At 38.4% G+C, this 41,701-nt stretch carries 32 protein-coding genes; 15 read left to right on the plus strand and 17 right to left on the minus strand.

Going from position 1 to position 41,701, the window contains the following annotated elements:
• Positions 1 to 2,703: FAD-binding and (Fe-S)-binding domain-containing protein (locus H5058_RS13870; protein WP_182678665.1), on the minus strand; the 2,703-nt coding region annotated here is incomplete at its 3' end.
• Between the two features lie 147 nt (positions 2,704 to 2,850).
• Between H5058_RS13870 and H5058_RS13875 the strand changes: the two genes are divergently transcribed.
• Positions 2,851 to 3,060 carry a PGPGW domain-containing protein gene (locus H5058_RS13875; protein WP_089369315.1) on the plus strand — a complete coding sequence of 70 codons (210 nt, stop codon included), beginning with the start codon at positions 2,851 to 2,853 and terminating at the stop codon, positions 3,058 to 3,060.
• Between the two features lie 66 nt (positions 3,061 to 3,126).
• Here H5058_RS13875 and ppsA read toward each other — a convergent pair whose 3' ends face one another.
• On the minus strand, positions 3,127 to 5,502 hold the full coding sequence (gene ppsA / locus H5058_RS13880; protein ID WP_089369316.1) for a phosphoenolpyruvate synthase: 2,376 nt from the start codon (positions 5,500 to 5,502) through the stop codon (positions 3,127 to 3,129).
• A 314-nt stretch (positions 5,503 to 5,816) separates the two neighbouring features.
• Here ppsA and H5058_RS13885 point away from each other — a divergent pair, with 314 nt between their 5' ends.
• Entirely contained in the window at positions 5,817 to 6,626 is an 810-nt protein-coding gene (locus H5058_RS13885; protein ID WP_011330181.1) for a pyruvate, water dikinase regulatory protein, read from the plus strand.
• A gap of 82 nt (positions 6,627 to 6,708) precedes the next feature.
• On the opposite strand, the gene H5058_RS13890 is transcribed toward H5058_RS13885, so the two are convergent.
• Positions 6,709 to 8,058: a class II 3-deoxy-7-phosphoheptulonate synthase gene (locus H5058_RS13890; RefSeq protein WP_172459254.1), complete on the minus strand. Its 1,350-nt coding sequence runs from the start codon at positions 8,056 to 8,058 to the stop codon at positions 6,709 to 6,711.
• A 1,140-nt stretch (positions 8,059 to 9,198) separates the two neighbouring features.
• On the opposite strand from H5058_RS13890, the gene H5058_RS13895 reads away from it, so the two are divergent.
• Entirely contained in the window at positions 9,199 to 10,074 is an 876-nt protein-coding gene (locus H5058_RS13895; RefSeq protein ID WP_089369317.1) for a DNA replication terminus site-binding protein, read from the plus strand.
• A 58-nt stretch (positions 10,075 to 10,132) separates the two neighbouring features.
• Here H5058_RS13895 and H5058_RS13900 read toward each other — a convergent pair whose 3' ends face one another.
• Positions 10,133 to 11,347 (minus strand): hypothetical protein, encoded by a 1,215-nt coding sequence (locus H5058_RS13900; protein ID WP_011330184.1) that lies wholly within the window; start codon positions 11,345 to 11,347, stop codon positions 10,133 to 10,135.
• Positions 11,348 to 12,119: 772 nt separating this feature from the next.
• Between H5058_RS13900 and H5058_RS13905 the strand changes: the two genes are divergently transcribed.
• From H5058_RS13905 to H5058_RS13925, 5 genes are all read left to right on the plus strand, one after another.
• On the plus strand, positions 12,120 to 13,358 hold the full coding sequence (locus tag H5058_RS13905; RefSeq protein WP_011329644.1) for an AAA family ATPase: 1,239 nt from the start codon (positions 12,120 to 12,122) through the stop codon (positions 13,356 to 13,358).
• Positions 13,359 to 13,373: 15 nt separating this feature from the next.
• Complete coding sequence (locus H5058_RS13910; protein ID WP_011329645.1) at positions 13,374 to 14,336, plus strand: transcriptional regulator; 963 nt, start codon at positions 13,374 to 13,376, stop codon at positions 14,334 to 14,336.
• Positions 14,337 to 14,761: 425 nt separating this feature from the next.
• A complete protein-coding gene (locus H5058_RS13915) occupies positions 14,762 to 17,908 on the plus strand; it encodes a DEAD/DEAH box helicase (protein WP_089369318.1) in 3,147 nt (1,048 codons plus the stop codon).
• Positions 17,909 to 18,747: 839 nt separating this feature from the next.
• Positions 18,748 to 20,214: a DNA recombination protein RmuC gene (gene rmuC, locus H5058_RS13920; RefSeq protein WP_089368995.1), complete on the plus strand. Its 1,467-nt coding sequence runs from the start codon at positions 18,748 to 18,750 to the stop codon at positions 20,212 to 20,214.
• 198 nt (positions 20,215 to 20,412) lie between these two features.
• On the plus strand, positions 20,413 to 22,746 hold the full coding sequence (locus tag H5058_RS13925) for a S9 family peptidase (RefSeq protein WP_182678667.1): 2,334 nt from the start codon (positions 20,413 to 20,415) through the stop codon (positions 22,744 to 22,746).
• Between the two features lie 126 nt (positions 22,747 to 22,872).
• Here the strand turns inward: H5058_RS13925 and H5058_RS13930 are convergent, their stop codons facing one another.
• Genes H5058_RS13930 through H5058_RS13955 form a run of 6 tightly spaced genes read right to left on the minus strand, consistent with a single transcriptional unit; the run spans position 22,873 to position 27,973 of the window.
• Positions 22,873 to 23,400: a DUF411 domain-containing protein gene (locus tag H5058_RS13930; RefSeq protein WP_182678669.1), complete on the minus strand. Its 528-nt coding sequence runs from the start codon at positions 23,398 to 23,400 to the stop codon at positions 22,873 to 22,875.
• A 10-nt stretch (positions 23,401 to 23,410) separates the two neighbouring features.
• A complete protein-coding gene (locus H5058_RS13935) occupies positions 23,411 to 23,899 on the minus strand; it encodes a DUF4440 domain-containing protein (RefSeq protein WP_182678671.1) in 489 nt (162 codons plus the stop codon).
• Positions 23,900 to 23,921: 22 nt separating this feature from the next.
• The gene (locus tag H5058_RS13940) at positions 23,922 to 24,824 is read right to left on the minus strand and encodes a copper resistance D family protein (protein WP_182678673.1); all 903 of its coding nucleotides are present in this window, start codon (positions 24,822 to 24,824) and stop codon (positions 23,922 to 23,924) included.
• An 11-nt stretch (positions 24,825 to 24,835) separates the two neighbouring features.
• Positions 24,836 to 25,240 (minus strand): copper resistance CopC family protein, encoded by a 405-nt coding sequence (locus H5058_RS13945; protein WP_182678674.1) that lies wholly within the window; start codon positions 25,238 to 25,240, stop codon positions 24,836 to 24,838.
• A gap of 22 nt (positions 25,241 to 25,262) precedes the next feature.
• Positions 25,263 to 26,138 carry a copper resistance protein B gene (locus H5058_RS13950; protein ID WP_182678676.1) on the minus strand — a complete coding sequence of 292 codons (876 nt, stop codon included), beginning with the start codon at positions 26,136 to 26,138 and terminating at the stop codon, positions 25,263 to 25,265.
• Positions 26,135 to 27,973 (minus strand): copper resistance system multicopper oxidase, encoded by a 1,839-nt coding sequence (locus H5058_RS13955; protein ID WP_182678678.1) that lies wholly within the window; start codon positions 27,971 to 27,973, stop codon positions 26,135 to 26,137. The genes H5058_RS13950 and H5058_RS13955 overlap by 4 nt, the downstream gene beginning before the upstream one ends.
• Positions 27,974 to 28,147: 174 nt before the next feature.
• Here H5058_RS13955 and H5058_RS13960 point away from each other — a divergent pair, with 174 nt between their 5' ends.
• On the plus strand, positions 28,148 to 28,834 hold the full coding sequence (locus tag H5058_RS13960; protein ID WP_086998455.1) for a heavy metal response regulator transcription factor: 687 nt from the start codon (positions 28,148 to 28,150) through the stop codon (positions 28,832 to 28,834).
• Positions 28,821 to 30,218: a heavy metal sensor histidine kinase gene (locus H5058_RS13965; protein WP_089369003.1), complete on the plus strand. Its 1,398-nt coding sequence runs from the start codon at positions 28,821 to 28,823 to the stop codon at positions 30,216 to 30,218. Before H5058_RS13960 ends, H5058_RS13965 begins: the two co-directional genes overlap by 14 nt.
• Before the next feature lie 186 nt (positions 30,219 to 30,404).
• Here H5058_RS13965 and H5058_RS13970 read toward each other — a convergent pair whose 3' ends face one another.
• Positions 30,405 to 31,316, minus strand: coding sequence for a LysR family transcriptional regulator (locus H5058_RS13970; RefSeq protein ID WP_011329657.1), 912 nt, complete (start codon positions 31,314 to 31,316; stop codon positions 30,405 to 30,407).
• Positions 31,317 to 31,590: 274 nt separating this feature from the next.
• Positions 31,591 to 32,493, minus strand: a complete 903-nt coding sequence (locus H5058_RS13975; RefSeq protein ID WP_011329658.1) for a LysR family transcriptional regulator — start codon at positions 32,491 to 32,493, stop codon at positions 31,591 to 31,593.
• 192 nt (positions 32,494 to 32,685) lie between these two features.
• Here H5058_RS13975 and H5058_RS13980 point away from each other — a divergent pair, with 192 nt between their 5' ends.
• The 3 genes from H5058_RS13980 (at position 32,686) to H5058_RS13990 (ending at position 35,315) form a co-directional block, all read left to right on the plus strand.
• Positions 32,686 to 33,117: a PACE efflux transporter gene (locus H5058_RS13980; RefSeq protein WP_182678680.1), complete on the plus strand. Its 432-nt coding sequence runs from the start codon at positions 32,686 to 32,688 to the stop codon at positions 33,115 to 33,117.
• 327 nt (positions 33,118 to 33,444) lie between these two features.
• Complete coding sequence (locus tag H5058_RS13985) at positions 33,445 to 34,119, plus strand: glutathione S-transferase family protein (protein WP_182678682.1); 675 nt, start codon at positions 33,445 to 33,447, stop codon at positions 34,117 to 34,119.
• A 68-nt stretch (positions 34,120 to 34,187) separates the two neighbouring features.
• Positions 34,188 to 35,315, plus strand: a complete 1,128-nt coding sequence (locus tag H5058_RS13990) for a zinc-binding dehydrogenase (RefSeq protein WP_179807984.1) — start codon at positions 34,188 to 34,190, stop codon at positions 35,313 to 35,315.
• Positions 35,316 to 35,466: 151 nt separating this feature from the next.
• On the opposite strand, the gene H5058_RS13995 is transcribed toward H5058_RS13990, so the two are convergent.
• The 4 genes from H5058_RS13995 to H5058_RS14010 form a co-directional block, all read right to left on the minus strand.
• On the minus strand, positions 35,467 to 36,258 hold the full coding sequence (locus H5058_RS13995) for an aspartate dehydrogenase domain-containing protein (RefSeq protein ID WP_179807983.1): 792 nt from the start codon (positions 36,256 to 36,258) through the stop codon (positions 35,467 to 35,469).
• A 59-nt stretch (positions 36,259 to 36,317) separates the two neighbouring features.
• Positions 36,318 to 37,190 (minus strand): DMT family transporter, encoded by an 873-nt coding sequence (locus H5058_RS14000; protein WP_182678684.1) that lies wholly within the window; start codon positions 37,188 to 37,190, stop codon positions 36,318 to 36,320.
• A gap of 909 nt (positions 37,191 to 38,099) precedes the next feature.
• Positions 38,100 to 38,774, minus strand: coding sequence for a hypothetical protein (locus H5058_RS14005; RefSeq protein ID WP_013463096.1), 675 nt, complete (start codon positions 38,772 to 38,774; stop codon positions 38,100 to 38,102).
• Positions 38,775 to 38,894: 120 nt separating this feature from the next.
• The gene (locus H5058_RS14010; protein WP_024604506.1) at positions 38,895 to 39,407 is read right to left on the minus strand and encodes a hypothetical protein; all 513 of its coding nucleotides are present in this window, start codon (positions 39,405 to 39,407) and stop codon (positions 38,895 to 38,897) included.
• 85 nt (positions 39,408 to 39,492) lie between these two features.
• On the opposite strand from H5058_RS14010, the gene H5058_RS14015 reads away from it, so the two are divergent.
• Together H5058_RS14015 and H5058_RS14020 are read left to right on the plus strand one after the other, a co-directional pair.
• Positions 39,493 to 40,125 (plus strand): recombinase family protein, encoded by a 633-nt coding sequence (locus H5058_RS14015; protein WP_263972598.1) that lies wholly within the window; start codon positions 39,493 to 39,495, stop codon positions 40,123 to 40,125.
• Between the two features lie 415 nt (positions 40,126 to 40,540).
• Entirely contained in the window at positions 40,541 to 40,984 is a 444-nt protein-coding gene (locus H5058_RS14020) for a hypothetical protein (RefSeq protein WP_024604508.1), read from the plus strand.
• Between the two features lie 58 nt (positions 40,985 to 41,042).
• Here H5058_RS14020 and tnpA read toward each other — a convergent pair.
• A partial coding sequence (gene tnpA / locus H5058_RS18520) for an IS66 family insertion sequence element accessory protein TnpA (RefSeq protein WP_259398636.1) occupies positions 41,043 to 41,701 on the minus strand: 659 nt, incomplete at its 5' end.

The raw sequence follows: 41,701 nt of genomic DNA on the forward strand, positions 1-41,701 counted from the left end.
TTTTAATTGCGTAAACGACTGAGTTTGTAACCACTCGTGAGCAAGTTGCACATGGAAATCACCACGATTATTTTCTAAAATTGTATTGTACTCATCGCGGTAACACATAACTAATGAAGCATCTAAACCAACCAGTGGCGCATTAATATCGTTAAGTTTATTTAAAAACTCCGCGGCGTTTTTTGCTGTTACTTTAAACTCATGCAAAAACCCTTTTACATGTTGTGGTTTTCCATTGGGTTTAAAAGGTAATAACATTGGCTTTTTGCCGAGCTGAGTAATAAGCGTAATAAAACTCTCTACTAATTCTGCTTCATAAAAACTAGTGAATGGGTCTTGTACTATTAATACATATTCGTTTTGTTGCTCAGCACTTAATTTATTTAGTAATTCAAAATTAAAAGTATGAGCTTTGTTTACTCGACTAGTTAGTGCGGGAATACTTAATTGTGGTGTATTTACATAACCCACGGTTTTTTTAATTATGTTACTAACTAGGTCTGTACTTACTATAGGATTAATAATACGTGCAAATTTAGCCATTAATGGCGCACTAACTTCTATATTACCCACTAGGTAATCTTTGAGTGGACGTGCGTAGTAACTATGATAATAATTTAAAAAACGCGAACGAAAAGTAGGTACATCTACTTTAATTGGGCAAGCAGTAGTACATGCTTTACAGGCTAAGCACTCGTCCATCGAAGCTTTAACTTCGTGAGAAAAGTCGTAAATGCCTTTGTTTTTTTCACGGCTGTGAACAAAACGTTCCCACCAGGTAATTACTTCGCCTTTATTAAGTTGCTTTTCGACCTCAAGTAAATCTACATTTTTTGCTTCTTGCAGGCGCAACCATTCGCGCATTAAACTTGCGCGGCCTTTAGGTGAATGTCGGCGATCGCCGGTTACTTTATACGACGGACACATTGGTGAGTTTTCATCGTAGTTAAAGCATATTCCGTTACCGTTACAAGTCATGGCATTATTAAAACTTGTTTTTACATCAATAGATATTTGTTTATCGAACCATGAACGTTTTTGTCCATCAACACTAACTAGTGAGTCTTCACTATCGATAGGTGTGCATATTTTACCTGGGTTTATTCGGTTGTTTGGATCAAATGCAGTTTTTATTTTACGTAACTGAGTAAATAAGTGTTCGCCAAAAAACGCTGGGCCATATTCGCTACGATACCCTTTACCGTGTTCGCCCCACATTAAACCACCGTATTTAGCGGTGAGTTTTACCACTTCATCTGAAATAACACGCAACAGTTTTTCTTGTTCTGGGTCACACATATCGAGCGCGGGCCTAACATGTAAAACTCCAGCGTCAACATGGCCAAACATTCCATATTGTAAATTATGGCTGTCGAGTAATGCTCTAAACTCTACTATATAATCAGCTAAGTTTTCAGGTGGTACCGCGGTGTCTTCTGCAAAGGCGAGTGGTTTTTGGCTGCCTTTTACATTACCTAAAAGCCCGACTGACTTTTTACGCATGGCGTAAATTTTTAAAATATCACTTTTATTACTGGTTAGCTGGTAACCAATAACACCATTAGTTTGCTGTGCCACGCACTGATCTAATAGTTTGCACAAAGTGTCTACTTTGTCTTTTATATCCTCTGGTGATACAGCATTAAACTCAACCATGTTGAGCCCTTGCATATCTTTATTAGGAATATCGGTTATTAAGTCCGATACTGAATGCCAAATAATATCTTGGCGTGCTAAGTTTAAAACTTTGCTATCGACAGTTTCAACTGAGGTTGCTCTCGCAGCTACCAAAAATGGTGAATGACGTAGTGCAGAATCAAAACTATCATACTTAATATTAATTAAAGTTTTAAATTCAGCAATGGGGGTTAGCTTTAATTTAGCCTCGGTAACTATACCTAATGATCCTTCAGAGCCGGTAATTAAACGGCTCATATCAAAAGTTTGTAAGTCATCACTTAGCACATGCTCTAGGTCATATCCGGTTAAAAAGCGGTTTAATCTAGGGAATTTAGCTAATACCGCTTCGCGCTCATTTAGTGCAATATCTAAAACGGTTTTGTATAAATGACCAACTAATGTGTCTTGCTCTGCGATTACCTTTGCTTTCTCTGTATCAATAGCTGCAGTACACATAGGTGTGCCATCGACCAAATAAGTTGTTAGCCCTAAAACATGGTCACTCGTTTTACCGTAAACTAGCGAGCCTTGACCCGAAGCATCAGTGCTGATCATACCGCCAATGGTTGCTCTATTACTGGTAGATAAGTCGGGTGAAAAGAAAAACCCATAAGGTTTTAAAAAGTCATTAAGCTGATCTTTTATTACCCCAGTTTGTACACGCACCCAGCCTTCTTGCGTGTTTATTTCGAGTATTTCACGCATGTATCGTGATAAATCGACAATAATACCAGGGGTTAATGATTGCCCGTTAGTCCCAGTGCCGCCGCCGCGCGGACCAAATGTTAACGATAAAAAGGGGGCGCGAGATGCTGTTTGCAACGCAAGTTGAATATCTTTTTCGGTTTTAGGAAAGATAACACCTTGCGGTAGCTCTTGGTAAATACTGTTATCGGTTGAAGCTGTTATGCGGGTTGCATAACTTGCGTCAGTGTCTCCAGTAAACCCTTGATTTTTAATGGTACTTAAGTAATTTGCGACAACTTCTGTCGCGGCATCTTGCTGTGTAATAGTTGCTATCATGACGGCGATATTTTAAGGCATTTGATTAATTATATCATGCTGCGGGGTAATAGAAATTGAAGATTTTACAGTTTGTAACACTCTTTTAATCGATTTTATTCGCACTGCAATTATACTCAAGTTAACAGTTACTAGGGGGCTTTAACTATGAAAAAAATACTATTACTTTTAGCCGGTGTATTGTGCATGTTACTGGGTTTATTTTTTGCGATTGTACCTGGACCATCGTTAATATTTTTTATGGCGGGGTTATTGTGTTTTTCTTTTGACTACCCAAAAGCAAGGCATTATTTGAGACTTTGTCAAAAAGCGTTAACTAAATCGTGCCGATATTTAGATAAAAAATTAGCTCGTTAAAACTTTGTATTAAATTACACAAACAAAAATGCCAGCAAAAGCTGGCATTTTTATTAAACAAAGTAATTATTTAGCTAGTTTTTCAGCTAAGTATAACCATGTTTCTAGTACTGTATCTGGGTTTAATGAAACAGAGTCGATGCCCTGCTCTACTAACCATGCTGCAAAATCTTCATGATCAGAAGGACCTTGACCACAAATACCTACATACTTGCCTTTTTCTTTAGCTGTTTTAATTGCCATAGAAAGTAGCTTTTTGATTGCAGGGTCGCGTTCATCAAATAAATGTGCGATTAAACCTGAGTCACGGTCTAAGCCAAGCGTTAGCTGAGTTAAGTCGTTTGAACCGATAGAAAAACCATCAAAATGCTCTAAAAACTCTTCAGCTAATAGTGCATTTGAAGGCAGTTCACACATCATAATTACTTTTAGACCATTATCGCCACGTTTAAGGCCATGCTCTTCAAGTAGTTCAATAACACGCTTACCTTCTTCAACGGTACGTACGAATGGGATCATGATTTCGATATTAGTCATGTCCATGCCGTTTCTTACGCGTTTAATTGCTTCACACTCTAGTGCAAAACAGTCACGGAAAGCTTCTGACACATAACGAGCGGCGCCACGAAAACCAATCATAGGGTTTTCTTCTTCCGGTTCGTATTGTTGGCCGCCAACTAAGTTTGCGTACTCGTTTGATTTAAAATCAGACATACGAACAATTACACGCTCTGGTGCAAATGCACACGCCAGAGTAGAAATACCTTCAACCAATTTAGAGATATAAAACTCTACCGGAGATTCATAACCGGCCATCATGTCGGTAATCTCTGCTTTTAACGCATCACTTTGTGCATCAAAATTAAGTAGTGCTTTAGGGTGAACGCCAATCATACGGTTGATAATAAATTCAACACGGGCTAGGCCAACACCTGAATGCGGTAAACGAGCAAAATCGAATGCACGATCTGGATTACCTACGTTCATCATTACTTTCATTGGTAACTCAGGCATTTCGTCAACACGTGAAGTAAGTACTTCAAAGTCTAAAATACCCTCGTAGATGAAACCTGTATCACCTTCGGCACATGATACGGTAACTTCTTGACCAGCTGTAATTAAATCAGTTGCGTTACCACAGCCAACAACGGCTGGAATACCAAGTTCACGTGCAATAATTGCAGCATGACAAGTACGGCCACCACGATTTGTAACAATCGCTGCAGCACGTTTCATGATAGGTTCCCAATCTGGGTCAGTCATGTCGGTAACTAAAATGTCGCCTACTTGAACCTGATCCATCTCTTTGATTGAGTTAAGAACACGAACAACACCGCTACCAATTTTATGACCAATTGCACGGCCTTCAACAACAACCTTGCTGGTGCCATTTAATTGAAAACGTTCCATTACGTTGGCATCTTCGTTTGAGCGAACCGTTTCTGGACGAGCTTGAACTATATATAGTTTGCCGTCGTTACCGTCTTTTGCCCATTCGATGTCCATTGGACGACCGTAATGTTTTTCGATGATTACAGCTTGCTTGGCAAGTTCTTGCACTTCTTCATCTGTAATCGAAAATTTATTTGAAAGCTCAGGGGCAACATCAACGATGTCTACTTGCTTACCATGTGCTTTGTCTTCTGAGTAAATCATTTGAATGGCTTTAGAGCCAATGTTACGACGTACTACTGAAGGTTTGTTTTTAAGTAATGTTGGTTTATGAACATAAAATTCATCAGGGTTTACTGCGCCCTGTACAACCATTTCTCCTAGCCCGTAGCTTGATGTGATAAATACAACATCTTCAAAACCAGACTCGGTATCAATACTAAACATAACGCCAGATGCTGACTTATCTGAACGAACCATGCGTTGTATACCAGCAGACAGTGCAACACCACGGTGATCGTACCCTTGATGAACACGGTAAGAGATAGCGCGGTCGTTAAATAATGAAGCAAATACGTGTTTAATAGCGACCATTACTGAGTCGATACCAACAACGTTTAGGAAGGTTTCTTGCTGGCCTGCGAATGATGCGTCTGGCATGTCTTCAGCGGTAGCTGATGAACGTACTGCAAATGAAACATCGGCTGCTGTGTCGCCGTGGAGTTGGCTGTATGCTTCGCGAATGGCTTTATCTAGATTAGGTTGGAATGGTGTATCGATTATCCATTGGCGGATATCGGCACCGACTTTAGCGAGTGTATTCACATCTTCAACATCAAGTGTATCTAGAATATCGTGAATTTTTGCGGTGAGTCCTGATTGATCTAAAAACTCATTAAAAGCATCAGCGGTAGTTGCAAAACCACCCGGCACTTGTACACCTGCGTTTGCTAGGTTTGAAATCATTTCGCCAAGTGAAGCGTTTTTACCGCCAACACGAGGAACATCTTGCATACCAAGCTCTTGATACCAGAGAACGTATTCTTGCACGGATCTTTCTCCAAAAAAAACAAATTGTAGTACTAAATACCAACTAATTAACATTTAATCATTTTAGCGAGTTAGACATTGTATTAACAAGTTAAAAATTTTCATGTAGAACAACTACCTGTTAATTTTTATGTTGCTAATAAAGCGCTTCCTATCGCTATAATTGACTATTTACTTAATACAATCGATATAACTGTGAGAGTTAAGAAAGAAAACCTTTTATAAAGGTCACACCCATTCTACACTGGCAACAGTCCTCACGTAAACCGTGAGAAACTTAATTTTAAAATTAAAAGTAATAAAAAAGAGGATTTATGAGAACTGCTTTTTATATTTCAGATGGCACAGCAATTACTTCTGAGGTTTTTGGCCATGCTACTTTGTCACTGTTCCCTGTTGAATTTAATCATAAAACCATTCCCTTTGTAGAAACAGAAGAGAAAGCGCATCAAATTAAAGAGTTAATTAATGCAACGGCTAAAAGAGACGGTGAAAAGCCTTTAATATTTTTTACCTTTGTAAATTACAACTTAACTGAAATTATTAGCTCTGCTAATGCAGTGTGTTATGACTTTTTGACAACCTATAGCGAAAAAATAGAAAAAGAACTAAATGTGGCGCCAGTACCAAAAATTCATCGAACTCACTCTATTCATGAAAAAAGCTATGATTTTAGAATTGATGCGGTTAACTACGCGCTGATGAATGATGATGGCGGTAATATTAAAAACTATGGAGAGGCCGATATTATTTTAATTGGTGTGAGCCGCAGTGGTAAAACCCCAACGAGTTTATATTTAGCACTACAATATGGTATTAAAGCCGCTAACTACCCAATCACCGAAGACGACCTTGAAACTGAAGGCTTGCCTAAATGCTTAATACCTTTTAAACATAAACTATTTGGCTTAACTATTGATCCTGAGCGCCTTGCTGCCATTAGAGACAGGCGTATGGCTAATTCTAAATACGCTTCTATTCGTCAATGTCGTATTGAAGTGCGCGAAGTAGAAATGCTGTATAAGCGTAATAGAATTCCATTTTTAAACTCTACTCATCACTCAGTTGAAGAAATATCAGCGAAGATTATATCTGATACCGATCTTGAGCGCCGTAAGTACTAACTTACTTGGCGGTTAACTTAACTAAAAAGTATAAAAAACGCCGCTTAATTAGCGGCGTTTGTATTTAGGGTAGTCATTTTATTTATTTACGTGCGTCTTTTAATAAATCGGCAACTAAAAAGCCTAACTCTAATACTTGATCGGCATTTAAACGTGGGTCGCACTGGGTTTTATAGCGCTGTGCTAAATCGTCGTCAGACAGTCCGTACGCACCGCCAGTACACTCAGTAACGTGTTGGCCTGTCATTTCTAAATGCACGCCGCCTGCATAGCTGCCCTCGGCTTTATGCACTGCAAAAAACTGGCTGATCTCACGCATGATATTGTCAAAGCTACGTGTTTTGTATCCTGAACTCGCCTTTTCGGTGTTACCGTGCATTGGATCAGAACTCCAAATTACTTTACGGCCTTCTTGTTGTACTTTGCGTACCAGTGCCGGTAGTTTTTCAGGGAGTATATCTGCGCCCATACGGGTAATTAATGTTAATCGACCTGGAATGTTATCTGGGTTTAATGCATCAATTAAGCGTATTAAATCATCTGGGTCCATGCCTGGGCCAACTTTAACCCCGATTGGATTTTTAATTCCTTTAAAAAATTCAATATGCGCGTGGTCTAGCTGACGCGTACGCTCGCCAATCCACACAAAGTGCGCAGAACAATCGTACCAATCGCCAGATAAATGGTCACGGCGAGTTAGTGCTTCTTCGTAGCCTAGTAATAGCGCCTCGTGAGAGGTGTATAAATCGGTTTCTTTTAAACTTGGTGCAATAGTAGAATTAATACCACACACTTCCATAAACTCAAGCGCATCTTGAATTTTATCAGCTAGCTGTTGATACTTTTCTTTTTGTGGGTTGGCCGCAACAAAGCCCATATTCCAACGGTTTACTTGGTGTAAGTCAGCAAGGCCACCTTGTGCAAATGCACGCAGTAAGTTTAACGTAGCGGCACTGTGATGATACGCTGTCATTAAGCGTTGTGGATCTGGGATACGCGCTTGTTCGGTAAACTCAAAATTGTTAACAATGTCGCCACGGTATGACGGTAATGATACGCCATCAATCGTTTCTAAATCTGCTGAACGTGGTTTAGCATACTGCCCTGCCATACGTGCTATTTTAACTACTGGGCATTTACCGCCGTAAGTTAATACCACGGCCATTTGTAAAATTGTTTTAAAAGTATCGCGAATGTTAGCGGCATTAAAGTCACTAAACGACTCAGCACAATCACCACCTTGTAATAAAAAAGCGCGCCCTTCGCATACATCTTCCAGCTGCTTAAATAAACTTCTGGTCTCTTCAGCGAATACTAAAGGCGGAGCACTCTTTAATTGCGCTTCTACTGATTTAAGTGATTCTTGATCTGGGTAGTTTGGCTGCTGTAATATTGGCAGTTCTCTCCAGCTATTTGGGTTCCACGTTTGCATATTCATTCCTCATTCCTATTTACCTGATACAACGAAATTAACGTATGCAGGGCTGTTTGTTCAAGGACTAAATTCACTATTTACTAATTATTTAGTTATGGGTTAGGTAATTAATATATTTAGCCGTATATGTTGGGCCCTTAGCGCAAATACAAAATGACAAATAGAAAACATATAACCTATTTAAAACATATAGTTAAGCTTCTATATGGTTACTTTTGAGTTGTTGACTTACATTCAATCCGAGTTAATTATTATAACAGGTCTAGCTGGGAACACATCATACTTAAATTGCACCATGTGTATTCTTAACTTTACAGTTAATATAAACAATAATTGACCAATAACTATGCACTTTTAAAAATACATGCTAAGGCGAGTTTTATTTACCACCGCAACATATACTAGATGTTTATAAACAGTGGGTTTATTAGGCTAAAGCTCTCCCTGATTAAGGTTAAAATACAAAGACTTATTTGGTCTCAGTACTAAGTTTTTATAAAAATGTGAATAGTGGCAGTTATTACTGAGGTTAAAACTTATTTTAATATGTATAAGTTTTACGCTTTGCAGCATCTTATGCTGTAGTGTAAATAGACATGACAACGTATTGTATTTCACCCAGGCATAATAGAATACTCTGCAATATATTAAGTTACTCTTTGTATGAACGTTTGGATCGGCACTAATTAACAGCACTAGCTAGCTGCTTAATTAGTTAAGCTACAGGGAACTCAAAATGGTTTGCCCTGCCCGGTACTAATAAATGTATATTCAGTTCTCACAAGCTAAACATTTTAAGTATCCCAAAGTATGAGCCGGTTAATTATATCAACCTCATTTTAAAGCCTCACTACAAATCATGGCTAAAGTTAAATTGCACTCAGAAGCTAGTAGGCCGTTATTAGCTGTAACCTATAACGGTATACAAATGTGAGTATTGGGGAATTATTATTAAGAGCTAAGCTACTCAAATGCATAAGCACGAGATTTAAAATTAACCAAAGCTGCAAAGAACACATCATACTTAAATTAGATTATTAGATAAACTTAGCCCCGAGTAAACTAGAATTATTTGCTAAACAAAGATAAGGTTATGTGCGATAATTAGTTAGGTAAGATGTGTTCTTTGGAGGTTGCATGGTAACTAAAGTACAAATAAGAAGTCAGTTTGATTTAATGAGCGAACTAACATTAAGGCTAATAGAAGAGCTTAATCTATGTGAATATACAAAAGCCGAATATTATCAACTTCCTGATATAAGCACTGTTGATGAAGATAAAGTGGCCGAATCGATTAAAGTTACTAAAATATCAGGCGAACTAGCACATAAAGCTATATTAAATTCCTTTACTGACATTTATAAAAAACAAGGGCTAAGTAGCCGAGTTTTAAAGCGTCATCCTGGCCTATTAGTTATAAAAAATGCTGACAAACAAGCACTAATTAATCGAATTGCTCAAGTAAATAAGGCAAAAGCAGCGTTTAAAGAGTGTATTTTAGCTATTGATAACAACGATGCTCGTTTTGAAGCGGTGCATAATGCAGTACCCAACTTAATTACTTTGGCTGCTTATCGAAAAATTCATAGTGAACATGAATCGCCTTTTTCAGTACGATTTACCTGGATGCACAAACATGCAACTAAAACACTGACCAAAAAAATGGCCCTCGAAATGTTACAAAAGTCAGCTAGTTATAGAAACCCCAGAATGATCGACCAGCAAAAATGGCAGGCGCTAGTAGCACAAGAGCAATTACGGGTAGCAAGTTTAGGTGAAAAAGAAAAACTTAGAATTAGGCGCCCTACTCGAGTTAGCCCTCAGGTAAATGTGCGTTATACCGCGCAAAACCGTTATCACGTCAGTGCGGCGCTACCTTTTATTTTAATAAACCCAGAACCAGACGTAAAACTTGGGGTATTACCAAATTACGAAAAACCATTAAGTCATCCACGAAAACGTGACTATGATTTTTTAGTAGATCGACTTTATTTAGAACAAGTAGAAAAGTGATTATGTTAAAAAGGTCACGCTAGGTGACCTTTGTTATTATTGGACTCTGCAATAAAAATTACTTATCTACTATTTCAACAAGTTTGTCTTCATCAATAAGCACAGCATTTTCTACAATACGCTTACCGCCTTGTATTTCAATTCGTTTATTGTGTTTATTCAGAGTAAGTATCTCATCACAAAATTGGTCTGATGGATGCATTTCGTAAGTGTAGTCAATAATATTACCGGTTTTATCGTCTTTAACATTGGTAATACTGTACTCAGAGATAGCTCCTTTCTCGATCAAATCTTTCATTGTTGTGGTCATATCACGACGCAGCGCTTTTAATTTATTTTCGGTAATATTATCCGTTGAATAAATTGAGCCGTACTTTTCCATAATAGACAGTAATCTAAAATGGTATGTTTTACCCGGCGCTGCATAACGCCAAAGATGATATAAGCGCAGCATCATCCAACGCGATAATCCGCGTTTTAATTCTTGGGCGCTGTTAAAGTAATATCCTTTGTATTCAAGGTTATCAATCATGTTATGCACAAATGCATTTAAACACGCAACACATTTAACATTTCCGCCTTGACCTTTTTTTCCACTAAAATGCAGTGACGATAAAAAGTTCATGTTCGACTCGTAAAATGAATCATCAATATTTGTATTTTTGGTGTCTGTTGCTGAATATTTAAACGAAAGTTTCGAGCCTTGTAATGCTTCAAGTGATTCTTTAATTTGTGGATATGGCATAGATTGGCCAACGGTTTTCAGCTCTTGTGCTAATTCGTTCATTGAAAAAACAACAGCATATTGAATACCGGACTTAAAATTTATTTTTACTATTTTACCTTTAGAAGCTAAACGGATCAGCGCACGTTCTACTTTTTCTTCTCGATCTGATGGCCAAACCAAATATTCTACGTCTTCACCATCTTTGCGTGTGCTAACAACCGCCGGCGTTATTTTTAATTCACCGTCGTACAAAATACCATCTATTTTTTCAGATATTTTGCGTGTAATTATTGTTTTTTTAGGTGCTTCTTCTAATGGTAATTTTTTATGCCCCGAACGGACAAAGCGTCCCCATAAATCATAATGGTTAAAAGTATTCGAATAAGCACGTAATCCATGAGCTGCATTTTCTATCGAAATCCGCACATCTTTATTATCTGTAAACAGTGCTAAGCTTTCATTATCAATTGCACTTTCCACCCCGTGAATTTGGCCCCTTAGTGTATCGGGCAAGTTATCTACCGAGATGTTGACCTTTCGGCTCATTGTTGTTATTTCCATTTTTATTGCGACAGCTAATAACAACACATAAAGACAAAAAAGTTAAATGTTTAAGTTAGTATAAAAGTGATCTGAGCTAAAATAAAACCTTCGGATCACTATTATACTAAGCGGATGCTAATTAACTCAATTTCAGATCATTATTTTACTAACTAGGCAGTTACAAATCTCATTTTTACTAACTCAGTGAGATTTTTGTCCATTACAAAGCTAAATTTTTAATATTTAACACGACAAATTAACTAAAAAACTAAAAGCCCTGTGGATAAGCACATATTGAGTTAGCATAGATCTGATCTGTACCTACTACAGATCAGATCTATACTAATTAAAAGCCTTCTTTTACTACAGAATCGGTGTATAACTTTATAATTTACTTAGTATAAAACTGATCTAACAGACCTTTTTTGTGCACAACTTAATGATTAACCTGTGTGTAACTATTATTTTAATTTTCAGCTTAGTAAAAAGCTGATCTGCTAGTAGATAAAGATCTGATCTTAACCAAGTATAAAGCTGATCTGCTTATTTTATTATTATTCATATAAATCATGTGTTTATGACCTTTATTTAAGCCTCTATCCCTTAATACCTTATATACTTAACCATACTTAACCTCTCTATTTATACTAAGAGATATTAAGCATGTAAAAATATTATTAGATGTCTTGTTTATAAAACACATGTCACTATAAATAGTTGTTTACAGCAAATTGAATGGACATTATACTAACAGCCTAACTTTGAGGAATTAAGTATGTCTATCAATAATAATGCGCTAAGTACCTACCGGCTTTTGAAAGCAACAGCTGAAGTTGCCGAAAAGTCACTAGAAGGACGTATACAACATTATCGCGCTCATCTTAAATCTGAAGAAAAAGAATTAAGAACTTATACGCAAAAAGCAGCTGCCGATCTGCTTGGTTGTAACAATCGTACCTTAAAAAGACGCCACGACAATGGTGATTTTGATAATTTAAATATCAAACGTGGTGCAAATGGTCATTACGCTTACACTTTGGTAAATATTTTTGCTATGGCCGATATTATGGATATTCAGCCAGATCACCGTACTGGTGATGACAAACTGCAAGTTATTGTAATTAACTCCTTAAAAGGCGGTTGTGGTAAAACAACTAGTATGGTTAATATTGCAGCAGCATTGGCAACTACAAATATTAAACGCTATCGTATTGGTATTATTGATTTAGATCCTCAAGGTTCATCATCTAGCTTTTTTCCATCGGCAGAGCCCGATCCAATTACCGTTGGCGATTTAATGCGTGATTGTATTGATTTAGACGAAGGGGAAACCTGGCCTGAATTTGTATCAAACTCATTTTTACCTACGCATATTCCAAATATTCGTGTTTTACCATCTGGTATGGATGATTTTTATTTTGAACATGAAACAGCTACTTTACTCAAAGACACCTCAAATTACGAACAAACCCGTCATTATCATAAGTTACTTGAAAAAGTAATTGACCCAGTAAAAGACGAGTTTGATGTGTTATTAATCGACACAGCTCCAACACTTAACTTTATGTTTTATAATGCGTTAATGGCATCTACAGCGATGCTAATACCGGTTCATCCAGAAGCAGTAGACTTTGATGCAAATAATAAATATTTAAAACGTTTAGGTGAGATTTATCATACAGTTGCAGCCCTAGGCCATGAAGGATGGGACTTTATGCAGTTTTTAGTAACTAACTATGTAAAAGGTAACCACTCGCAACGCGATATCGTTAAAGATGTTCGTAGTGCCTTTGGTCGCCAAGTGATGAGTTACCCAATTAATCATAGCTCAGCAATTACAGCGAGTTCGTCTTCGTTTAACACTATTTTTGATCAAAAAGCATCAGATAGTTTAGCAAGTCGCGAATCGTTAATGCGTGCGCAAGAAAATATAAAAGATGTAGTTGATGAGCTTGAAATGCTGATCCGCTCTAATTGGCAATCTACACAATCAAAACTAAATACCCCTAAGTAAGGATGTTAAACAAAAATGGCTAAAAAACGTAAAAATGACACCCGCTTAGATCCTTTTGCAACAGCGGTTGGTAGTAGTAGTCTTGATGCTTTATTAGAGCAAGCAAATGCAGGCGATGTAATTCGTATGCCAGCGCCAAGTGATCCTAGCAGAGAAATTACCCTAGTTTGTAAAGTGATTTCCCATAGTGACATTGAGTCAACAACCCAGGTATATGGCAAAAACCGCCGTGTACAGTCGCTGTTAAATGAAAAGTCGGTATCCGATATTCTACCGGCAATAAAAGAAGATGGCCGTAATCAACACCCGGCACTTCTTTGGGATCAAGGCGATACAAGCTTAGTACTTGCGGGATCACGCCGCCGTAAAGCCTGCATTTTGGGTAATGCCGATTATTTAGTGTTGAGCTCTAGCGACTTTACTGATCAAGATGCAAAAATTTTAGCTGTTTCGTCTGATCAATACATAGCACCTAGCTTGTGGGAACTTGGACAAGCTTATCAAAACACTAAAAATGAATTAATTGAGCAAGGTAAAAAAGGCTCTTACCGTGAAATTGCAGTTATTGAAGGCGTATCGCATACCGCGGTTGCCGATGCAATAAAAGCATTCGAGCAAATCCCTGCAGATGTTGTTGCACTTTACCCTACAGCTAATCATGTTGGCCGTGAAGTGGCTAAAAAGCTGATTAGCGCAAAGGAGCGCGACCAAGCAGCCTTTAACTTGCTAGTTGCTGACATTGCTAACCATGAAGACATAAACGCAGCAGCAAGCGATGACAAGCGTGCAATGGCCATTACTAAGTATTTAACTACCGAGCCACAAATAGCCGTTAAACGTGAAGTTGTGCTTGAGAGTAACTTTGTTTCAGTACAGCGCAGTTTAAAAAATGGTGATGTTTCAGTAAAAATAAACAATAAAGTTATGACAGACAAGCGCTTAGAACAACTTACTAAGCTATTAGCTGCATTTAACTAGTTAGTAAAATAATGATCTATAAGGGTGTTAGCTTAGTTAAATATTGATCTGTACACCCTTTAAGTTAGTAAAAAACTGATCCCATATAGCAAAATTTAAGCATAAAAGAGTTACTTGCCTATTTTAGATCAGCTTTTTACTAACTAAATTACCTTTTTATCTTAGATCCTACCTGTTTTGCGCTTTGTTAGTATAAAGCTGATCTGTAAACCCCCTCCTTGTGTTAGTAAGTTGTTTTTAACTTGTGAGTTAGCTGTGTGTTTTATTTTAAATAAATAATAATTAGCGCATTATTTAGCTATAAAGCAATTTTTTACTAAGCGCTCAGCTCCAACCAGTTTATTTAACGTTAATATTGCTTTAGCTCAGAGCATATAAGGCATATACTAAAAAAATTGTTTTTAAAATTTAATACTTTGAGTGACATGTCTGCTAACTTATCTAAAACTGATCTAATGGCTATTTTTGAAGAAATTAAAAATGAGCAGGCTACCCAGTTTCCTCTTTCTGAACGCTTCATTAAAAAATTGTTTAAGCCCGCCGTATTGGCTAAAGGTAAAGCGTATTATAAAAACGGCCAAATTAGCTGGTTAGAGCATAATAGCGATTTTTCAGTTGTGGATTCAACAGTACGTGGCGACAAAGGTATTTCGTTTAATCAACGTATTGAGATCAGTAAAGTACCTACTGGTTATTCGGTAGATACTCACTGTACCTGTAATGTTAAAACAAAATGCCGCCACTTAGCTGCTATTTTGCTCAAACTTAAAATAGAACACTCGGGTGAGTACGGCGAAGACTACTTTATTAATGATTGGTTTACTGAACTCGGAGCACTTAAAAACAGTACCGAACAACCGCCTTCACAAGTGCTTTTATTTGTATTAGATGTAGAAAACAATAAAGTGTTTTTAACGCCCAAAATAGCTAATTACGATGAAAATCAAAGCTATGCCTTAGGCCGTAACCTTACCGAGCAACAGCTAAACAGCTTTGTAACTCCTAGCGATTTATTAGAAAGCGACTTTAGATTATTTAGCTGGATACGTTCACAAAATGCAGTAGGTAATATTGAGCTTAAAGGGCAATGGGGTTTTAACGCACTGCAACAGCTTATAGCAACTGAAAGATTGTTTTTACAACGATCACGCGTATCAATTAAAGCGCAAACAGGGCAAGCGTTAAGCTTTAGTTGGCAGCAAGTAAAAGATCTAACCCAATTAAAAGTTAATTTAGAAAACAGCAAAAATTGGACACTAATTAAAACAACGCCACCTACTTATTTAGATCTTGATACTTATAAAGTAGGACGCATTCGCACCCCTTTAAGTGCAGACGAAATTGCTCATTTACAAACAATTCCAGCATTACACGACACTAATTTTGACCGTATTTATAAACAACTCGCCGATAACTTTGGCTCGGGTGTTATTCCGCACCCCACTAATGAAAAAAACAATACTTCAAAACTCTCAAGTAATGCGGTTTTAAAAGTAACAATGTCGGCGGAAGGATTAACGCTTTCGTTATTGTTTAAATATAAAAATAAAAATTATTTGGCAGGCACAGCGCCAGAAACCCTAGTAAATAGTGCTTTTGAAAACACCGTAAAAAACGAGCTAATAAACTTAGGTTTCGATTTTTGTAAAGGGGGTTTACAAAGTGAGTTTATTTTTAATAAACAATCGCCAATTCACTTACACTGGTTAGTGTATGAGGTGTTTCCTAGCTTTGTTCAACGAGGCTGGAAAGTATCGGTTAGTAAAGTAAATGCTGTTAACCCACAAAGCCAAGTAGCTTTGCATGTACACCGTACTGCGGGGCATCAAATGCAGTGCAAAATTATATTAAACGATGCTAAAGCTACATTATTATTTAATCAAACAGATGCTCATTATGAATCGTTAAATCGTCAAAGTGAGTTGTTTTATTACTACCCAATAGGTCGTGAGTTTGGCGCTATAAATAAAGCAGCGTTGCATTTGTTAAATGAGTTTAAACAACGATTTGAATTTATAAAAACCAGAGATGAATTTAATATTCCGCTTTCATACTTGCCTGAACTGGTAAGTCATACTGCTATAAATGTTGAACTACACGACGAGTCATTGTCACGTTATTTAGAAGAGCTAAATAGTAATGACCAGTCGCGCCCCACTACGCTTATACAAGGGTTAAATGACTCAGTTGTATTGCGCGAGTATCAGCAGCAAGGCGTTGCGTGGTTAAACTTTTTAAAACGCCATCAGCTTGGCGGAATTTTAGCAGACGACATGGGATTAGGTAAAACTCTGCAAGTTATTGCTTATCTAACAAGTAGTTATAATAATGCGCAAGCAGGCCCTACACTCATTGTGTGCCCTACAAGCCTAGTAAGCAATTGGGAAAAAGAAATAACCAAGTTTGCTAAAAACTTAAAAGTAACCACTATTTTTGGTGCCCAGCGTAATGAGTTATTACAAAATGTAGCGCAAGCACAATGTATATTAACTACTTATCCGCTACTTAAACGCGATATTGCGTATTATTCACCACTTTATTTTGAAAATATTATACTCGACGAAGCGCAATATATTAAAAACGATACCGCGCAGGTATCGCGTTTAGTGAAGCGCCTTAATGCCGACTTTAAGCTTTGCTTAAGTGGTACGCCAATAGAGAACAACTTATTCGAGCTTAAATCATTACTTGATTTTGCTATGCCGTCATTACTTGGCTCGCAAACGCATTTTAAAACTCACTTCCAAACGCCAATTGAGCGTGAGAGCAATGCAGAGCGAGCACAGCAACTTAAAGACTTAATTATGCCGTTTATATTACGCCGTACTAAAGCGCAAGTTGCACAAGAGTTACCGCTAAAAACAGAGTTAATTAAAGAGTTTGAATTTGAGCCAAAACAAAAAGAAATGTACCACAGTATTACTCAGGCATTAGAAGAAAAACTAACTGATCTTTTTTCTGAACAAGGTATGCAAAAAAGTAAACTCGCCTTTTTAGAAGCGCTGTTAAAATTAAGGCAAATTTGTTGTCACCCTAAATTAATAGAGCCAACAACTCAAGCTGGCAGTGCAAAACTAGAATGGCTAAGTAATCGCTTACCGCTAATGCTAAGCCTAGGTAGAAAAGTAATTATATTTAGTCAGTTTACTTCTGCGCTCGATCTTATTGCTGAACGCCTAAAAGAAATAAATATAAACTTTAGTTTACTAACCGGACAAACGCGCCAGCGCGATAAAGTGATTGATGAGTTTACCAGTGGTGCAACATCGGTGTTTTTAATTAGTTTAAAAGCCGGTGGAACGGGGCTTAATTTAACGCAAGCCGACACAGTAATTCATTACGATCCTTGGTGGAACCCAGCAGTAGAAAAACAAGCGACAGATCGTGCTTATCGTATTGGCCAAACTAATCCTGTGTTTGTGTATAAACTTATTATGGCAAATTCAATTGAAGAAAAAGTATTTAAAATGCAACAAGATAAACAAGCTCTTGTAGATGCATTATTTACCGAAAAATCAATGAGTTTTACCCAGTTTGACGAGCAACAAATGCTCTCTTTAATTAAAGATTAAAAATGTCTGTAAATATGCAGATCTTTTTTGAACTTAATTAAATATGCAGCGTCTACTATTATGCTAGCGGTTAAATTGCAGTTTAACCAAGCATTATGTTGATTTCCCATTTAGTTACTTAAATAAGTAATGATTTAGCCAGCCCACTTTAGGGCTGGCTTTTTTTATGCCTTTTTTACACGGCTGCTTTACACAAAACTTAAGTTTAATTTTTTTATACTTTTTTTGAACTTAATTAAATATGCAGCGTCTACTATTTTGCTAGCGGTTGAATTGCAGTTCAACCAAGTTTCATGTTGATCCCCCTATTTAGTTACTAAATTTAGTAATGATTAAGCCAACTCGTTTGAGTTGGCTTTTTTTTTGCAAAAAATTACTTAGTAGCCCTCTTAAACAACATATAAATAAATTTAAATTATTATTGAACTAAATACTCAACTTGCCGTCTACTATTATGCTTGTGATTACATTGCAGTTAATTCAAGTTTCATGTTGATTCCCCTATTTAGTTACTAAGTTTAGTAATGATTGAGCCAGCTCGTTTGAGTTGGCTTTTTTTTGCAAAAAATTTACTTAGTAGCCTTCTTAAACAACATATAAATAAATTTAAATTATTGTTGAACTAAATATTCAATTTGCCGTCTACTATTATGCTTGTGATGAATTGTTGTTAACGCAAGTTTCATGTTGATTTCCCTATTTGGTTACTAGTTTTAGTAATGTTAGGCCAACCTTTTATAGGTTGGCTTTTTTTATGCCTTTAATTTATATCCCGCCCCTACTGCTATCGATAGTTATTCGTTATGATGGCATGTCTCTAAATTTAATAAGTTTATTTTATGTTTTCTCAGTTATTAACTAGCATTGATTGGCTAAGTGTAGGCGTAGGCGTTACCGCAGGTGGCGTAATTTGTAGCCTAGTATCTGCATCGCTTAGTAAAAAATTAAAACAACAACTTAGTGAGCAGCAACAGCAGTTGTCGTTATTGCAAAGTCAGTTTGAGAGCAAAACCCTGCAATACACCCAGTTAGCGGATGACCACGAACTTTTAGAGCATACCCATCAAGAGCAACGCGACCAAGCGCAGCACTTTAAAACCCGCTTTACCGAACAAGAAAAACAAAGCCAGCAATATAATCAGTTTTGGCAAAAAGCCGAAGCCGAGCTAAGTGCACTGCGCAAACAATATAGCCAACGCGATGTAGAGCTAAATAATATACGCACTACGCTTGAGCAAAAACAACAACACTTTAGCGAACAACTTGCGCAAATAGAGCAAAGCAAAGAGATGCTTAAAAAAGAGTTCGAAAACTTAGCGAATCAAATTTTAGAAGAAAAGTCTCAAAAGTTTAAAGTGCTCAATCAAGAAAGCATTGAGCAACTATTAAAACCAGTGCAAGGCGAGCTAAAAGGCTTTCGCGACAAAATGGAGTCAATCCATGTTGAAGACTTAAAACAACGCGCCGCGCTTAAAACCGAGTTATTACATTTACAAGCAAAAAGCCAAGCCATAACCGAGCAAGCCGACAGGCTCAGTAACGCTCTACAAGGGCAAAAGAAAACCCAAGGCAATTGGGGCGAGTTAATGCTAGAAAACGTGCTCGACAGCGCAGGCTTACGCGCAGGCGTAGACTATAAACGCGAGGTGTCGTTTAACACCGAAGACGGCCGCTTACGCCCCGATGTAGTTGTGTATTTACCCCAAGGTCGCCATTTAGTTATTGACGCTAAAACTTCGTTAAACGCCTACACACGCTATGTTAACGCCGATAACGAGCTAGAAGCACAGCAAGCTATTAAAGAGCACGTTGAGGCTGTTAAAGCGCGTATAAACGAGCTTGCGAGTAAATCGTACGACCGTCTACCTGGGCTTAACTCGCCTGAAGTAGTGGTGATGTTTGTACCAATAGAGTCAGCCTTTGTTGAAGCGCTTAAATACCAAAGTGATATTTACCAGCAAGCAATCGAAAAAAATATTCTAGTGGCAACCCCCACTACCTTACTCACTAGTTTAAATATAGTTAAACAGCTATGGCGCTTTGAAGAGCAAACTAAATACTCAAAAGAATTGGCAGCCCGAGCCGAGCGTTTTTATAACAAGCTCAATGGCTTTTTAACCAGCATGGAAGGGGTTGGCAAACAGCTCGATCGTGCTAAAGAAAGCTACGACAAAGCGTTTTCGCAGCTTTACCGAGGTAAAGGTAACTTAATTAAACAGGCAAGCGAGTTTAAAGAGCTGGGTGTATCGGTACAAAAAGAATTACCAGCAGAGAGCGTTGAACGTGCAAATTTAGAATTAGATTAACTGCGTAGCTAAAGGATTAGGTATTTAAAAACAGCCACCTTATTACACAGCTAATGACTACTTTAATTAACATGGCGTATTAATTCCTTTTTTAAGCTCAATCCCTTAATAACGCGATAAACGCTCAGATCCTATTTTGCTTATTTGCTAAAGTAGCGGGGTCAGTATTTATTTAATAACCCCCCCCTAGGAAACACGATGAAAATAATTAAAACCTCAGCACTGTTAGTTGCCATTCTGGCGGGTATAACCATACAAGGGTGTTCTATGACATCAAATACATCACCATCAACAACAGGTAATGCAGTTACACCTATTAGTAACCCGCTTACTCTTGAGCAAATTTATAAAGATAAATACTTTAAAGCACAGCGTAGTACTTACTTTAAATGGTTAGACGATGGCACTGGCTACACAGTACTTGAGCAACGTGAAGCCGATAAAAAAGTAGGCGTTAAAGCTGACGACGAGAAAGAGCACGGTGTAAAAGGCAACGACATTGTATTTTACAACGCCGATGGCACAGGGCGAAAAGTACTGGTTGCTTTTGAAAAGTTACTGCCAGAGGGCGCAGATGAAGCGTTTGCAATTGAGAGTTATCAATTTTCTAAAGATGGCCAGTGGCTCATGGTATTTACCAACAGTGAGCAAGTATGGCGTTCGCGCAGCCGAGGGGATTTTTGGTTACTTAACTTAAATACGAATAAACTCTCGCAGTTGGGCGGCGAAAACCCTGAGCCCAAAAAGCTTATGTTTGCTAAGTTCTCCCCCGACAGCTCAAAAGTAGCGTATGTGCGCGATAATAATATTTATATGCAAGCAGTTGGCAGCAATACCGTTAGCGCATTAACAACCGATGGCAGCGCTACCACAGTTAATGGTAATTTCGATTGGGTATACGAAGAAGAGTTTTCTATTCGTGATGGCTTTAGTTGGAGCCCAGATAATAAATCAATCGCGTATTGGCAGCTCGATACTAGCGGCGTTAAATACTTTACCATGATCAACAACACCAAAGCGCTCTACCCTAGCCTTACTGAATTTCCATACCCTAAAGCGGGCGAAACTAACTCAGCTGTACGCGTAGGCGTAGTGAGCCTGAGTGACAAGCAAACCCGGTGGGCTAAACTTGAGGGCGATAACCGCGATCGTTACATACCACGCATTAGCTGGGCAGGCGATGGTGAGTCGTTACTTATCCAAGACTTAAACCGCCCACAAAACCATAATAATTTATGGTTATTTAATTGGCAAAAGCAGCAGCTAACTAAAATACTGGCAGAAAAAGACGATGCGTTTATTGAATGGTTTTATAGTGCTAATTGGTCAAAAAGTGGTGAGTTTTTTATTTGGCACAGCGAACGCGACGGCTGGCGTCATTTATATCGCATATCGCGCGATGGCAAAAAAATTATCGACCTAACCCCTGGCGATTACGACATTGTTGATATGCTTGCAATCAACGAAGACAAAAACGTATTGTATTTTAGTGCATCACCAGATGATGCAGCTCAGCGCTATTTGTATCGCACAGCAATAGATGGCAGCAGTAAACCAGTACGAGTAACACCTGAGCAGTTTAACGGCTCCAACAGTTACTACGTGTCAAAGGATGCTTCTTGGGCCATGCACACCTATTCTAAATTTAATCAGCCGGCCGTTAAGCAAATTATTAAGGTGAGCGATCACAGTAATGTAAAAACCTTGGTCGAAAACAGCGAGCTGAAACAAAAATTAGCAGAGCAAAGTTTACCAAACCATGAGTTTTTTAAAGTAGCCGCGCGTGATGGCACCGAGCTTGATGGTTATATTATGTTTCCTGCGGATATGGATCTAAATAAAAAGTACCCAATCGTATTTTATGTTTATGGCGAACCTTGGGGATCAACCGTACAAGATCGCTTTGAAGGTAATAGCTATTTATACAAATCGTTATTAACTCAAAAAGGCTTTATTGTTGCATCAGTTGATAACCGCGGTACACGCGCACCAAAAGGCCGAGATTGGCGCAAATCTATTTATAAAAAAATAGGCTCAATTACAGTGCAAGACCAAGTTGACGCGCTCGACGCGATGGCTAAACGCTGGGATGTAATAGACACAGAGCGGGTTGGCGTATGGGGACACTCTGGCGGCGGCAGCTCTACACTTAATTTATTATTTCGTCACGGCGACAAATTTAAAGTAGGTATTGCTTCAGCACCTGTGCCCGATATACGTTTATATGACACTATTTATCAAGAGCGTTATTCGGGTAACCCAAACACCGACCCACAAAGCTATGATAATACCTCGCCAATTAGTTTTGCTAAAAACCTTAGCGGTAAATTATTACTGATCCACGGTACTGGCGACGATAACGTACACTATCAGGGGTCTGAGCGTTTAATTGACGAGCTTGTTAAGCATAATAAACAATTTGAGTTTTTTGCTTATCCTAATCGTTCACACAGCCTAAAAGAAGGCAAAGGAACGGCTTTGCATTACCACACTATGATGGCCGAATTTTTTGAGAAAAACTTACTAAAATAATGTCTAATTAATTATTAAAAACTAAAAAAGCCACAATTTTTAATTGTGGCTTTTTTGTGCAAACTGTAATGGGGGTTTACAGTTTTTTATAGGTACTAAACAGTCTCACAAACTATGCCACAATAGTTAAAACTGCTCGTCGTATTGACTAATGTGCTTGTACACACCTGTGGTGGTATTTGTGGTAATAAATTCAATGTTGTATTTATGAAATGCATCGCCCATTTCCATACCTGGTGTGCCTAGTGGCATTGCGGGTACGGTTAAACCGATAATATGCGCTGGGTGTTTTTCCGATAAAAATTGTTTAATAAACTTAGCCGGTACGTGGCCTTCAAACACAAAACCGTTGGCCGACACAGCTGTATGGCATGAGCGCTGGTTAGGCTTTATTTGATATTGCGATTTTATTAATCCCATATCGTCTGCATCAATGGCTTTTGTATTAATGTCGCTTTGATGTATATGCTCAATCCAGCCTTTGCAACAGCCACAGTTTTTATCTTTATAAACAGTAAGCTTTAACTCCTGTTTTTTGGGACTATCGGCTGAGCTAGTTGCTTTATGTACTTGCGGTGATTGCTCAGAGCACGCCCCCATAAGAGGCAGTGCTAGTGCTAAAAGCACGCTTGAGGTGATTTTAATTATACGCATAATTAACGCCTTAATTTGACCAATGAATATGAGTTATTTTCCAGCCTGAATCGGTATTTTTTAAGGTGATTGACTCCATACCTGTGGCGCTTATTTCTTTACCTTTATAGTTGCCATGGTTTTTGCTTCTTGATACCGAGTAAGCCATATCACCATTAATAAACACTTGGTGCTCTAATAGGTCGCTGTTAATTGCACTTAGGTATTTCATGTCAGCTAACATGTGGTGGTTAGCGTATTCATCGGCTGAGCGCTCAACGCCGCCACCTTCAAAAATAATTACATCATCGGCTAGTAATTGTCGAGCAGTTACTTTATCGCCTTGCTTAAGCGCAGTATGAAACGAGCTAACAACTTTTGCTGCAGCACTGCTTACATTAACAAATAAAGCTGATTTTTTTGCGTGCTCTTCATCACCATGCGCGTTTACAGTAAAAGAGCTTGTTGCAGTAAGTAACAGCGCTGAGATCAATCCAAATTTAGGGTGTTTTATTAACATGTTTTTCTCTTTATAAGATAAATTATACGGGCGGCCCAACGAGCGTGGTAAATACACTGGTGGTTAGCAATACACACACGGCAATAACCATTTCAACAGAAATAGAACGCTTTAAAGTAACAACATGATGTTGCTGTGTAATTTGCGGAACTAAACGTAGTTTATGCCAAGCACCCAGTAGTAACATAGCACTCACTAACAACAGTTTTAACATTATTAGCTGGCCATAATTTGAAGTAAATAATACAGAAAATGAATTTAAGTATTGCCATAATATGGTTATACCAGATATGAGCAGTACCGCTATGATAATAATTGCTAGCTGTCCAAAGCGTTCCATTAAATGCTTTATCGTATTTAACGATAGCAGTTGGCAACTTTTATAAAGAGGCCATAGTGAGCCAATCCAACTAGCAATGGCAATTAAATGCAGTGTTAATATACTTTTAATTAATAGGCCTTTTTCGGCGCTGTGGCCGGTTAAGGTAAAGCTATAGGTAAGGATAATAAGTGCGAATAGTGTAATAAAAAAATTAGCCACGTTAGCTGAGTTTGAATGGGTGCGCCAAGTGCACACCGCAAACAAGGCAATTATAAATGCAGGCACTCTCATACTTACCTGCTCACCAATTACTGATTGCCAAATTATATCCAGCATGAAGGGGTCTATCATGCCAGCAAAACCAGATTCAGCCATGGCCCCCGCTTCAATTGGTATTTGTAATATTGCACCAATAAAGCCCACCATAACAAGGGTGATTTGCCAGCGCTTTAAATACCGATTAAAACAGCTTAATTGTGTATCTGGCGTTGTACTCTCATTATTAAGTAAGCGCATTAGCAAGCAGCCCGCAAGGGCTGCAATAGCTAAATAGCTTACTATTTTTAATAATAGTAACAGCACTGACCAATCACTTAATTGCATTATATGACTACCTAATGATTATGTTGTTTATGGCTAGCCGCCATGTTTTTCATTTTAGAATGTGTGTCGCTGCTGTGTAATATAAAGTCAAAATTGCCTGACATTTTATGGCCATCGCCACCAAGCGCTATCCATTTAACTGTGTAATTACCTTTTTCAAGCTTGGGTAACGGCCAGCTAAAGTTACTATTAGCTTTTGCACTGGGTTTAAAGTTAAAATCTACTTGCTTGTTTGCAGCATCACTTAAGAGTACTTTGGCAAGTTGTACTTCGCCGCTAAACGTTAACGTAAGTTGCTCTGGACTTTGCATTAGCATCGCACTATTTTGTGGTGTTGATTGCTTTAGCGAAATATGAGCTGATGCCGAAAAGCTTACAGCTAAGCCTAAAATTGCCGCAATAGTTATAAATTTCATAATTACCTCTTATTTTTAAATATTAAAACCAAAATTTTATACCGGCAACAAACTCAGTATCGTTGCTGCTTTGCTCGTTTAGCTTGGCGTAATCTGCTGTGGTACCAAATTTATTAGTCCACTCTACACCTACATAAGGTGCAAATTGGCGAGTAAATTCATAACGAACCCTAACGCCAATAGCAGTACTAGATAGCCCACTGCCTAGCTCATTTTGTTCATCGTCTTTACCATAAAATGTTATTTCAGCACGAGGCTGTATAATGAGCCTTTGTGTTAAAAGCAGCTCATATTCAGCTTCTGCTGTAAATGCTGTGTTTCCGCTCTCACCTACATACGCTGTCATATCAAGCTCAAACCAATAAGGTGCTAAGCCTTGAATACCAAACGCTAACCATTGACGGTTTTTGCCCTCTTTATAATAATCGTAGCGAATACCAACTTGCGTATCCCAGTAAGCCGAAATTGCATGGCCCCATAAAATATCAGTCTGATTTTCTTCAAGCTTGCCATCACTAACATCACCCTCGGTTTTTATCACTAATCGATTAAAGGTGGTGCCGTACCAAGCTTGTAAATCGAAAACAGCAGCATCGGCTTGTTCGTTATACTCAAGGCGATCACCTAAAATAGCGTAAAACTTATGCTCATCCGCAAGGGTTAAGCGCTCGCCATCAGCTAAAGCATATGGCCCTTGCGTTAAGGTTGTGCCATTAGCATAAGCGTGTGGATCGCGAGCATTTTTAGGGGCATCGCCGCCTTGCGGCTGCATTTTATCGCCCGCCATATCGCCAGACATGTCGCCCATTTCAGTTTGAGCAAACACATGCAGGCTCAATAACGGTGCGCTAATTAATAGTGCACTAGTAAGTACTGTTGATAAGGTTAAATTTCTCATGATACAACCACCTCTCTAAACATACCTGCATCCATATGAAACAGTAAATGACAATGCCAAGCCCAACGACCAACATCATGTGGCGTAGTTAAAAAGCTAATTCTTTGGGCGGGCTGTACCATTATGGTGTGGCGGCGAACTAACACATCACCTTGATCGTTCTCCAAGTCGCTCCACATACCATGTAAATGCATAGGGTGTGTCATCATGGTATCGTTTTGTAAAATAACTCGTACCCGCTGATTATGCTTCATATGCACAGGGGTACTTTTACCAAACTCTAAGCCATCAAAAGACCAGCTGTAGCGTTCCATGTTGCCGGTTAAATGCAGCTCAATTTCGGCTTCGGGTGCTTGGTGGTCAACTATGCCATCAAGGGAGCGTAAATCTGCAAGTGTTAAAACACGACGGCCGTTATTGCGCAGCCCAATACCAGGATCGTCTAAGTTTGTGCGTGGCGTATCAACGCGCATATCAACTGAGGCGCCATATTCTGTTTTAGCGTGGCGAACTTTCTGACTTGGAACAGCCAGTGGGTTTTTACCCATATTATGCTTACTATGGTCCATTGCCATTGCACCGTGGTCCATTGTGCTATGATCCATTGCCCCCTGATCCATACTGGTTTTGTCCATGCTAGCGTGGCCCATAGCGCTGTGATCCATTCCAGGCATAGCAGAGTGATCCATATTGCCCATCATATCCCGCATTGCTAACCACTCAACGGGGTCAAGTGCAGGCACTGGCGCATCAATATTAGCAGCGACAGACAAAGTCCCTTTGGCATAACCTGAGCGGTCCATGCTTTGTGCAAAAATTGTGTATGCGTCATTCTTAGGCTCAATAACCACATCGTAGGTTTCACCTGGACCAAAGCGAAACTCATCTACGGTAACGGGTTCAACATTTTGTCCATCTGCTTGTACCACAGTTAATTTTAACTCTGGGATACGTACATCAAAAAAGGTATTACTTGAGCCATTAATAAATCTTAAACGTACTTTTTCGCCCGCTTTAAACAGCCCACGCCAATTAGCCATTGGCGCAGTACCATTCATTAAATAGGTCATTGCCGAAGCCGATAAATCAGCTAAATCGGTTGGACTCATTCGCATCTGGTTCCACATTTCACGTCGTTGAAGTGCATTAGCAACGCCGCTTGTTGCTACGTCATCAAAAAACTCAGGTACAGTGGGCTGATTAAAGTTAAACACATCCCCCTGAATTTTTAATTTACGGAATAACTCCATAGGATCATCATCAGTCCAATCAGAGAGTTGAATAATATGTTCATTATCTGCGCTGATAACATCTTGCTCACGAGGCTCAATAATTAACGCCCCATACATACCGGTCATTTCTTGAAAGCCACTGTGTGAGTGATACCAATAAGTACCGCTTTGTTGTAACTTAAATTTATAAACAAACGTTTCGCCAGGCATAATGCCTTTAAAGCTAATGCCCGGTACACCATCCATTTGATACGGTAAAATAATTCCGTGCCAGTGAATAGAGCTAGGTACCGCTAAATTGTTGGTAACGCGAATGGTCACATCGTCACCTTCTTTAAGGCGTAATGTTGGCGCGGGAATAGAGCCATTAATGGTGGTTGCCATACGCACTACACCGGTAAAGTTTACCGGGGACTCATCAATAACCAGGTCAATAACTTTACCGCTCAACTCAGGCACAGTACCTGTTAATGTTGATGCCGCTAAAGATGATGCTGCATGTAAAACAGTTGGAAAAGCTGCCAGCACACCGCCTGCAATTAATCCTTGAACAAAACGCCTACGTGGCTTTGAAATGTGCTGTAATGACTCTTTAAAACCCATTTTATTACACCTGAATAGCAAAATATGCATTGAGTATAATATTTAAACCTGACATCGACATGACGCGAACATTACAAAGTTGTAATCTTAATGTCATGTTGCTGTTGTAGCGCATATGGCATAGTGCTGTTTAAGTGATAACTAAAATTATAATAAAAGTAACAAAGGAATTATATGCGCTTACTAATCGTTGAAGACGAGATTAAAACCGGTGATTACTTAAAACAGGGCTTAACCGAAGCCGGCTTTCAGGTTTGTTTGGCGCGCAATGGCCTTGACGGTCACCATTTAGCAATGACCGAATTATTTGATGTGATTATATTAGATATAATGTTGCCCGATGTATCTGGCTGGCGAATTTTAGAGTCGGTACGAGAAGCCAAAAACGACACGCCAGTATTATTTTTATCGGCTCGCGATAGTGTTGATGACAGAGTAAAAGGGCTTGAACTTGGCGCAGATGATTACTTAATAAAACCGTTTGCTTTTTCAGAAGTACTTGCCCGCGTACGTACGCTTATTCGCCGTGGTGGCGTGCAAAAAGTGGCCGACATACTCACAATTGCAGACTTAGAAATGGATATACCAAAGCGTAAAATACAGCGAGCAGGCAAGCGTATTTTGCTCAGTAATAAAGAGTTTAGCTTATTAGAGCTACTACTGCGCCGAGAAGGCGAAGTGCTATCTCGCTCACTTATAGCGTCGCAAGTATGGGATATGAACTTTGAAAGTGATACCAATGTAATAGATGTTGCGATTAGACGCCTGCGGGGCAAGGTTGACGATGAGTATAGTATTAAACTTATTCATACAGTGCGCGGTATGGGCTATAAATTAGAGGTCGAAAATGCCCAAAATTAACGCTCGACCAATGTCGTTGACCATGCGGGTGGTATTGTTTATTGCTGTTACTGTAATAGCCTGTTTAACCTTAGTCGCGTCATTAATTAACTCCTCCATTGAGCATCACTTTATTGAGCAAGACAGTGGCGAGTTAAAGGTTATTAGCCAGTCAGTTGCAGCTGTTTTAGCCCAGCAGCATAGCTCAAGTGAACCTTTAGGGCAGGCATTATCTAAAGCTGTGGCAGGGCACCATGGTGTTTATTATCAAGTAAATAGCCAGCAAGGAGCCTTAATTTACCAAAGCTCAGGTCGCGATTTTACTAAGCAGATTATGAGTGCGCCATCGGCGCTTGGTTTTAATCGCGATAACATAGTGCATTGGCAAGCCAATGATCATACCTATCGCGCATTAGTTAGCGACTTTAACGTGCAGCAACAGCATTATAAAATTACCGCCGCCATTGATATGAGTTTTCATAAACATTTTTTGCGCCAATTTAAACAAAGCCTATGGGTGATTATGTTTGGCTCAGCTGTGCTCATTTTACTCGTTGCTTGGTTTGCGGTACATCAAGGGTTAAATCCACTGCGTGGCTTAAGCAAAAAAATATATGACATTCAAACCCATAAAATGGATGTTAGGTTAGATGAAAGTAAAGTGCCAATTGAGCTGGTGAATATGGTGCATTCATTTAATGCCATGCTGGATAGATTACAAGATGAGTTTATGCGTTTATCAAATTTTTCTACCGATATAGCCCACGAACTGCGGACCCCGCTTACTAATATTATTACTCAAACACAAGTTGGCTTAACAAAACAGCGCGACCTTGTGCAATACCAAGAACTGTTGTTTTCAAACCTTGAAGAACTAGAGCGACTAACAAAAATGGTGAGTGATATGCTGTGGTTGGCAAAAACTCAAAATGGACTGATAAAAGCACAACAACAAGTATTACAAAGTGATGAAGAAATAGACGCGTTACTAGAATACTTTGATGCGGTAGCAGAAGATGCCAATATTACCTTTATTAAACAAGGTAGTAATGTTGAGTTTTATTGTGAACAATTACACTTTAGGCAGTTGCTATCTAATTTATTATCAAATGCGATTAGGTATACCCCAGCAGGCGAATCGATAACTATTAGTAGTGAGCGCACTGGAAATGATCAAGTGTGTATTGCGGTTACCAACCCAGGCGAAAAAATAGCAGCAGAGCATTTACCCTATTTATTTGACCGATTTTATCGAGCCGATAAATCAAGGCAGCGACAAGGCAACGGCGCGGGTTTAGGGCTTGCGATAGTAAAAGCGCTAGTTACAGCAAATGGGGGCAACATAGTGGTAACCTCAAACGCGAACACTCGCTTTAAGGTGTTTTTTAAACACGTTAAAAGTTAAGCTTAATCCTTTTATTAGCACAGTGCCTATAGCGTAAAATGCAGTGTTAATTTGTGGCTTTTGTGCAAACTGTAATGGGGGTTTACAGTTTGCATAAGCAAAAAACGAAAGTAACCTGCGGTTAGTTTTGTTTAACAAACCACGCAGTTGTAAATTAATCAGCCTAGGGAATCTGTTACTTTGTGTTTATTGTTCATTTTCTGTCTTTATTTTTTGCACTAAAAAGTCTACTGCCGCTTTTACTTTAGGTACTAAGTAGCGCTGTTTTTGATACAACAAATACACAGCCATATTAGCATTTTGAGTTATAGCTAACTCATGTTCAAAGTGAAGTTGTTGCAACTTACCTGAGTCAATATAAGGGGCTAACGCCCACCGAGTCGACATTAAAATACCTTCACCGTTGCACGCTTTTTTTGCTAGCCACGATCCGCTATTAGAAATAGCCACAGCAGGGCCAGATACATCATGCCATTGGCCGTCCATATTACATAACCAAGGCGTTGGCCCCGTTGGCGCTTTAAAATAAAGGCCATTATGCTGCTTTAGTTCCATCGCATTGTTAGGTGTTCCGTGTTTTTTTAAATAACAAGGTGATGCCACCGGAATAAAGCCATTGTCCATTAACCTTATTGCTAGTACTCGCTCATTGGGTGCGTAACCACCGCGAATAGCAATATCAACATCGTCGCGTCCGAGTGTCGATAGCTGATCAGTTAAACTAACATCCAGCACTATTTCAGGGTATAAGGCGCTAAATTCATCTAGCAAAGGTAATAATATTTGCTCACCAAACCCCACCATAGAGCTAATACGTAAACGCCCCATTGGCGTTGTTTGATAACTGCGTACGGTTTCATTACTTTGTTCTAGTTGACTCAAAATTTGCTGTATATCGTTATAATAAATTTGCCCTACTTCTGTTAATTTAACGAGTCGGGTTGAGCGTTTTAACAGCGTAGCGCCTAAGCTTTTTTCTAAATCTGCAACGCGCCTTGATAACGACGACGGCGGCACGTTAAAAGTACTGGCTGCTTTGGTAAAGCTGCCAGTTTCGACTACTTTACTAAAATACCTAATTGCACGTAGTTGATCCAACGAGCTGCTCCATTTGTTGTTTTTAACTCAACTTTAAAATTGCCCTTGGGAATAACAAGGCTTTGAAAAGGACGTTGCTCATAAAAAGCTGAAATAAAATTAATATTTTACTAAACGCAGGAGTAAGGAAAGCATTAATCCCTGGCTTTTTAAATGCAAAATTTAAGCAGAAAAACGCCCTCAAATTATCATAAAGCAGGCTCTAAAATTTATGTATTTATGATAGATTAATTTGTTTAAAAGTGACAATTATTCTATCAAAACAATGGGTAGCTTATCTGATTTTCCAGCTGTTTTTACTAAAATGATACTGTTGAAGAGTGTCAATTAAACTCGTTAGTACAGGCCCCGATTGATGGCTTCGAGAAATTAAGCATCCTACAGGCGTTAACCACCCATTGTACTCATGGGTAACAGGCAATGCGACAATATGGCCTTGGTTTATCTGCTCTTTTACTGATAGCTCAGGTACGTTTGCCCACCCCATGCCCGCATGAACTAACTCAACCAGTGTTTGGTGAGTGTTGGCATACCACAACATAGAGCTAATACCGTAACTAAACCATAACTCTTTATGTTCAGCACTGCGATGTACACATTGTCTATAACGTTTTAAATCAGAGCCTTGCACTTTAGCTAGTTTGGCTAATTCGTGGGTCGATGATGCTACGGTTAAAAAGCGTGCTTGCCCTAGCAAGAAAAAATCCATATCCACCTTTAACTCACCGTCGGCATAAACAATACCGGCTTGCGCCCTACCCGAACGAACGAGTTGTTCTACATCAAAGGTTGAGGTGGTGATGATATCAAAGTGAGTTATTGGGTATTTATCGGCAAGCGGCATGAGAATATTTAAAAAGTCTGGGCTCATTACACTCTCATCAACAGCAATAACCATTTCATGCTCATGCTCTTTTGCTAGCGATTCTATTGTTTGATCAAAATACTTTTGTTGATGCAAAATAGACTTTGCAATTGGCAGCAAGGTTTTGCCGTTATCAGTTAATACCGGAGTGTTTTTATCACGATTGAACAGCTCTTGATTAATGGCTATTTCAAGGTTTGCAATGGCTTGACTTACCCCCGATTGAGCACGCTTTAATTTACGAGCAGCAGCTGAAAAAGATCCGGTGTCGCATACAGTGATAAATACTTTCAATTGCTCGAAGCTATACATGGTGTGTCTGAGAGTTACAGGTATTTGGCTCAGATTATCACTATTCGTGATAGCTGTTAACTTTATCTGTTTTGATTGACTGTCATAATCGCCGCTTAATAATTTCGTTATCCTTTTTTATCACCTTAGTGTTAATTGCCTAGTGTTAATCACTTAATTTTAAAGTAAGACCTTTATTGGAGAAATATAACAATGAGAGCTGTAGAGCGTGTGTTTCACTCTGTGTCATTTGAAGTAATAGCAGTAACTTTATCGATTGCCGGTTTAGCTGCTTTTACTGAGCACGATATCGCTGCATTATCAGGAACTATGATAGTTATTGCGAGTGTCGCCATGGTTTGGAATTATGCTTTTAATTGGGTTTTTGATCTTTATGTTAAAGGAGATAAAACTAAGCGTACTTTTTCAATGCGGCTATTTCACGTTACCTTATTTGAAGCGGGTTTACTGGTGTTAACTATTCCAATTATGGCTTATTTATTATCGGTGAGCTTATGGAATGCTTTTTTAATGGATTTAGGCGTGACTATTTTTATTACTATTTATGCTTTTTTATTTAACTTGAGTTACGACCATATTAGAGCCGCAGTAATTCAGCGCCGAGCTTGTAATAACCAAGTTTAGCCTGTTGGCATAACTTTGCTGAGTTCGCCTGTTTTACTTAATTTAACGTAAATTATTACCAACAAAAATAACTTCTTTAGCTGGGGTTCCCTATTAAAAAATGTAAATAGGGAGCGCTAGTACCGCCACTACTTCCTTGCCAAATAGTTTTCTATTTTTGTCTTAAAAGCAAAAGTGATTAGCATTTACCCCTATATATAAGCAAATTAAAACCAGTAATAATGTGTTTAGCTTAAATAGCCCAGTCGCAGTGTATTAAGCACTGAGGCATTAATTGCATTTTAGGTAATTAAAAAGTCCCTTCACGTTAATGATGGAAAATTTATTATGATTACTTTGCACGGTTTTGCTGCTAGCAACTATTACAACCTAGTAAAACATGTACTTTTATATAAAGAACTGCCATTTAAAGAGCACCTTATTTACGGCGGTAGTGACGAGTTACTGGCAATGAGTCCTGCGGGTAAAGTGCCAGTTATAACAACATCTCAGGGCGTTAATATTTCAGAGTCGAGTGTTATTTGCGACTATATTGAAGAGTCATACCCAGATATTCCGCTTTATCCAAAAAATAGCACCGAGCGTGCAGCAGTGCGCCAAATTATGAAAATAGCAGAGCTGTACTTTGAACTGCCAAGCAGACGCCTTATACCGTATGCGTTTAGTGGTACAAACGCGCCAGAATCGCTTAAAAATGAGGTACGCCAAGTGTTAACCCTTGGTGTTACCGCCTTGAGTCGCTTGTGTAAGTTTTCACCTTGGATTACGGGTGAGCAGTTTACTATGGCAGATATTTACGTTTATCACGTAAACACCATAGTTAACGCTTTTGGTGCCAGCCAACTTAATTGGGATGTACTGGGTGATGTACCGGGAATGAAACAGTGGAACGACACCATGCGCCAATCTGCTATTGCGCAAAAAGTAGAGGTAGATCGGCTCGCAAACATGCCCGAGTTTATGCAAAAGGTCACAGCGCAAATTCAAGCAGCTAATGCTTAGCTATAAAGCAGCCAATTCATTAACCTTATTGGTTTAACTAATTTAATAATGTGCAGGAGCAAATCCCGATGACAGACAAAAATATCCAACTTACTTCAACAATCAGCGAAGACAACACACTAACGCTTGCCTTACAAAACATCGACATGCCACAACCAAGTGCCGATGAAGTGGTTATTCGCATTGAAGCTGCGCCATTAAACCCATCTGATTTAGCGGTTATGTTCAGCGCCGCTGACATGTCTACAGCAACGCAATCGGGTACTGGGCAAAGCCCAGCTATTACAGCTAATGTGCCAGCTAAGTTTATGCCAGCGCTCAAAACACGTGTTAATAAAGCAACGCCTGTAGGTAATGAAGGTGCCGGTACTGTAGTTGCTGCGGGCTCATCGCCAGCGGCACAAGCATTAATGGGTAAAATGGTTGCTGTAATTGGCGGCGGAACGTACCGTCAATATCACTGCGTTAATGTACAAAGTTGCTTAGAGTTAAAAGAAGGCACTACCGCTAAGCAAGGCGCATCGTCTTTTGTTAACCCGCTTACAGCACTAGCTATGGTAGAAACCATGCGCGCCGAAGGCCATAAAGCTATTATTCATGCGGCGGCGGCATCTAGCCTTGGGCAAATGTTAAACCGTATTTGTATTGCCGACGGTATTGATTTAGTTAATATTGTACGCAAAACAGAGCAAGAAACACTGTTACGTAACATGGGCGCAAAGTATGTGGTTAATTCTAGTAGTGAGTCGTTTTTTGAGGATTTAACCGCAGCAATTATTGCCACTGGTGCCACAATTGCGTTTGATCCAATTGGCGGTGGCCAACTAACCAGCGACATTCTTAACTGTATGGAAGCTGCTATAACTCGCGACGTAGAAGAGTATAGCGTGTATGGCTCAGATACTTTCAAGCAAGTTTATATTTATGGCGCACTTGATCGCGGCCCTATTACGCTAAATCGTAATTTTGGCTTTGCTTGGGGCGTAAATGGGTTTTTATTATTTAATGCGCTTGGTAAATTAGGCACGAATACGGTAGTGGCAATGCGTAAACGTATAGCCGATGAAATTACTACCACATTTGCCAGTAATTACACCCATGAAGTGTCGTTGTCTGAGGCGCTACAATTAGCATCAATAGCGGCTTACTCTAAACAAGCCACAGGCGAAAAATACTTAATTACACCGCAAAGCTAATTAAAACTCAGCAATAACTAATTAGTTTTTTAATACCTGAATTACAAATAGGTAAAAGCCGATATTGATTGCAGTATCGGCTTTTTATTTATGAATAATAAATATTATAAGGTGAGAATAGCAGGCTGCTATAGCCGCTCAGCTTAGTGTTTTACATAAAAACGACCGGAGAAGCCGCATTATTTAAAATAGACACCACACTCCATGCTGCAATAGCATAATCGCCCGATTTAATTGTTAAATCTAAAGCTACTTGTTCACCTTTAACTTCAATTCTGTAGTCATCTCCAGCAAAGTTAGGCACAGCATCAATATTAAATTTAGTTGCTTTTGGCCCCGCACTTGCTAGCGAAGTTGCATAAATAACATTAAAAACATAAGGAAAAATATCAATAATTTCCTTAGCTGTTCCGCTAAAAACTCTTTCTGGCTCAGTTATGTTCATTAAGCCCTCTTTGTTAAAAGGGGTTCGAGCAATAAAACCAGGTGATTTTTTAGATGTTATTGTTACATCAATCGGTGTTGAACTCATAAATGAAGCGGTTTGAAGCAGGTTAAAGCCACCTGTTGCACCACCGGCAATGTATATTTTAGTATTATTTTTTAATGCTACTGCTATGGCTCTTTGGTACAAAGCTACATCTGCAAATGCTGCCGTAGATAAAACAATTAAGTGCGAGCCAGCGGCTAATATTTTTTCACAATAATCGGTTACAGATACCGCCGATGCAGCTTCGGCTACAAACTCAGGCTTTAAAGCCATAAACGCATCAATATCTGTGCATGGTGTACAGTTAAAGTAATCAGCAAATTGTTTGGTTCTAATTGGGTTTCTGCCTAATACCGCAACTAGCTCGTAACCAGCAAGAGAGCCACTTTTTACAGCCTGAGCAATAGTTTGGCTTAAATAGCCACACCCTATTAGTGCTAACTTCTTCTTCATTTTTACTATTCCTATTTAATTATTTACCGAAACGTCCTTACTGTGTGTGGTTTTAAGCGTTAATAGCTCAGCCTTAGTACAATTACCCCTATAAAAGCGGTCGTTAGCCCTAACAGCTCTTGGCGAGTAAACGACTCTTTTAAAATAATGCGCGAGTACAAAAGAATTATTAAAATATTCATTCCAGAAATAGCAGAAACCAGCCCTGTATTGCCAATTGCAAAAGCCGATATTATTGCAACCATGCCAGCCACATTCGTCAATCCAATAAGTAACCCACAAGAAAACGTTTTTACTGGCGACCAATTAGGCCGAGAGTCATTTGTGTCACTGGCCTGTTTTTTGTTACTTACTAACCAACTAATAGCAAAAAGCAAACTACCAAAACCAAACATAGAGGTGAGCGTAGCGAACGTATCGGCCTCCAGCAAAGTAGACTGCTTACCTAGTAAGTCATTAAACGAAAAGAATAATGCAGCCAGTAACCCCCATTGCGCCCCTTGTAAATTAGTAAACGAAATATCATTAGAGTAGCGAATAATATAAAGCCCACCAAAAATAATAAAAAAGCCAATTAGCTGCAGCGTTGTTAAGGTTTCTTGCCATAATAAAAAGGCAAAAACCAACACAAATAAAGGAGTTAAACCCGACAAAATACTAATAAGCGAAGCCTTTCCAACCGAAAAACCTTTATGCAAAAAAGCATTCGCGGCAAAAGAGCCAAAACCCAGCGCTAAGCCAACAGCAATATCAGCCCAGCCATACCACTTTTGATTTAACAAGGTTACACCCAAAATACTGATTATAAATCCGACAAAAAACACACCGAATAATAATAAGTTTCGATCAATTTTTTTCTGGGATGTCCATTGATACATTATTCCTCGTGCGCCAAAAAAAACCGTGGCGAGTAATGCAAAAATTATCCACATAATTAAATGATTCCTTTATAAATTAGAATGAAGTAGTCGCTCTAAGAAATGTTGCCATTAAATTGCATAGCCAACATGATCCCTTGCACCATTCTTAGCTTAAAATTGATAAGGTAATAAAGGCTTACAAAAACACCATATAAGAAAGTCGCAATATAAATAGTTTTAAGCTGTTAAACAGGCAAGGCAGCCAATTTTTATTTAACGACAGAGTATTGCCTGCTATTTAATTAAACGATTAATAAAATACTAGCCTAGTATATTCACCTTAATTGATTTTATAAATAAGCATAAGCGGCACAGTAAATCCCATAAATGGTATTTAAAGGTGGGTATTTGGTTTGTAAGTAGTAAAATAGCACCCATTAGCGGGTAGATTTGTGAAAATATGGATAGCTTACGTTTGCACTGCCAGTTACTTATACGTTCACGTAATACGTAAACAAGTAGTTTTCAATTAAAAATTAGCCCCGCAGTGCCAATTGTAGGTCGGATAAGCGAAGCGCCATCCGACACAGTAAAATATCTTGCCAATTTATTATCAACATTTTAAGTTGTCGAGTGGCTGGAAAGTGCGTGAAGCAGCCATTCCGTTATAACTCGTTTCTGCCCCAAAACGTGTTAAAGCAATTATTCTATAGGTCGGCTTTGAGCGATAACCGGACACTGAAAAAGTTAAATTTATTCCTGTGTTTTAAGTAGAAATCTAATTTTGTCCAATAACATTATTAAACGCCGTTTTGGGGCAAAATAACATGCTTAATTCCTAGCTGTTTTAATTACTTGTTTACAAAGGTAATTATTGGTGAAATTATCAGGGTATGTAATATACGCCGTTTCGGTGTGTTATAAACCACCAAAATGGTGTTCAATAAGCTGTTAGCTGTTTTGCTATGTTCTAGGCTTTTTTCAAATAAAAACATCGACTTTCTTTTTGTCGGTTAACAATAAAGCAGCCTTTTCTTGATATAAATCAAAAGTATCGTCTGATATAAATTTATCAAACGTATTAATTATTTCTTTCATGTAAGAGGCTCTTACTTGATAAGTCTGACGTTCAGGATATTCTTTAGCAAGTCCATCTAATTTCTCTGAACTATTAGAAAAATACTCCATAACATTAATTTTTTTATCAGGATCTACATCCCCTCCACCATAAGAAAGGATCCTAAGTTTAGACTCTAAACTATTCATATCTTCTCTTTTTTTGGATATTATGGGGTTTCCTGACTTACCTAATCTAACTGGTTCATCACTATCGTATTTTTGTGTGTATTCTCGTTCCATTTCATTCACATTTTTAACAATACTATGAAGTTCTTTTATACTCATATTAGAAAAGTTGAGCTCTTCTTTTTTAAATACTTTTTCATATGCACTTCCCTCAATTAATGATGAATCAAAAGCATTATTGTCTTTTTTTTCTTTAACTTTAGGATCAAGGTGAGTTGTGTTTATATTAATTTTTAAGCCACTTTCGCTTGTTTTAGTAGAAAAGCTTTTTATTTTTTCATCATCACTGTTTGTAAAAATAGATATTTTACTTTCAAATAGAGTAGGTAGTAGATTGGTGCTGATTTTCATAAAAATCCTTTTTCATATGTCGTTTTCTTTTATCGACATAATTTTATAAAACTTAAGCTTTTATTTTAGATTGTTTTCTATTAACGACTCATAGGGCTGAGTCGTTAATAGAAAGTTTAACTAGCCACCAGATCTTACTTCATAAGTAATTCCACCATAAGTAGATCCAGTTGTTGTTTTATTTTCAACTTCCCAATAATAAGTGCCTGCATTAAAGATAGAAGTGGAAACTGCTACGCTATATCCGCCAGCAACTCTATCTCCATTGCTATCAACCAAAGTCACTTTGAAATCATGTCCGTCATAGTTTCTTAAAATTGCAAAACCGTATCTACGGCAATTACCACCATCATAAGTAAAGCTTGCAATAGTTCGAGTCTGCTCCAATTTAAGACTAGTGTATCTAGTGTAAATTGTAGGGCTACAACGTTCATATTCACTGGTTGTTTGCTCATTTTTAGCTGCTTCTTCAAAATCAAGAATAGAATTCAATGATGCAACTTGATCATGTTGCTCTTGTACTTGAATCGAAGATGACTCTGTAACCGAAGTATCAGCACTGATTGCATTGAAAGAAAAACTTGCAGCAGCAACAACAAACATTGTTGCAGGGAGTAAATGTGAATATTTCATAACTTAAAATCCTTTATTGAGTTAGTTTACAAAAAGCTATACTTTATGATAACTATATTTGACTATTATCAAAAGTACTCTCATAATGTTTTTATCAAAACATCTTAAAGTATACGATAAAAAAATGTCAAAAATTGGATACGCGAGAGTAAGCTCAACAGGTCAAAGTTTAGAAGTGCAACTTGATAAGTTAAATCAAGTTGGCTGCGATAAAATTTATCATGAAAAGCAAAGTGGTAAAACAGCGGCTCGACCAGAGTTTCAAAAGTGCATGAATTATCTTCGGGAAGGGGACACTTTTGTTATCACCAGATTAGACCGTCTTGCGCGTTCCGTTATTCACTTATCACAAGTTGCGGAGCGCTTTCAGGCAGAAAATATTGATCTAGTAGTAATTGACCAAGCAATTGATACATCTACTCCCACTGGAAGGTTAATGTTTAACATGTTAGCAGCCATTGCCGAATTTGAAACTGATTTACGCTCTGAGCGGCAACTAGAGGGTATTGCTAAAGCTAAAGAGCACGGCGTTAAATTTGGTCGACCAACAAAAAGAACCGATGAAATAGATTTAGAAATTTATAATAAAAGGAAAGAAGGTGTACCCATTGGTCAATTGGCAAAAGATTATGACTTGGGTTCGGCTACGATTTATAGAATATTGAATGATGTATTTGAAAAAGTATCAACTGAAGCAACAAAATTATCGCTAGGCTAGATCTCATTCATTCGAGATTTAAATGAATACTTAATTATCCCCTTATTTAATCGGCAATAGTTTGCCGTTATTAAACCATACTATTTCCCATTTGCCGCTTCTGTTGGCTAAAATCACTGACATTTCTACCTCGATGTGTACTTTCGTGCTTATACCACTTTCATTAATTAAGTGATCTATTTTAGGCGGAGGAAAATCATTAAACACAAGGCTTTTTTACATAACTAGCTGTTCTAATAATTAAATAAATAACGCAGTAGTTAGTGGTTTTAACCCATATAAATGATCACTTAGTTTGTGAGATTAGTATTAATACTTCTAAAAAACCTGTTGCAAATAACAGGTTTCGATTTGTTGGCCTGCTACTTGCTCTGATATAAGCATTGTCGTTGCAATATTTAATAAGGGAGCAAATATGCAAATTACTAATACACCGTATGTTAATCATGCTGAGTCAGCCCAACATAGCGCGTTAAGCACAAGAATAAATGATGGACAGGCTACTAACACAACCAAGAAAACCGAAACAGACACCGTTTCAATCAGCTCTGCCGGTCGCAATGCTGAAGCTAAATGGCAAGAAATTGCAAATAAATACGATATGACCAATATTTCTGGAAATGAAGTAATGGGAATGGCTAAAGAGCTTTATGACAATAAGTTAATTTCTAGCGGTCAAATGCTTGATATGTATACACCACCAAGTATTGATTTTAATTTAGATGAAAAAGTTAATTATGTAGCTCACGTGACTAAGGAATTGGAAAGCCTAAAATTACATAGTGACGGGTCAGCTCAAATGAGAAATGCAATTGAAGCTAAGTCTAGAGTGTTTGATATTGTAAAACTTATTGGTTAAATACCCATGTTCGTGTGTCATTGTGAACATGGGTTGTGCTCTAATTCTTGTGTGTTAATTATTGAACGAAAACAGAATCACTCCAAAAACCAAATGGTGATGCTATCGAATTTGCTGAAACATTAACAGTACCACTTATATTTGATGCGCCAAAAAAATCGAATTGATGGAGGAATCCAGTAACTGTTTGGCCTGCACTACAAGTACTTAGGTTTGCTCCACATCTAGGAGTGCTAGATGTGGCAGATACACTAGAACCTGCAAACGTTGCGTTGTTTGTATTACCGTAACCGAACTGAAATACATAAACTCTAACTTGGCCACCGCCATGATTTTGAGTGGTTGAGAACTGATTAGCTGATACAGGGTCTATATTAGGATAGGAAACCGATTGTACGGCTCCAATTTCGAAATAAGTAATTCCTTGTGCGGCAGCTCTTGTACTGACACTTGTGGCTAGCGTTTGGTTAGCTAATGTCGACTCGAAGTCTATTTGATAGCCGTTTGGTGTGGTGAGTTTAATGATTGAAGGTTGCGTAAAGGCTTGCTCATGAATAACAAACGGGATCACCTGTTGCTTTTTAACCCTTACCGTTTCGTCAGAAAGGCGTTTACGCCAAACATAGAAAGTCGATGCGTTAATGTTGTTATCACGACAAAATTGAATGATGGCTAAACCACTCGATTTTTGCTGCTCAAAAATGCCTTGCCAGTGTT

Origin of the sequence: Pseudoalteromonas sp. SR45-4, from assembly GCF_014163535.1 — a bacterium.
In the GTDB taxonomy this organism is placed as follows: domain Bacteria; phylum Pseudomonadota; class Gammaproteobacteria; order Enterobacterales; family Alteromonadaceae; genus Pseudoalteromonas; species Pseudoalteromonas nigrifaciens.

Coding starts and splice junctions, on each gene's coding strand:
- H5058_RS13965 (WP_089369003.1), top strand. CDS start 28,821: ATGCCCAAAATTAACGCTCGACCAATGTCGTTGACCATGCGGGTGGTA.
- H5058_RS13960 (WP_086998455.1), top strand. CDS start 28,148: ATGCGCTTACTAATCGTTGAAGACGAGATTAAAACCGGTGATTACTTA.
- H5058_RS13930 (WP_182678669.1), bottom strand. CDS start 23,400: ATGCGTATAATTAAAATCACCTCAAGCGTGCTTTTAGCACTAGCACTG.
- H5058_RS13990 (WP_179807984.1), top strand. CDS start 34,188: ATGACAGACAAAAATATCCAACTTACTTCAACAATCAGCGAAGACAAC.
- H5058_RS13885 (WP_011330181.1), top strand. CDS start 5,817: ATGAGAACTGCTTTTTATATTTCAGATGGCACAGCAATTACTTCTGAG.
- H5058_RS13975 (WP_011329658.1), bottom strand. CDS start 32,493: ATGTATAGCTTCGAGCAATTGAAAGTATTTATCACTGTATGCGACACC.
- H5058_RS14000 (WP_182678684.1), bottom strand. CDS start 37,190: ATGTGGATAATTTTTGCATTACTCGCCACGGTTTTTTTTGGCGCACGA.
- H5058_RS13955 (WP_182678678.1), bottom strand. CDS start 27,973: ATGGGTTTTAAAGAGTCATTACAGCACATTTCAAAGCCACGTAGGCGT.
- H5058_RS14005 (WP_013463096.1), bottom strand. CDS start 38,774: ATGAAAATCAGCACCAATCTACTACCTACTCTATTTGAAAGTAAAATA.
- H5058_RS13925 (WP_182678667.1), top strand. CDS start 20,413: ATGAAAATAATTAAAACCTCAGCACTGTTAGTTGCCATTCTGGCGGGT.
- H5058_RS13905 (WP_011329644.1), top strand. CDS start 12,120: ATGTCTATCAATAATAATGCGCTAAGTACCTACCGGCTTTTGAAAGCA.
- H5058_RS14015 (WP_263972598.1), top strand. CDS start 39,493: ATGTTTTTATCAAAACATCTTAAAGTATACGATAAAAAAATGTCAAAA.
- H5058_RS14010 (WP_024604506.1), bottom strand. CDS start 39,407: ATGAAATATTCACATTTACTCCCTGCAACAATGTTTGTTGTTGCTGCT.
- H5058_RS14020 (WP_024604508.1), top strand. CDS start 40,541: ATGCAAATTACTAATACACCGTATGTTAATCATGCTGAGTCAGCCCAA.
- H5058_RS13895 (WP_089369317.1), top strand. CDS start 9,199: ATGGTAACTAAAGTACAAATAAGAAGTCAGTTTGATTTAATGAGCGAA.
- H5058_RS13940 (WP_182678673.1), bottom strand. CDS start 24,824: ATGCAATTAAGTGATTGGTCAGTGCTGTTACTATTATTAAAAATAGTA.
- H5058_RS13945 (WP_182678674.1), bottom strand. CDS start 25,240: ATGAAATTTATAACTATTGCGGCAATTTTAGGCTTAGCTGTAAGCTTT.
- H5058_RS13915 (WP_089369318.1), top strand. CDS start 14,762: ATGTCTGCTAACTTATCTAAAACTGATCTAATGGCTATTTTTGAAGAA.
- H5058_RS13910 (WP_011329645.1), top strand. CDS start 13,374: ATGGCTAAAAAACGTAAAAATGACACCCGCTTAGATCCTTTTGCAACA.
- H5058_RS13890 (WP_172459254.1), bottom strand. CDS start 8,058: ATGCAAACGTGGAACCCAAATAGCTGGAGAGAACTGCCAATATTACAG.
- H5058_RS13950 (WP_182678676.1), bottom strand. CDS start 26,138: ATGAGAAATTTAACCTTATCAACAGTACTTACTAGTGCACTATTAATT.
- H5058_RS13875 (WP_089369315.1), top strand. CDS start 2,851: ATGAAAAAAATACTATTACTTTTAGCCGGTGTATTGTGCATGTTACTG.
- H5058_RS13935 (WP_182678671.1), bottom strand. CDS start 23,899: ATGTTAATAAAACACCCTAAATTTGGATTGATCTCAGCGCTGTTACTT.
- rmuC (WP_089368995.1), top strand. CDS start 18,748: ATGTTTTCTCAGTTATTAACTAGCATTGATTGGCTAAGTGTAGGCGTA.
- H5058_RS13980 (WP_182678680.1), top strand. CDS start 32,686: ATGAGAGCTGTAGAGCGTGTGTTTCACTCTGTGTCATTTGAAGTAATA.
- H5058_RS13995 (WP_179807983.1), bottom strand. CDS start 36,258: ATGAAGAAGAAGTTAGCACTAATAGGGTGTGGCTATTTAAGCCAAACT.
- H5058_RS13900 (WP_011330184.1), bottom strand. CDS start 11,347: ATGAGCCGAAAGGTCAACATCTCGGTAGATAACTTGCCCGATACACTA.
- H5058_RS13985 (WP_182678682.1), top strand. CDS start 33,445: ATGATTACTTTGCACGGTTTTGCTGCTAGCAACTATTACAACCTAGTA.